A 56903-nucleotide genomic window follows, 5' to 3' on the forward strand; every position below is an offset into this window, starting at 1 on the left:
CCCACCCGCTCGGCATCATCGACACACGGCACATGAAGCTTGTCCGCCGCAGCGCCGCGCCAACCAATCCGCTTGGCGCTGCGGCGGACGCATAGAGGGAGAGAAGTGTCACCTATGTATCCGGTTCAAAGTGTTACCCATCTATCGGCTGGACAAGGGTGAGGGGCAGCGCAACATCAAACATAAATACCCCAACGCCGGTGCCGCCCCTCATCCGGCTGCCGCCACCTTCTCCCTGTATAGTGACGGGGAGAAGGGAGACACTCTGGCAACACTCACCTTCTTCGGTTAGCTTCGCCAAAATTCCTTGGCGGAAGGATGAACCTTTTTGAACCTATCGGCGACAGAGCAGACAGGAGCCAGGCGGCTCGACCGGCCATGACGGCAGCGACCGAGACTGATCCCGCGCTTGTCGACCGGGTCGCGAAGGGCGACCGTGCCGCTGTTCGGCTGCTGTTCATGCGTCACCACGCGCGGGTCTACCGCTTCGTGGTGCGCCAGACGGGATCGGAAATGATGGCCGACGATATCGCAAACGAGGTCTTTCTCGAGCTGTGGCGCCAGGCGCCCGGTTTCGAAGGGCGCTCGGAAGTCTCGACATGGCTGCTCGGCATCGCCCGGTTCAAGGCGCTGTCGATGCTTCGCAAGAAAAAAGAAGACTGGATCGATGACGACGATGCGGCGCAGGTTCCCGACGGCGCCGACACGCCGGAAGTCGCCACCATGAAGGAAGACAAGGGCGCCGCTTTGCGGCGCTTCGTCGATGCCTTGCCGGAGGAACACCGCTCGGTGATCGACCTTGCCTATTACCATGGACAGTCGGTGACGGAGATTGGCGAGGTGCTCGGCATCCCGGTCGCCACCGTCAAGACCCGAATGTTCTACGCCCGCAAGAAACTCGGCGAAGCCCTCAAGGCCGCCGGTTACGACAGGGGGTGGCCATGAGCAATCCTGAAGACATGAGCGCCGCTGAAAAAATGTCGCGCCGTGACGAAATGGAAACGCTGCTGCCGTTCTACCTGAACGGCTCGCTGGAAGGCTCGGACCTCGAAGCCGTCGAGGAATGGCTGGCGTCCGACCCGGCTGCGATGGCTGCGCTTGGCGAGGCCGAGGCCGAATTCTCCGGCGCCACCGCCGCCAACGAAGCGATCCGGCCACCGGCCGATGCGCTCAGCCGCTTTGCCAGGGCGCTTGACGCCGAAGCCGGACCGGTCCGCGCGCCGGCGGGCCGTTCCTGGCTGTCGCAGGCGCTCGGCCGTGTCGTGGCGGTGCCGGTCGGTGTCGCCTGGGCGGCGGCCGCTGTCTTGCTGGCGTTGGTCGTGGTGCAGTCCTACGTGCAGACCGGCGGCAAGGGTAATGATTTCGAGATTGCCGGGGCCGAGGACGAGTTGGCGAAACTGCCGTTCGCGCTGGTCAAGTTCAAGCCGGATGCGAAGATGTCCGACATCGCTGTCTTCCTCGACCAGAACGCGCTGAAGATCGCCGGCGGGCCGGCCGCCTCGGGCGTCTTCCGCATTGCCATCCCGGTCAAGACCGGAGCAGACTACACCAGGCTCGTCGGCCTTATTGCCGCCCAGCCGTTCGCGGAGACTGTGATCGAGGGAAGGAAACCGGTTGATGGCAGCTAGGGCGGTCATTCGATTTGCGGCGATCCTGGTGGCGGCGACGACAATCGTCGCCGTGCCGGCGTCGGCGCAGACCAATGATCCCAATGCCGGCCGGGCCGACTGCACCGACGCGGCCGGGGCGGCGGCTGCCGACTGCCCGAAAGACGGCAATGAGGCCAAGGTCGGCGGCGAACCAGGCGCAGTTACCCTTCCGGCCCTGATCGTCGACCTGTTTCCCAACCCACCGGCTCCCGTAGCGCCCGTGCCGACGCCGCGGCCGTCAGCGCCGCCTGCCGACACGCAGGCCGGGCCACCCGCCGGCGGGGCGATCGTTTCGCCGACCGATCTTGTCGCGACCGCGCCGCGCCGTGCCATCGCCGGCGAGTTCGTGCCCGACGAGGTGCTGGTGACCGTCGACGGCGATGCCGGCGCCGTCCAGCAGATCGCCGCCTCCTTCGGCCTTGAAGTGCGCTCGCAGCGCCAGTCGCGGCTGCTCGGCACCACGCTGGTGCGCTTCGGCATTCCCGACGGCCGCCCGGTCGGCGCCGTGCTGGCGCAGCTGGCCGCCGATGGCCGCACCCTGCGGCGCGAGCCAAACCATATCTATTCGCTGCAGCAGGCGGCCGGCATCGTCAACTATGCCTTCGAGCGCATTCAGCTCGACAACAAGCAAGCCAGTGGCGAAAACGTGCGCATCGCCGTCATCGACACCGGCATAGACGACACCAATCCGGCGCTGACCGGCGTCATTGCCGACCAGTTCGACGCCATGCCCAACGTGCCGGTCGAAAAGCGTGACCACGGTACCTCGGTCGACGGGCTGATCGCCGGCGTCGGCGCGCTCGAAGGCATGGCGCCCGGCGCCAGGATCTATCACGCCCGCGCCTTCGAGGACGGCAGGTCGACCATGGATGTCATCCTGTCGGCGCTCGACTGGGCGGCGGACCAGAATGTCAGCATCATCAATATGAGTTTCGTCGGCCCCAAGAACGATCTGCTCGCCACCGCCTGCCGCAATGCGCGCGGGCTCGGCATCATCCTGGTCGCTGCTGCCGGCAACAACGGGCCGAAAGCGCCCTATGGCTACCCCGCCGCCTATGACGGCGTGATCGCGGTCACCGCCACCGACGCCAAGGACGGGCTGATGCAGCAGGCCAATCGCGGCGCTTATGTCTTCATCTCGGCGCCCGGCGTCGAGATGGTGGCGCCGAGCGGCGCCGGCTCTGACGTCGTCACCGGCACCTCGTTTGCCGCCGCGATCGTGTCCGGCGCTATCGCCAATTTGATCCACGCTTCACCCGAGCGCTCCGCCGACGACATCGAAAAGGCGCTGGCCGCCACCGCCAGGGATCTCGGTCCGAAGGGACGGGACAATGATTTCGGTTATGGGCTGCTGGATACGAAGGCGGCGGCGAACAAGTAAACCGGGCGAAATTCGCGCCACCAATTCAGAGCGCCGGGCCCAGCCGGACAGGGCTGCCATCATGGAAGCGTGACAGCCGGAAGCGGCTGAGGTCGTGCCCCGTCTGGTTTCCCTGGATCAGGTCGGCAACGACACGGCCTATGCCAGGCCCGATACCGAAGCCGTGACCGCTCATTCCCGTCGCGACGAAAAGACCGCCGACGGCCTGCACATGATCCACGATGGGGACGACGTCCGGCATGGCGTCGATCATGCCGCCCCAGCCTGCCTTCAGGCGAACTGTTTCGAGCTGTGGAAAAAGACGTCCGAAATTGCGTTCTATCGAACGCAGACCGGCTCGTTCAGGGGGCGGGTTCAGCACCCGCATTTTTTCGAAAGGACTGACGGAATCCGGCGCCCAATCGCGCGGCGTCGACCACGCATCAGGGTAACCTGACGGGGCGAACGGAAAGTAGCGCGTCCCGAACGGGTTATCCCTGAGGGCGGGAAGGTATTTGGTGGCGTGCCGGAATGCGTCAGGCCCCAAATAAAGCAAATGGCTGCCGCCCGCGGCGAGCGTATATCCGCCATCCTGCCTGCGCCGGAACGCTATGTGTTCGTCGGCCGCCGCACCGGCATAGACCTCAGGCATGGGCTCCGTTGCGGCTGCGGTTACTCTGACGCTGAGCTGGGGGATGGAGATGCCGTGTCTGCGCAAGAACAGAGATGACCAGGCGCCGCCGGCGACCAGCACGCTGGAGGCCTCGACATACCCCGCCTCGGTCCACACGCCCTTGACCTTGCCGCCTGAGAGTTCGAGGGTTCGCGCTGCGCAATTCTCGACGATTTTGACGCCTTTTCGCACGGCGAGCCGGGCAAGTGCGGGCACCGCCAGCCAAGGCTCCGCGCGCATGTCGGAGGGCGTCGTCATCGCGCTCTTGAATTTGCGCGACATGCCTTTGATGAGTGTCGCGGTTTCGTCTGCATCCAGGAGACGGGTGTCGAGCGCATGGATCGCGGCGATCTTCATGAAGGCTTCGAACCCGGCCATGTCCTTGTCGGTGTTCGCCAGGTAGGTCACACCTGTCTGGGTCAGGCCGATGTCCTCGCCGCATTCCTCAGCCAGTTGCCGCCACAGGCGAATAGCCTCGATGACGATGGGCAGCTCGTCGGCGTCGCGTCCCTGCTTTCGAATCCAGCCCCAGTTTCGGGACGACTGTTCGGCCGCAATGCGCCCTTTTTCCAGCAGCGTCACCGGGATGTTCCGCTGTGCCAGGAAAAGCGCCGTCGTCACACCGATGATGCCGCCACCGACAATGACCACCTCCGACGTTTTCGGCGGTGGGCCAGGATGCCGGATTGGATCCGTTTCGGAGAACGGGAATATGGGCAAGTGGCGCACCCTGAGGACTGGTTGATGGCTCTGGCTTACTGGTTGCCACCCACTCGAAGCCAAATCAAGGACAGGTCCAGGCAGACCGTTGTCCCAACGAAGTCAATCTATCTGCGGGCAACATCCACATGGGTGAACTTGCCCAGCGGAGCAATTGGATTAATCCCTAAACCGGCGCGCCGGCGACCGAGCCTCTCACCACCAGGTCGACAGGCCAGACCTCGCCCCGCGCCCCTTCTTCCAAGCCGGAAATGCGCGCTGCCAGGCGTTTGGCGATGCGGGCGCCGGCGAGGCGGATCGACGAGCGCGTCGTCGACAGCGGCACGGAAAAATTCTCCGGCTTCAGCCATGGAAAGACGTCGTCATGGGCAATCAACGACAGGTCGCCGGGAATGGTCAGGCCAAGGTCGCGCACCGCGCGCACGACGCCGAGCGACATGATCAGGCTGGAGCAGGCGATCGCCGTCGGCCGCTCGCTCTGTTCGAGCAGGCGCCTGGCGGCGCGGTAGCCGTTCTCCTCGGTCATGGTGAGTGAACAGACATGGCGCTCGCCGAGCGTCAGGCCGCTCGCGGCCAGCGCCCTGCGCATGCCGCGCTCGCGGTGGATGGCGAAGGTCTCGCGGTCGTCGCCATTGATCAGCGCCAGCCGCCGGTGGCCGAGCTGAACCAGCAGCCGGGCCGCATCGTGGAAGCCGCCCTCATTGTCAATGTCGGTGAAAGGGTAGTCGAAATCGGAACCCTCGCTGCGGCCATGGACGATGAAGGGAATGCCGAGCGTGTTGACCAGCGCCACCCGCCGGTCGGCCGGGCGCGGCGAGGAGATGTAGACGGCGTCGACCTGTCGGTTGGCGACGATGCGGCGATAGGTGGTTTCCTGGTCGTCGGCATCGGCCGGCGACAGCACCAGGTCGAGCTCGTGCGAGCGGGCATAGTCGCCGAGGCCGGAGAGGAATTCGACGAAATGCGGGTCGATGTCGACGGAGGCGCCCGTCGGCAGGACATAACCGATCATGCCCGTCTTGCCGGTCGCCAGCCGGCGCGCGCTCGGGTTGGGCCGGTAGCCGTGGCGCTTGGCGGCATCCACCACACGCCGGCGGGTTTCCTCGTTGACCTCGGGATAGCCGTTGAGCGCACGGCTTACCGTTGTCTGCGACAGGGCCAGCATATGAGAGAGCTGCTTCAGGTTCACCGGGAGGCCTCCAAGCCTCAAAGCGCTTTTAATTTTGAAGCCACGCGGCGCCACAATGGGCGCGGCCAAGCTGGTCGACCATACGCACTGGTCAGGCCAGTTTGAAGCTTAATACGCTGCTGCACCGCCGTAAAACTATGCTGCAGCGCACTTTACCAAGTCTTCCAGCTCGAAATTAAATCGATTAGCCCACCGCCCTCTTGACTTCCAGCCGATTCAATGGCGAGATCAAAAAGACCAAAGCGCTTTGGAAGACTCTTCGAAAGGTTGCGGTTCCTTTCTGAACGAGTCACAGTCCTGCAGCGTCGGCGGGCGGAATGGAGGTTCCGTCCGGGTGTATGTGTCCACACTGGGAGGAATACCGATGAAGAAGATGCTTCTGCTTGGCGCAGCGTTTGCCACGCTCGCCTTGTCCCTGCCGGCGCAAGCCGAACTGAAGTTCAAGCCCGGGGAAGACAAGCGCTTCAACTGGGCCAATTACGAAGAACTGAAGAAGGTCGATCTCAAGGGCGAGACACTGACTATCTTCGGGCCCTGGCGCGGCGAGGACGAAGGCCTCATCCGCACTGTTCTCGAATATTTTCAGGAAGCCACCGGCGCCGAGATCAAATACTCCTCGTCGGAAAATTACGAACAGCAGATCGTCATCGATACCCAGGCCGGCAGCCCGCCCAATATCGCCGTACTGCCGCAGCCGGGCCTGATCCAGGATCTGGCGTCCAAGGGCCTTTTGACGCCGCTGGGCGACGACACCGCCAAATGGATCAAGGACAATTACGGCGCCGGCCAGTCATGGGTCGATCTCGGCACCTTCAAGGACAAGGACGGCAAGCCGGGCTTCTTCGCCTTTCCCTACAAGGCCGACGTGAAATCGCTGGTCTGGTACTCGCCGGACAATTTCGAGGAAGCCGGCTACAAGGTTCCCAAGACCCAGGAAGAGCTCGCCGATCTCGAGAAGAAGATCATCGCCGACGGCGGCACGCCGTGGTGCATCGGCCTCGGCTCAGGCGGCGCTACCGGCTGGCCGGCGACCGACTGGGTCGAAGACATCATGCTGCGCACCCAGGCGCCCGACGTGTATGACAAGTGGGTAAAGAACGAGATCCCGTTCAACGATCCGGCGGTGGTCAACGCCATCGACATTTTCGGCAAGATCGCGACCGACGACAAGATGGTCGACGGCGGGGCCAAGGCGGTTGCCGCGACCGACTTCCGCGACAGCCCGAAGGGCCTCTTCTCGGTGCCGCCGAAATGCTACCTGCACCATCAGGCATCGTTCATCCCGACCTTCTTCCCGGAAGGCACAAAGGTTGGACAGGACGCCGACTTCTTCTACTTCCCGCCCTATGCATCCAAGCCCGAGCTGGGCACGCCTGTGCTCGGCGCCGGCACGCTGGCCATGATCACCAAGGACTCGAAGGGTGCACGCGCGTTCATCGAATTCCTGAAAATGCCGCTGGCACATGAAATCTGGATGGCCCAGGGCGGCTTCGTCACGCCGCTTAAGTCGGTCAACAAGGATGCCTATGCCAGCGACGCGCTGAAGAAGCAGGGCGATATCCTTGCCAATGCCTCGACCTTCCGCTTCGACGGTTCGGACCTGATGCCGGGCAAGATCGGCGCCGGCGCCTTCTGGACCGGCATGATCGATCTGGTCGGCGGCAAGTCGGCGCAGGATGTCGCCACCGACATCCAGAAGAGCTGGGACGCTATCAAGTAGTCAGCTGGCAAGCAGTCAGCTGGCAAGTAACCACTGCCAAGTAATCAGCCGCTTTGGCGGCAAATTCAGGACTTCCTCCACAGACTGGGTCCGGGCCGCTATGGCCCGGATCCGACCGGCGCCTTACGCCGGACCGATTTGCGTTCGTTCGTTTCAGAATAACTTAAATCGGCGCAGAGCCACATCGCCAGGGCTGTTCAAGGCCCGGCCGATCATGCGCAGGGAAGAGGGACCCATGGCTGCTCAGATCTTATCGGCCATTTTTGTCATCATCATCGGCGTCGGCGGCTGCGTCGCCTATTTCTGGGGCGCCAACAAGCTGGTCGACCTGATATTCCCGTCGCGCGGCGTGGCCGGGGCTGCGGCCATCGACAATCTGCGCCGGCAAGGACTGGTCCGTCCGTGGCTGTTCGTCGGCCCGGCGATGATCATCCTCACCGTCTACCTGATCTATCCGGTGGTGGCGACGCTCTGGCTGTCCTTCCTCGACCGCGGCGGCCAGCATTTTGTCGGCTTCGCCAACTATGAATGGGCGTTCGGCGACCGCGAGTTCCGCAACTCGATCCTGAATAACATCATCTGGCTGGCGGTGGTGCCCGCCGCCTGCACCTTTCTAGGGTTGATAATCGCCGTGCTCACGGACAAGATCTGGTGGGGCACAATCGCCAAGAGCCTGATCTTCCTGCCGCTGGCGATCTCCTTCGTCGGCGCCAGCGTGATCTGGAAATTCATCTACGAATATCGCGGCGAGGGCCAGACGCAGATCGGCCTGCTCAACGCCATCATCCAGTATTTCGGCGGCCAGCCGCAGGTCTGGATATCGCTGCCGTTCTGGAACAATTTCTTCCTGATGATCATCCTGATCTGGATCCAGACCGGCTTTGCCATGGTCATCCTGTCTTCGGCGTTGCGCGGCATCCCCGAAGAGACGCTTGAAGCCGCGGTCATCGACGGCGCCAATCCGTTCCAGATCTTCTGGAAGATCATGGTGCCGCAGATCTGGGGCACCATCGCCGTGGTCTGGACGACGATCACCATCCTGGTGCTGAAAGTGTTCGACATCGTGCTGACCATGACCAACGGCCAATGGAACAGCCAGGTGCTGGCCAATCTGATGTTCGATTGGATGTTCCGCGGCGGCGGCGATTTCGGCCGCGGCGCCACCATCGCCATCATCATCATGATCGCGGTCATCCCGATCATGGTCTGGAACATCCGCCAGGCGAACAAAGAGACGGGAGGACATTGAGATGGCCGTCGCGACCGGAAAGTCCTTTGCCAGCCGCTTCGGTGTCCACATCGCCGTGCTTGTCTTCGTCGCCGTCTGGACCGTGCCGACGCTCGGCATCCTGGTCTCGTCGCTGCGCGACAAGGACCAGATCATCGCCTCGGGCTGGTGGAACTCGTTCTCCAGCTCCAGCCAGACTGAAGCCGGCCGCCTGCCGCCGGCCTCGGCGCAGGTCGAGAAGGACGGCAAGTTCGTGCTTGCCGGCAATATCTTCGGCGACGGTGCTGCGCGCAACATCAGCGCCTTCGGCGTCAAGTCGGCGGCACCGACGCAATATCCGGCCGGCACCACTGCCGATCTCGGCGACGGCGTGACCTTGCAGCTCAATGCCGACGGAACGTTCGTCATGAGTTCGCCCAAGGCTTTCGAAGGCGACCGTGGCCAGCGCGTCTATTACGCCTCGTCGGCGCCACCGAAATTCACCACCGACAATTACAAGACCGTGCTGTTTTCGGAGGGCATCGGCCGCTCGTTCATAAACTCGCTGACCGTCACCATCCCGGCGACGGTCATCCCGATCCTGATCGCCGCCTTCGCCGCCTATGCATTGGCGTGGATGCGTTTTCCCGGCCGCGCCTTGCTGATCGCCACAATCATCGGCCTGCTGGTCGTGCCGCTGCAGATGTCCTTGATCCCGCTTTTGAAGATCTACAACGGCGTCGGCATCTTCTTCGGTGTGCCGTCGAAAACCTATCTCGGCATCTGGCTGGCGCATACCGGCTTCGGCCTGCCCTTCGCCATCTATCTCCTGCGCAGCTATATTGCCGGCCTGCCGCGCGAGATCATGGAATCGGCGCGCATAGATGGCGCCAGCGATTTCGAAATCTTCGTCAAGATCGTGCTGCCGCTGTCCTTCCCGGTGCTGGCGTCCTTTGCAATCTTCCAGTTCCTGTGGGTGTGGAACGATTTGTTGGTGGCAATGGTTTTCCTCGGTACCGAAGGGGACCAGATCGTGCTGACCGCGAAGCTCAACGCGCTGCTCGGCTCGCGCGGCGGCGACTGGGAAATCCTGACGACATCGGCCTTCGTCACCATTATCGTGCCGCTGATCGTGTTCTTCTCGCTGCAGCGCTATTTCGTCCGCGGGCTGCTGGCCGGCTCGGTCAAAGGAGGTTGAGACTTATGCAAGCCGCTTTGAAGGCGACCTCGAAGCCCGATCTCGCCGTCGATCGCGACTGGTGGCGGGGCGCGGTGATCTACCAGATCTATCCGCGCTCCTATCAGGACTCCAATGGCGACGGCATCGGCGACCTCAAGGGCATCATCCGCAGGCTGCCCTACATCGCCTCGCTCGGCGTCGACGCCATCTGGATTTCGCCCTTCTTCAAGTCGCCGATGAAGGATTTCGGCTACGACGTCTCGGACTATTGCGACGTCGACCCGATGTTCGGGACGCTCGCCGATTTCGACGCGCTGGTTGCGGAAGCCCATCACCTCGGCCTCAAGGTGATGATCGACGAGGTGCTGTCGCACACCGCCGACAACCATCCATGGTTCAAGGAGAGCCGCGCCAGCCGTAGCAATCCCAAGGCCGACTGGTATGTCTGGGCCGACGCCAGGCCGGACGGCACGCCGCCCAACAACTGGCTGTCGATCTTCGGCGGCTCGGCCTGGCAGTGGGACACCAGCCGCCAGCAATATTATCTGCATAATTTCCTGTCCGAGCAGCCGGACCTCAACTTCCACAATCTGGAAGTCCAGGACGCGCTGCTCGACGTCACCCGCTTCTGGCTGGAGCGCGGCGTCGACGGCTTCCGCCTCGACACCATCAATTTCTACTTCCACAGCCAGGGGCTGGAGAACAATCCGCCGCTGCCGCCCGAAGAGCGCAACGACCAGACAGCACCTGCGGTCAATCCCTACAACTACCAGGACCATATCTACGACAAGAGCCGGCCGGAAAACCTTGCCTTCCTCGAACGGTTCCGGGCGCTGCTCGACGAATATCCGGCGGCCGCCGCGGTCGGCGAAGTCGGCGATTCGCAGCGTGGGCTGGAAGTGGTCGCCGCCTACACCGCCGGCGGCAAACGCGTCCACATGTGCTATTCCTTCGATTTCCTGGCGCCGGAAAAGATCAGCGCCGCCAAGGTGCGCCAGGTGCTGGAAGCCTTCGGCAAGGTCGCCAGCGACGGCTGGTCGTGCTGGGCCTTTTCCAACCACGACGTGATGCGTCCGGCCTCGCGCTGGGCCGCCGACGAAGCCGACCCGGCCGCCTATCTGAAGGTTATCTCGGCGCTGCTGATGTCGCTGCGCGGTTCGGTCTGCCTCTATCAGGGAGAGGAGCTTGGGCTGGGCGAAGCCGAGTTGCAGTTCGAGGATCTGCAGGACCCCTACGGCATTCGCTTCTGGCCCGAATTCAAGGGCCGCGACGGCTGCCGCACGCCGATGGTGTGGGATGCAACCGCCAGCAATGCCGGCTTTTCGACGGCCAAGCCATGGCTGCCGGTGCCGGGCAAGCACTTGTCGCAAGCGGTCAATGTTCAGCAGGGCGACGCGGCCTCGCTGCTCGAGCACTACCGGCGCTTTCTCGGTTACCGCCGCCAGCATCCGGCCCTCGCCAAAGGCGACATCGAGTTCATCGAAAGCGAGGGCGACACCGTCGCCTTCACCCGCCGTGAGGGCAATGAGCAGATCGTCTGCGTCTTCAATCTGGCCAGCAAGCCGGCCGAGGTCGATCTCGGTGGTCAGGCGCTGCTGCCATTGGCCGGGCACGGTTTTTCGGGACAATCCGGCACAGGTTCCATCCGCCTCGGCGGCTACGGCGCCTGGTTCGGGCGCATCGACTGAGTTTTTGACGAAACTGGATTTTTTGAGGAAATCCAGGTTCTCTAGGGAAATCACGGGAGGAAATTATGGCCGATGTCACGCTGAGACAGGTGAAGAAATCATACGGCAATCTGCACATTCTCCACGGCATCGACCTCGACATAAAGTCGGGCGAGTTCATCGTCTTCGTCGGCCCGTCGGGTTGCGGCAAGTCGACCTTGCTGCGGTCCATCGCCGGGCTTGAGGAGATCACCTCCGGCGAGCTGAAGATCGCCGGCGAGGTGGTGAACGACGTGCCGCCTTCCAAGCGCGGCATTGCCATGGTGTTCCAGTCCTATGCGCTCTATCCGCACATGACCGTCTACGACAACATGGCCTTCTCGATGAAGATCGGCAAGGAAAGCAAGGCCGAGATCGACAAAAGGGTGCGGCAGGCCGCCGAAATCCTGCAACTGACCAAATATCTCGACCGTCTGCCCAAGGCGATGTCGGGCGGCCAGCGCCAGCGTGTCGCCATTGGCCGCGCCATCGTGCGCAACCCGAAAGTGTTCCTGTTCGATGAGCCGCTGTCGAACCTCGACGCCGCACTGCGCGTCGCCACCCGCATCGAGATCGCCAAGCTCAAGGAATCGATGCCTGCCACGACCATGATCTACGTCACCCACGATCAGGTCGAAGCGATGACGCTGGCCGACCGCATCGTGGTGCTGAAGGACGGCCATATCGAGCAGGTCGGCACGCCGATGGACCTCTACAAGAAGCCCGGCAATCTGTTCGTCGCCCAGTTCATCGGCTCGCCGGCCATGAACATCCTGCCGGCGACGATCGACAGGACGGGCAACCCGACAATCGTCAGCCATGTCGGCGGCCGCAAGGCCACGGTGCCGATTGCAACGCCGGCGTCAGCCAAGGGTGCGGCGGTCAGCTTCGGCGTGCGGCCGGAGGATCTGTCGGTCGCCACCGGCACGGAATATCTTTTCGAGGGCGTGGTGGACTATGTGGAGCAGCTCGGCGAGGTGCAGCTGGTCTATATCGATATCGGCCGCGCCGACCTGCCATTGGTGACCAAGCTGCCCGGCAATGTCGAGGTCAAGCGCGGGGCAAAGCTGCGGCTGACCGCGGATGCCGGGGACCTGCACATCTTCGACGCCGATGGGCACTCCTTCTCGCTCAAGCCGGTGGAAGTGAAGGCGGCTTGAGATAGCTGCGTCGTACAGGCATGAAAAAAGAGCGGCGGGCTAGGCCCGCCGCTCTTTTTTAAGCTTCGGCTGTTAGTTGTTGCCGAACCGATCCCTGTCGCTGCTCTGAGGAACGAACTTCTGTTGGTCGTCCGACGAGTTCAGCAGCTTGTAGACCGCCGAGTTGGTGCCGGTCGACGAAGTGCGGGTGGTGTCGACGGCAGCGGCCGGCTGGTTGGCGCCATTGGAGCCATAATTGTCGCTGCCGGCAAAGGCAGCGCTCGAAACAGCCAGAACGGCTGCGGCGGCGAGAACGATCTTCTTCATTTTAGTCTCCTGAATTTTTCTGATGCCGCCAGCTGCAGCGGATAAGCCCGCCACGTGCTGGAAACCGGCTTTAGCGGCCGAAAAGGTTACGGTCGGCACCGTGGGCAGGCGCCTGCTCGGCTGGAGCCGACTTCTCAACCGAAGCCGTATGGCCACTATCGGTCGACGTAATCGCAGGCTGGTTGGCGCCGTTCGAACCGTAGTTGTCGCTGCCGGCGAAAGCGCTGCCGGAGATGGCCAAAACGGCGGCGGCAGCAAGGATGATCTTTTTCATTTCAAATACTCCTGAATTTTTTGGGATCCCGAGAGCGACGGGTTAGCCGCCCTTCTTTGGTCGGGATCAGCGATTGCCGTAGAGGTCGCGGTCGGCGCCCTGAACGACAGGCTGCTTGTCAGCGTGCGCCGGCTTCTGAATGGAAGCCGTATACGAGCTGTCGACCGAGACGGCTGGCTGGTTCGCACCATTGGAACCGTAATTGTCGCTACCGGCGAAGGCGCTGCCGGTGATCGCCAAAACGGCTGCGGCAGTGAGGATGATCTTTTTCATTTTTAGTACTCCAGTTTGTCTGTCCGTCTAGCGGCGTGTCTTGGGAGGAATTCGCGTCGTTCGGACAGCCCCGATGTGGGAAAGCCATAGGCTGGTTTCCAATCACGAAGTTGTTCCGTGTGGACCACGGTCCTGCACCTTGAAATTGTGCCAGGAAGTTCCTCTATGGTAATTTATCGCATTGTTTTCAGTCGCTTATGCCGAACCGAGTGGTTCGCTCCGATGTCGGTTTCCGGGCCGTCGTTCACACCGTCCTGCACGCATTGTCAACAGAAACGAACCGTTCGGTTCGATTAGAGATTGCTAATAGTAACTTTTCGATACCGTTGAGCCCTTTTTGCCCCCGATCGAACTGGATCCGCAGCGATTCGAAACGGCGATGATGGCGTCGCAAGAAACGTCTCAGCTCTTTGACCGGCGGCGGGGGGCGTATGCCGCGCGTGTCGCGCCGCATGGATATGATGTCGCTTTCATGCCGACGTCGCGATCGCTGCCGTGATTAGATGATCGCATCTCAGGTGCCGCTTCGTGACGACGCAGCGGAGAATTGGGAAGCCGGTCAGAATCCGGCGCTGCCCCCGCAACGGTGGTGGAGTTGAAGTCGCAACGGGAGACCACTGGGCAAGAGCCTGGGAAGGTGTCGCGATGGTCCGCAAGGACAACTCCAGAGCCCGGAAACCAGCCCGAGATGCATAGACTCGACTGATCGCGGTGGGCGGTCAAGAGGTGGATAGTGCATGTCCGGCGCCGCGCCGGCCTGCGTCCGATCCTTCCTCCATCACCACCAAGTTCAGTCCTTAAACCACGAGGACAGAACTATGGATACGCGCAACGACATGCTGAGGCTCCTGAACGGCCGCAAGCAAGGCTTTTCGCTGGAACAGCCCTTCTACACCGACCCGGACTATTTCAAGCTCGACATGGAGCTTATCTGGTATCGCGACTGGCTGTTCATCGGCCATGATTGCGAACTGCCGAAGCCCGGCAGCTATATCACCGTGCAGATCGGCGATTATCCGGTGGTGCTGGTCCGCGACCAGAAGGGCAACATCAACGCCTTTCACAATTCCTGCCGCCATCGCGGCAGCCGTGTCTGCAACACTGAGAAGGGCATGGCGGCAAAGCTTGTCTGCCCCTATCACCAGTGGACCTACGAGCTTGACGGCCGGCTGCTGTTTGCCCGCCAGATGGCCGACGGTTTCGACAAGAGCCAGTTCGGCCTGAAGCCCGTCGCCTGCGAGAGCGTCGGCGGCTACATCTTCATCTGCCTGGCGAAAGAACCTGCCGACTTTGCGCCGATGCGCGCCATGATAGAGCCCTACCTCAAGCCGCACCGGCTGAATGAAGCCAAGGTCGCCTTCGAGAGCACCATCATCGAGAAGGGCAACTGGAAGCTGGTCTGGGAAAACAACCGCGAATGCTATCACTGCGCCGGCAATCATCCAGAGCTGTGCAAGACATTCCCCGAAGCGCCGACGGTGACCGGCGTGCAGGGCGCCGACAGCGATCCGGAGATGCTGGCGCACTGGGCGAAATGCGAGGCGGCGGGCCTGCCGAGCAAGTTCCGCATCGATCCGGCCGGGCAATACCGCGCCACCCGCGCGCCGCTGCTGCGCGATGCCGTCAGCTACACGATGTCCGGAAAGCGCGCGGTGACGAAGAACCTGTCCGACACTGTTGCCGCCGACCGCATCGGCACCTTGATGCACTACCACTATCCGACGACCTGGAACCACATACTGATCGACCATGCGGTCACCTTCCGGGTGCTGCCGATCAGCGCCACCGAAACCGCGGTGACGACCAAGTGGCTGGTGCACAAGGATGCGGTCGAGGGGGTCGACTACAACCTTGAGGAGCTCACCCATGTCTGGACCGAGACCAACGACCAGGACCGCCGCATCGTCGAGGAAAACGCCTTTGGCATCCTGTCTCCGGCCTATGAGCCCGGCCCCTATTCGGAGCTGCACGAGGGCGGCGTGATCCAGTTCGTCGAATGGTACGCGGCCTTCATCGGCCCGCGCCTTGCCGAAGGCGGCCGGCCGGCGCTACGCAGCGTCGCGTGAGCTGGAGCAGGCGAAGAGGGACCAGAGGATGAATGCGATGACGGATCTTGGGCTCTATCGCCATCTTGACCAGATGGCGCCGTGGAACGATAGGCTGCAGGTGCTGGAAGTGATCGGCGTCAGCGACGAGGCGCCCGACGTCAAGACCTTCACCTTCCGCTCCGACAACCAGACCTGGTTCCGCTACAAGCCGGGCCAGTTCCTGACGCTGGAACTGCCGACACCGGACGGGCCGCTGATGCGCACCTACACGCTGTCGTCGTCGCCATCGCGGCCGTTTTCGATCGCGGTGACGGTCAAGGCGCAGGCCGGCAGCATCGGCACGCGCTGGATGTTCGACCATCTGGTGCCCGGTTCGCATGTCAAGGCCTACGGACCGGCCGGCGACTTCTCGTTGCACAGCCACCCGGCGGCCAAATACCTGTTCATTTCCGCCGGCTCCGGCGTGACGCCGATGATGTCGATGCTGCGCTGGCTGAACGACTGCGCGCCATGGACCGATGTCGGTTTCGTCAACTGCGCGCGGCGTGCCGAAGAGATCATCTTCCGCAAGGAACTCGAACTGCTCGGCGGCCATATGCCCGGCCTGTCGCTCGGCTTCATGATCGAGGAACGTTCCAGCCGCGAAGGCTGGTACGGCCATATGGGGCGCATCGATGCGATCCGGCTGCCCTTGCTGGCTCCGGATTTCCGCGAGCGCGAAATCTTCTGCTGCGGCCCCGATCCGTTCATGCGCGCCGTGCGCGGCATGCTGGATGCCGCCGGCTTCGACATGACGAAATACCATCAGGAGAGCTTTGCCGCGCCTGTGATGGAGGAAATTCCGGCGCCGTTTGCCTCCCCGGTCGAGGACGGCATCGCTGCACCTGTCGAAGCCGTGACGCCGATCCGCTTCTCGCTTTCGGAGGTCGATGCCGGCTGCGTCGCCGGCCAGACCGTGCTGCAGACCGCGCGCAGCTCGGGCGTGCGGATTCCCGCCGCCTGCGAGTTCGGCCTGTGCGGCACCTGCAAGGTGAAGAAGGTCTCCGGCGAAGTCGAGATGAGCCACAATGGCGGCATCCTCGACCACGAGATCGATGACGGTTTCATCCTTGCCTGCTGCTCGAAACCGTTGTCGGCGCTCGAAATCGAGGCTTGAGCCGGTCGACTTCGCCGCAACGGTCGCCGACGCAGGCGGTGTTCGCGGGTCTTTGTCTTGCCAAGCATAGGCCGAGTGATTTAGACGCACTTAGGAAGGGCTGGCAGGCCGTGAAACTGGCGCATCCCTTCATGGGCGCATGGAACGGGGGACAGAGCGATGCAACAGCGGGTCTACGCGGTCGCAAGCAAGGACATCGTTTTCGAATCATTCGATGGCGAAGCCGTCGTTCTCGATCTTTCGAACGGCAAGTATTTCGGCTTTTCCGATTCCGGCAGCCGGGTCTGGCAGGCTTTGTCGTCCGGCGTCGCCACTGAAGCGCTGGTCGGAGCTGCCGCGGCCGCCGCAAAAATAAGCCTGGCCGACCTCGAAAGCTTCGTTGCCCGACTGCTCGATTTCGGGTTGCTTGCACCAGCCGAAACACCGGCGCAACCGCTTTCGGGCGAGCTGTCGTCTGCGCTTGCTGCCAGCAATGAGCCGCTCAAGGTCGATGTCCACGACGACCTTGCCGATCTCATCATTGTCGACCCGATCCATGAGGTCGAGGAACCTCTCGGCTGGCCGGCGGTGAAACAGGCATAATCGTTTCCCTAAAGCGCGTCGCGTTTGAACGGACTCAGGCGACGCGGTTTAGATCTTTGATTTTATGCATGTCGTCGTCTCAAAACCGGGGCCACCCCGAGCGACATGCATCAGGCGACCCGGCGCAATTCTGGACGCTGGAACAACGAACACATGCCTTTGATCACGCTGCAAACCCTGCCGGATTATGCCCGCCATGTGCTGGCGGCCGCGGAAAGCGCCGCCGCCTTCTATCCCGTTACCGCCGGGGTGCGGTTGCCGGGACTGGACCTGAGTGTCCACCTCGACCATGGCACGCTGGCGGAAGCCATGAGCCATGCCTTCATACCGGCCCCGGAAAATCCGTCTGCATCTGACGGCTGCCGCATTTTCGTCGCCCACCCGGCCATCGATGGCGTCCCCGCCCCGGCCACCTGGGGCCGAGGCGATTACAACCATCATGCCTTTGCCAACCGGCTGGAAGAGGCCGGATTGCGCGGCAGCTACTATCATGATCTCGACTTCTGGCAGTTCCATGATCCGCAACGCCATGTCGGGGCGCAGCTGATGATGTCGGCCGACGCCTTTCCGCCATGGGAACAAGGGGCGCCGCTGCGCGCCTTCCTGCATTGGGAATATGCGGCGCGCGGCATGCGGCTCACCCATGCCGGCACGCTGGGCATCGATGGCAAGGGCGTGTTGCTGGCGGGCTCCGGCGGAGCCGGCAAATCGGGAACGGTCGTCGCCGGCCTGCTCAATGGGCTCGATAGCGTCGGCGACGACTATGTGCTGATCGACCGGACCGAGGGGGTGACGGCCTATCCGCTGTTTGCCACGCTCAAGCAGGATCCGGAGGGCTTCAAGCGGCTGAAGCTGGAGGGTCGGCTAAATTCGTACCAACCGCTGAACTGGCAAGGCAAGCATGCCTTTCACATCAACGAGGTCGCGCCTCGACCAACTCCTGCAAGTCTGGACATTATTGCTTTGATAGTGCCCCATATCAGGGGAGGTGCGAGAAGCTCGGTCATGCCCATATCGCGCAAGGATGCCATGATCGCCTTGGCGCCGTCAGGAATCGTGCAGATGCCGGGCGAGCGGGAAGCGGGCTTTCGCTTTTTCAGCGAGCTTACCCGCGATCTGCCATGCTACCGGCTGTCGCTGGGGACCGAGCCGCGCGAGATCGCCGGCACGATTGCGGATTTCGTCCTTCGGGGCGCTGCATGAAGTTGAGCATCATTGTGCCGGTCTACAATCGGGAGATCTATGTCGTTTCGACGTTGCGGTCCCTGCTCAGGCAACGCGACGATGCCGATCTCGATATCATCGTTGTCGACGACGGCTCGACGGACAGCTCCGTTGAAGCACTCCGCGCCATCATGCGGGAAGCGTCGTGCATCCGCCTGTTCCAGCAGGCCAATCACGGCGTGGCCAACGCCCGCAACACAGGGCTGAAGCAGTTGCTGCCGCAAACCGAACTGGTGTCGTTCCTGGATTCGGACGACGTCTCGCCGGCTGGACGATTCAAGGCTGACCTACCCCTGTTCGCGGCCGACCCTGCGCTCGAGCTGACCTACTCGCTGATGACGCGCGTCGATGTCATGGACGACGAAACCCTCCAACCGGCACCGGGCGGCGCAGGTCCCACCGTGCGCGGCGTCAGCCTTAGCGCCGGGATATTCCGCAGGGCACTGATCGACCGTGCCGGTGCTTTCGACGAGGAGTTCCGGCAGGGCGAAGACGCCGACTATCTTCTGCGCATTTTCGAAACCAGCCCGAAGCACATTTTTCCCGACACCGTCGCGGTATACTACCGGCGCCACCCCGGCAATTTGACCAAGCAAAGGGATGTGGCGGTGCGCGAATATCTGCGTGTGATTCAGAAATCCTTGCGGCGGCGCAAGGCCGATCCGTCGCGGCGCCCGGTCGAGGGGCTTTTCGAGATCAAGCGCCCGGCAGAGTGGTGAAAGAATGAACAGATCACAGCCTGGAATGCGTGCTTGAAGCTGAGCGTGATCATGCCGGTCTACAACCGCGAACGCCATGTCGGCTCGGCGCTGCGCTCGCTGCTGAGGCAGCGCGATGCCGCCGATCTCGACATCATCGTTATCGATGACGGTTCGACCGACAGTTCGGTGGCGGTCGTGCGTTCGCTGATCGCGGAGGCGCCGTGCATTCGCCTTTTCCAGCAGCAGAATGCCGGGGTGACGCGGGCACGCAACGCGGGCTTGCGGCAATTGCTGCCGCAGACCGGGCTGGTATCGTTTCTCGATTCGGACGACATTTCCCCGCCGGGCCGCTTCAAGGCGGATCTGGCCTGTTTCGACGCAGACCCCACCCTCGAGCTGACCTATTCGCGCATGACGCTGGTCGACGACATAGATGACGATACGCTGGAGCCGACAGCCGACAGCCACTCGATGACGGTTCGCGGCATTCACCTGTCTCCCGCTATCTTCGTCCGGCGGTTGGTCGAACGCATCGGCAGCTTCGACGAGGATTTCCACCAGGCCGAGGACACCGACTATCTGCTGCGCACTTTCGAAAGCGGTCCGAAATTCACGATGCCCGACACTGTTGCGCTCTATTACCGGCGCCATCCCGGCAACATGACCAGGCAGGCCGATGTTCCTTTTCGCGAATTCATGCGCGCCGTCTACAAGTCGATGAAACGGCGCGAGGCCGACCGCTCCTTGCACCCTGTCGACGGCATCTTCGATTTCAAGGAACTTGCGAATTGGCGTTTCCTGTGATGGCCAGCTACGGCGTCGTCATTCCGGCCTTCAACGCGACCGCCACCATCGCCGAGACGCTGCGATCGGTCGCGGCCCAGACGGTCCAGCCCGACGCCATAATCGTAGTCGATGACGGCTCGACCGACGATACGGTCGCGGTGGTCAATGCGCTGGGCATGCCGGTGCGGGTGTTGCGCCAGGACAATGCCGGACCAGGCAGCGCCACCACCAGGGGCATCGCCGCGCTGGCGACGCCCTTCGTCGCCACGCTCGATGCGGACGATCTGTGGCTGCCGACCAAGATCGAAAGGCAGCTGGAGCATTTCGAGCGGTTTCCCGCGACGGCAGGCGTCTTTGCCCACTGGCGGACGTTTCGCGATGACAAGCCCGATGTGCAACAGGACGTGGCGGTGGCGGGCTGGTCGCGCACGACGATGATGATCCGCCGGGAGGTGGCCGAGGCCGTCGGTCCGATCATCGACCCGCAAGGCGGTCGCGGCGACATGGTCGACTGGATCGCCCGTGCCCGTGAGGCGGGCTTTGCGCTTGCCATGCTCGACGATGTCCTGACCTTGCGCCGCATCCGGCCCGACAGCATGTCCTATGGACGCGACCCCGTGCGCGACCGCGGTTATGTCGAAGTCGTAAGGCTGGCCATGCAAAGGCGAGCAGCGAAAAAGGCGAGCGCCGACTGATGGCCAATGCCATGCGCCGTATCGGCCGTCGGTTTCCGGACTATGGTTGGTCATGGCCCACTGGCGGCCTAGACCAGTTGCTGAAGGCCGCATTGCTCCCCGATGAAGAGGCGGCCGGGGGCTATGCGGCGCGCTGGCTCGATGAGAACGACATCGACCATGCTGCCTTCCGAGAGCATCGGCTGCTGGCCGCGATCTCCGACAAGTTCGGCCGCAAGCTCGCTGGGCATCCGGCCTATCCACGTCTTGTCGGCCTGCAAAAGATGCTGTGGACCAAATCGCGGCTGGCTGCGCGCGAGGCCGAGCCGGCGCTACAGGCCATGATCGACGCCGGCTGCGCGGTGATGCTTATCAAAGGCGCCAGCCGCATCGCCGTCAACGCGTCGGCGCAGCGCGGCCGGGTGGCGCATGACATCGACATGCTGGTGCGCCCGCAGGCCATGATTGCCGCCTTCGATGTGCTTAGCGAACGCGACTGGCAGATCGCCACCGGCGTCAGTCCGCAATATCTGCGCACCAGGCTGGCGTCCTTGCGTTCGATGAATTTTTTCAAGGGCAGTTTCGGCGACATCGACCTGCACCAGCTCGCTTATGACGGGTCGCAGCAAAGCGCGGAAGATGATCTGGCGATCTGGCAGCGGGCGCTGTCAGCCGATTTCAATGGCGTCCGCGTGCTTGTTCCCTCTCCGGCCGACCGCATGGCGCTCGCCATCGCACATGGCGGCCTCGATGCCCACACCCACAGCGACTGGCTGGTCGACTGTGCGGTCGCCATCGAGAGTGGCGCAGTCGACTGGGGCGTGTTCGCCGACGTCGTCGCCAAGCGGGGCCTCGCCGTCGCCGCGGCGGTGGCGCTCTCCTATCTCTGCCTGGAGATCGGCATCGCGGTGCCGGAGGCCGAACTTGCAAAGACGATTGAGTTGGCCGACCGCGCCGGCCTGTCGCGCTGGTCCTCGGTGCTGCAGGCCAAGCCGCGCACCGATTTCGGCGGCCTCGTTTGGCTGTCGCGAGGCTTTGCCAAGCAGTTGCGCCTCAAACGCAAGAAGGGCCGCCTGCAGCAGCCGACGCCCGCCGTCTGGCGCGGCAGGCCGACATTGCGCAAGGCAAGAGCGACGCCGGAACCGTTCGCGCTTTCCCAGCCCCTGCCGCGTCCGGACAGGACTGGAGAGATGGTGCTGGACGTCACCGTCAGGATCGTCGTTCCACCAATCCGGCGCCGCATCGAGATGGAAATCAATGCCGGCGGCGGCCATGTCGCCCGCCTGCGTTCCATGGTGATCAGCCGCGCCGGCGGCGGACGTGTGCTGCGCTTTCGCGGCAAGGTAACGGTGGACGACACCGGCCGGCCTCTGGTGATCGAGGCACGGCCATCGCGCCAGTTCCGCAACTGGGACAATGAGGCCGAAGTCGCCGCCTATGGCGCGCTGCCGTTCCAATTGCTGTCGGCAAGGTTTTCACCCACCTGAGAGCGGGTGGCTGTTTCCATGAAACGGTGAACCACTGTGGCCCTCTCAGACGCCATAGCGCTCGGTGCGGATGATTTCCGCTGGTATGCCGGCGTCGATCAGCGCCTGGGCAGCCGCCGAGACGAAGGCGTTCGACCCGCAGACGAAGGCGAGCGCCGGCGGCCGCGGCAGCCGCGTGAGCGCCTGCATGACCATTGCCGTGTCGATGCGCCTCGAATAGTCGGACGGGCGCCGTGCCGCCTCGCGCGTCAGCGTAAGCACCAGCTCGAACCCGTCGCGGCGGTCACCGAGACCGATCAGCTCGTCGCGGAAGATCACCTCGTCCCAGACCCGCACCGAAAACATCAGCGCCACCGGCACCGCCGATTTGCGCAAGGTTCGATGCCGCACCATCGCCATCAGCGGCACCACGCCGGAGCCGCCGCCGACCAGAAGCAGCGGCCCGCCATCCCCATCGGACCAGACGAAATGGCCGCCGAGCGGCCCGCGCAGTTCGATCTCGTCACCGACCGCGGCGATGTCGTGGAAGAAGGGCGAGACTTCACCGTCGTCGAGCTTCTCGATCGCCAGCTCGATCGTGGCGCCGCTCTCCGGCGCCGAGGCGATGGAATAGGAGCGGCGCGCCTGGTAGCCGTCAGGCGCCGTCAGCCTGACGTCGACATGCTGTCCGGCGCGATAGGCGAATGGCCGTGACAGCGCGAAGAAGAAACTGGTGACGCGTGGCGTCCGCTTTTCGATCCGGGTGATTTTCGCCGTCTGCCAGGGAGATTGCGGCGCTTCGCTCATGGATCGCCGCTATAGCGCTGCTCGCGCCACGGGTCGCCATAGATGTGATAGCCGCGCAATTCCCAGAAGCCCGGCTCGTCGCGCTCGGTGAACTGCAGCCCGTTCAGCCATTTGGCCGATTTCCAGAAATAGAGATGCGGCACCAGGAGCCGCGCCGGGCCGCCATGGTCGGCAGTGATCGGCTTGCCTTCATAAAGGAGCGCCACCATCGCCTTCCCCGCGGTGAGATCCTTGGCCGGCACGTTGGTGGTGTAGCCGTCATAGCCATGCGCCAGCAGGAAGCCGGTCGGCGCTTCGATGCCGGCATCGGCAAGGATGTCGTCGACCAGCACGCCTTGCCAGGCGGTATCGAACTTGGTCCAGGCGGTAACGCAATGGATGTCGCGCGTCATCTTGGTCAAGGGCAGCGCGTTGAACTCGGCCCAGTTCCACTTCTTGATCGGGCGTGGCCCGTGCCTGAGCGTGAACGACCAGTCCTCGGTGCGCACGCGCGGCGTCGGCCCCGCCGACAGCACCGGAAAGCCCTGTTCGAGATACTGACCGGGCGGAATGCGCGCATCGGTCTCCGTCGGAGGCTTTCGACCGGAGGAAAAACCGCGAGTGACCATTTGACTGTCCGTTTTTAGCAGGCCATTGCCGGCCTGCCGTAATGTTCTCGAAGATGTCGCGGCGGGCAACAGGAATTTCGGCGGCCGTGCGGCAGGCCTGTCGGTGGTCCGGCGAGCCTGCCATGATGTCTCAACCGGCGGCGAAGGATACGGCGACGAGGATTTGCGCGTCGCCGCGATCGATCAAAAGCAGCACCGACTTCCGGCCCGATCTGCCGGCCTCGGCGATCGCCTGGTTGGCTTGCCGCGCATTCCGCACCGGCGACTGGTCGACGGCGACGATGACGTCGCCCGGCTGCAGGCCGGCATTGGCGGCTGCCTTGTCCGGACGCTCGACCACGGCGCCACGCTGGTTCCGATCACAATGTCGTCAGCGGCCTTCGGTGCGCCTGAGATAGGTTGTGGCGATCTCGCGCATCCGGTTGCCGTCGAAGCTCGGCCCATGGCCGCCATGGCCGAGACGGACAGGCAGATCGAGGAGCCGCTGCATGGTACGGCGATAATCAGGCCGGCAGGAATCCGGCAGGTCGTCGATCAGCATGGAATCGTAGATGGCGTCGCCGGCAAAGAACAACCCGTCCGTCTCTTCGAACAAAGCGATCGAATCCGGCGAATGTCCGGGCAGATGCAGGACGCGGAACTGCCGGTCGCCGAGGTCGACGATGTCGCCCTCGTCCAGCGTGCGCGTCAGCGGCGCCGGCGGGATCTTGTAGTCGGCCGCCGTCCAGCCCGGCGCCGGCAATTTCGAAACGGCGCCGTCGAGATTGTTGAACATGTAGGCGTAGGTCACCTGATCGTTCATGGTCTCGAAATGCTCGGCACTGTGCCGCGGCCCGGCGCGCAGCGGAAACTCGTGCAGCGAGCCGACATGGTCGAGATGGATGTGGGTGGCGACAACGATGAGCGGCTTGCCCTCGGGCGTGTCGATTTCAGGCGCCAGCGGGCAGATGCCCATGCCGGTGTCGACCAGCAGGTCGGCGTCGCGTCCCCTGAAATGCCAGATGTTGGCGCGCACGAAATCATGCACGAACGGCTCGGTCAGCATCGTCGTGCGGTCGTCGATGATCGTCTTGCCGAACCAGTCGCCGACAACGCGCTCGCCACCAAAACGGGTGCCGCCAAAACGGCCGCCCATCAGACGAAGGGCTTTCCCACCTTGTATTTTTCCGGCACCAGCCGCTTCAGGTAAGCCATGCCCGCTTCCGACAGCTGGTTGACATCGGGCTTCATGAAATCGTCGGGCATATGGCGCGTCTTGCCGGCGACGTTCTTCAGCGGCACCTTCTTCAGCACGGTTTTCGTGCCGTCATATTGCAGCGCCACCGAGCCACCGCCTTCGCCGGCAACGGCAACCGCGAAGGCGCCGGCGTCGAAAGCCTCCCGCGCGTCGACGGCGCTGATCGCGCCGACATAGCCGCGCGGCATGTAGCCAAGCGCATCGACGCGGGCGCGCTTGCCCGGCAGGCCTTCGGCGAGCGCACGTTCCAGAGCTGACGGCAGGTCGCTGCCCGACAGTTTGACGTTGCCATGCGCGTCGCGCTCGAGCTTGTCCGGCGGCACCAGGCTTTCGACCAGCGCCTTGCCGTCGGCGGTGCTGACTCCTTCGGAGACGGCGACGATGCAACGCTTGTGGCGGTCGAGCGTGGCGCGCACGTCGTCGATGAAACCGGCGGCGGAGAACGGCCGTTCCGGCACGTAGACCAGATGCGGGCCGCTGTCGGGATCGAGCTGCCAGGCTGCAGCCGCCGCGGTGAGGAAGCCGGCATGCCGACCCATTACGATGCCGACATAGATGCCGGGCAATGCGCGGAAATCGAGATCGACGGACAGGAAGGCGCCGGCGACGAATTCGGCCGCCGAGATGAAGCCCGGCGTGTGGTCGTTTTCCTCGAGGTCGTTGTCGATGGTTTTTGGCGCATGGACGAAAGCAATGCTGCCGCCGGCGGCGTCGGTCAGAATCTGCTGCGTGCCCGACGTGTCGTTGCCACCGATGTAGATGAAAGCGTCGGCGCCGGCCTTCTTCAACCCGTTGAGGATGACTTCGCAATAGGCAGCGTCGGGCTTGTCGCGTGTCGAGCCGAGCGCGGCACTCGGCGTGCCGGCGATCAGCCGCAGCCGGTCCTCTGGGATGGCGGAGAGGTCGACATAGTTGCCGTCACGAATGCCGCGCACGCCGTGGAGCGAGCCCAGCACCTTGGCGCCGGGATGGCGCTTGCGGACTTCCAGCGTGGCCCCGACAACCGTCTGGTTGATGACGGCGGTCGGGCCGCCGCCCTGTGCGATGACAAACGTTCCAGCCATGCTCGATCTCTCCCGGCGCTGTGGTTTTCAAGGCACCTTGGCCTAGCTTGCCGCATCGCGCAACGGGAGTTTCCAGCGGCGCCAAACCGCCGCACAGGATCAGACGACCACGACCGGGTTCTTCTTGGAAACGCGGCTGTAGAGGTCGATGATATCCTGGTTGATCAGGCGCACGCAGCCCGACGACATCGCCTGGCCAATGCTCGCCCATTCCGGCGAACCGTGTATGCGGTAGCCGGTGTCCTTGCCGTCCTGGTAGATGTAGAGGGCGCGTGCGCCGAGCGGGTTGGTGAGGCCACCGGGCTGGCCGTTTTGCCATTTCACCAGTTCCGGCTTGCGCTGGATCATCTCCGGCGGCGGCGTCCAGGTCGGCCATTCCTTGCCGTACTGGATGTTGGCGCGGCCGGACCAGCGGAAGCCGTCCTTGCCGATGCCGACGCCGTAGCGGATGGCGTCGCCGCCCTCCTGCACCAGATAGAGCTTTCGCTCCTGCAGATGCACGACAATGGTGCCGGGCGCCTCGCCGGTCTCGTTGACGACGATCTGGCGGCGGAACTCCGGCTTGACCTTCTGATAGGGCACCGCCGGCACTTCGAAGCCGCCATCGTTGAGCGAGGCGTACATGACATCAGGGCCGGTGACGTTCTTGTCGACGCTGATCGCCGGACGGATCGGCCGCACCGAGCCGGTGACCGTGTCATCCAGCTGGAATTGCGGCAGCTCGAGCGTCGAAGTGCTGCAGCCGGCCATGCCGAGCAGCGTCATGGCGCCGGCCCCTGACAGGACGAAGCGGCGGGAATAGAGATGTTCGGTCTCGTTTGCGTCGCCATTTGCTGGCGGCGTCACATTCTGCGGCAACTCACGCATGCACCCAAACCCTACGCTGTCGGCGGGAAACACGGTCCGGCCGGATGGCAGGCAGTTTCGCCAAACATGGTTGAAAAAGGGTGAAGGCCCAACGACCGGTCTTAAGCCTGTGCCGCCAATAGCCGCAGCGATCTGGCGAAATGGTCCGCCGTGCATTTTTGGGAGAGGGCTCTTTACATTCCTCCGCACACGAGGATTTATCCTTTTCTTTGCGCTCAAGGAGACAAAGATGTCGTTCGAAAACTGGGCCGCCTTCGCCGCCGCCTCCACCGTTCTGCTCGTCATTCCCGGCCCGACCATTCTTCTGGTCGTGTCCTATGCGCTGGGCCAGGGCTGGCGCACCGCCTTGCCGATGGCCGTCGGCGTGGCGCTGGGCGACTTCACCGCCATGACCCTGTCGATGCTGGGCATCGGCGCGCTGCTGGCCGCGTCGGCGACCGTGTTCACCATTCTGAAGCTGATCGGCGCCTGCTATCTGATCTATCTCGGGGTAAAACTGTTTCGCGCCGGCGGCGCGCTCAAAGCCGAACCACGCACAGATGCCGTCTCGGCCGCCAAGATGATGGCGCACGCCTGGCTGGTCACCGCACTCAACCCGAAGAGCATCACCTTCTTCGTCGCCTTCCTGCCGCAGTTCCTCAACCGGGAAGCCGATTTCTGGACACAGATGCTGATCTTCGAAGCGACCTTCCTGGCGCTCGCCTTCGCCAATGCCTTCGGCTACGCGCTGGTTGCGGCGCGCGCCCGCAACGTCGTACGCAACCCCAAGGCGATCCGCATCTTCAACCGCACCGGCGGCACGCTGCTGGTCGGCGCCGGGATCGCCACGGTGGCGATGCGCTCGGGCAATTAGGAACTGCGGAGCATCAGGGCCGATATGGCAGTAAGAGATCCATTCGGCCTAATGTTTTCGGGCGCGACCGAGGCCGGGTTTTCACCCTACAGCCAGGCCGTTCATGAATTGCAATGCTTCGTCGGCGACCCGGTCGGCTCCGTTGACCGCGCCATATCGGCGGATCCCGGTTTCGTCATGGCGCATGTCTTCAAGGGGTATCTGTTCGGCCTCGCCACCGAACGCGAGGCAATGGCGGTCACCCAGGCATGCCATGCTGCGGCACTGCCGCTTGCCGCGACGCCGCGCGAACAGGCGCATGTGGCGGCCCTTGGCCACCTTGCCGAGGGACGCTGGCATGACGCCGCGCGCCTGCTCGAAGATATCGCCATCGACAACCCGCTCGACGCGGTGGCGTTGCAGGTCGGCCACCAGATCGACTTCTTCACCGGCAATGCCCGCATGCTGCGCGACCGTATCAGCCGCGCGCTGCCGTCCTGGCAGAGCGGCATGCCAGGTTACCACGCCATTCTCGGTATGCAGGCCTTCGGTCTCGAGGAGATGGGCGACTATATCAGAGCCGAAAGTTTCGGCCGACAGGCGATCGAGATCGAGCCGCGAGACGGCTGGGCGCAGCATGCGGTCGCCCATGTCATGGAGATGCAGAGCCGGCAACGGGACGGCATCGCCTGGATGCGCGCCAACCCCGGGGCGTGGACGAAGGAAAGCTTCCTGCAGGTGCATAATTGGTGGCATCTGGCGCTGTTCCACTACGATCTCGGCGAGACCGACGAGGTGCTCAAGCTCTATGACGGGCCGATCTATGGCGAGCGTTCGACGCTGGCGCTGAACATGGTCGACGCCTCTGCGATCCTGTGGCGGCTTTATCTCGGCGGTGTCGATGTCGGCGACCGCTGGGCAGCGCTCGCTACCAACTGGGCGCCGAAGGCTGGAGCCGGCAATTACGCCTTCAACGATGCGCATGCGATGATGGCATTCGTCGGCGCCGGTCTCGAAGCGCCGGTCAAGATCTTGCTCGAAGCCCAGCACGAGGCGATGCGCGGCAGCGACGACAACGCCGCCTTTACCCGGGATGTCGGCCAGCCACTGACGGAAGGCATCAAGGCATTCGGCGAGGGCAATTACAGCGAAGCGGTGCGCCTGATCCGACCGGTCCGCGCCATTGCCCATCGCTTTGGCGGCAGCCACGCCCAGCGCGATGTGATTGATCTCACGCTGATCGAGGCGGCGTTGCGCGCCGGCGACACGGCGCTTGCCTGGGCGTTGACGGCCGAGCGCGCACTGGTCCGGCCGGACAGTCCGCTGTCGGCGCTGTTTTCGCAACGCGCCGCCAATTTGTCAGAGAATTGACCCGCGGCGGATCTTGTTTTAAAAACTGGCAAGCCAGATTTTTTCGAGACCCGAAAAAATTAATGGCAATGGGAGGAATGCATGTATCTCGGCCTCGATCTCGGCACGTCGGGCGTCAAGGCGCTGTTGATCGATGCCGGGCAGAAGATCATCGGCTCCGGCCATGCTTCGCTTGACGTATCGCGGCCGCATCCCGGCTGGTCCGAACAAAACCCCGCCGACTGGATCCGCGCCTGCGAGACGGCCATCGCCGAGCTGAAAACGTCGCACCCGAAAGAGCTTGCCGCGGTCAAGGGCATCGGCCTTTCCGGCCATATGCATGGCGCCACCTTGCTCGATGCCGGCGACCAGGTGCTGCGCCCCTGCATCCTGTGGAACGATACGCGCAGCCACGCTGAGGCCGCCGCGCTGGATGCCGACCCGCGCTTTCGCCAACTCACCGGGAATATCGTCTTCCCCGGCTTCACGGCGCCGAAACTCGCCTGGGTGAAGAACAATGAGCCCTCCGTCTTCGCCAAAGTGGCGAAGGTGCTTTTGCCGAAGGATTTCCTGCGGCTGTGGCTGACCGGCGAGCATATCTCAGAAATGTCCGACTCGGCCGGCACCTCCTGGCTCGATGTCGGCAAACGGCGCTGGTCCCCCGAGTTGCTTGCGGCGACATCGCTCGACGAAAGGCAGATGCCGTCGCTGGTCGAAGGCACGGAGAAGGCCGGAGCCTTGCGCGCCGAACTGGCCGCCAGCTGGGGCATAGCATCGGGCACCCCGGTTGCCGGCGGCGCCGGCGACAATGCTGCTTCGGCCTGCGGCATGGGCACGGTCGGCGCCGGCCACGCTTTTGTGTCGCTGGGCACATCTGGCGTGCTGTTTGCTGCCAACGCTTCCTACCTGCCCAATCCGGCAAGCGCGGTGCACACCTTCTGCCATGCCCTGCCCAACACCTGGCACCAGATGGGGGTCATCCTGTCTGCGACCGATTCGCTGAACTGGCTGTCGGAGATTTCAGGCAAGAAGGCCGGTGAATTGACCGCCGAACTTGGCGATGTGCTGAAAGCGCCGAGCGGGGTGTCGTTCCTGCCCTATCTCTCGGGCGAGCGCACGCCGCACAATGATTCCGCCATTCGTGGGTCCTTCACCGGACTGGCGCATGAGTCGAGCCGCGCGGTGCTGACGCAGGCCGTGCTTGAAGGCGTCGCCTTCGCATTCCGCGACAGTCTCGAAGCCTTGAAGACCGCCGGCACGGATTTGACGCGGGTGACGGCAATCGGCGGCGGCTCGCGCTCGCGCTACTGGCTGAAGGCGATCGCTACGGCGCTGCAGGTGCCCGTGGACATTCCGGCCGACGGCGATTTCGGTGCTGCCTTTGGCGCGGCGAGGCTTGGTCTGATCGCGGCGACAGGGGCTGATCCGCTGGCGGTGTGCACGGCGCCGAGGACGGATGCGACGATCGAGCCGGATGCTGCGCTTGGCGGGGCGTATGCCGATGCGTACCAGCGCTACCGGGCGCTATACCCGGCGATCAAAGGCATGACCGCGTGAGTCGGCGCGAGGCACCCCCCTCTGCCCTGCCGGGCATCTCCCCCGCAAGGGGGGAGATCGGCAGCGTCGGCGGGTATGCCAGTCTTGTAAGGTGGGTGATTAGCGAAGGCGTGGATGCCAGCCAATCTCCCCCCTTGCGGGGGAGATGCCCGGCAGGGCAGAGGGGGGTGTCTCGCGCCACCCTTAATCGATCACTGCGCCGGCACCTTGTCCAGAAACCCGGTGACGCTCTTCAGGCGCCCATTTTCGACAACACCGATATCGGTGCCTTCGATAACCGACGGCACGCCTTCCGGCCCAAGATTCCACGAGAAGCGGATGCGGTCGCCAAACCCGTCCGGCGTACCCTTCAGCGAGAACCGGAAGCCGGCGAAGCGCTGCTGTACGCCGTCGATCAGCCCAGCAACGCCGGCGTGGCCGTCGCCCTGCATGAGCGGATCGCGGTAGCTGACGTCTTCGGTGAAGGTGGCCTTGAGCAGTTCGGCACGGCGATCCGCATCGGCCTCGTTCCAGGCGGTGATGTAGTTCTGGGCGATCGTATTGAGGTCGGTCATGGTCTGTCTCCTTCGTTGAGTGGCTTTGACACGAGGCTTTTCACCCCAAGCGAGAGCGAAACCAATTACGCCTGAGGTAATCAGGGTGAACTATTCGAGAGAGGACAGAAATCATGAGCAGCGGATTTTTCGGCGACATCAAAGCGATCAAGTATGAGGGGCCGGATTCCACCAATCCGCTGGCCTACCGCTTCTACAATCCCGACGAGGTGGTGGCCGGCAAACGGCTGGAAGACCATCTGCGCTTCGCCGTCGCCTACTGGCATTCTTTCGCCTGGCCGGGCGGCGATCCCTTTGGCGGCCAGACCTTCGACCGGCCCTGGTTTCCCAAGGCTGGCGGCGTCGACACGATGGAACTGGCCAAGCTGAAAGCCGACGTCGCCTTCGAGATGTTCTCGCTGCTCGGCGCGCCCTATTTCTGCTTCCACGACGCCGACGTGCGGCCGGAAGGCAAAGATTTCTCCGAAAGTGCCGCGCGGCTCGACGAGATCGCCGACTATTTTGCCGCCAAGATGAAGAAGACCGGCGTCAAACTGCTCTGGGGCACGGCCAACCTGTTCTCCAACCGCCGCTTCATGTCGGGCGCCGCCACCAATCCCGATCCGGATGTCTTCGCCTATGCGGCGGCGACGGTGAAAAGCTGCATCGACGTCACGAAGCGGCTGAAGGGCGAGAATTATGTACTGTGGGGCGGGCGCGAGGGCTATGAAACGCTGCTCAACACTGATCTTGCTCGCGAGCAGGAGCAGGCCGGGCGCTTCCTCAGTCTCGTCGTCGACTACAAGCACAAGATCGGCTTCAAAGGCACGATCCTGATCGAGCCGAAGCCGCAGGAGCCGACCAAGCATCAGTACGACTACGACGTTGCCACGGTCTACGGTTTCCTCAAGCGCTTCGGGCTGGAGAAGGAAGTGAAGCTGAACATCGAGCAGGGCCACGCGATTCTTGCCGGCCATTCCTTCGAGCACGAGCTGGCGCTGGCCAATGCGCTCGGCGTCTTCGGCTCGATCGACATGAACCGCAACGACTACCAGTCGGGCTGGGACACCGACCAGTTCCCCAACAATGTGCCGGAGATGGCGCTGGCCTATTACCAGGTGTTGCAGGCCGGCGGCTTCAAGACCGGCGGCACCAATTTCGACGCCAAGCTGCGCCGCCAGTCGCTCGACCCGCAGGACCTGCTGATCGGCCATATCGGCGGCATGGATTCCTGCGCACGAGGTCTCAAGGCAGCCGCCAAGATGGTCGAGGACAAGGCGCTGTCGGGTCCGCTGGCCGAGCGCTATGCCGGTTGGAACACGGCCGAGGGCAAGGCGATGCTGTCGGGCAAGCGCTCGCTGGAAGACATCGCCGAGCGCGTGGTGAAGAAGAAGATCGAGCCGCAGCCACGCTCCGGCCGCCAGGAGTTGCTGGAAAACATCGTCAACCGCTACGTCTGAGGGCGGAAAGCCGATTCGTTGTGCTCAAGGGTGGCTGGATAACATTCCGGCCGCCCCGGAATGGGGTTTGCGCAAGACCCTATCCGACGACAAGGGTTTGCCCTTTGGCGCCCCTCAATGACCTCGCTCTTGCCTTCAAACTGCCGTCACGTATCTCGTATAAGGATGCGGTTGTGGCGGGTGAAAAGGAAGGAGGCGAACCGATATGCAGCATGAACGCGAAATCAACGCCCTGCTCTCATCCGGCGAGACCGGATCGATCATCGACCGGCTGATGGCGCTGCCGCGGCCGACCGACAGCGTGAAAAACGAATGGGATCGTGCTGTCAGCAGCCGATTTGAAGTCCGTCTGGCGAGGCAGATGCGCTCGCAGATGGACGCCGGCAGCGATCGACAGAACGCAGCCTGATCTCCCTTTGTCTGTGCATGTCGTAATCCCAAAACCGCGACACACTTTTGGGCGACATGCATCAACCTCGGCGCAGCCTGACCGGGGCTTCGCCGAACGCTCTTGAAAACGCTCTGGAAAATGCCGCGGCGGACGAGAACCCCGTCCGCCCGGCAATATCCGCCATGGCGATCCGCGTGTCGACCACCAGCCGCCGCGCCGCGCCCAGCCGAAGCCTGAGATAATATGCGCCCGGCGTCTCGCCGATCGACTTGCGAAAAATGCTCTCCAATGTCCGCGCCGTCACCCCGGCGCGTTTTGCCACCGCGTCGATGGTCAGCGGCTGGTCGACATGCGATTCCATCAGCCGGATAGCCTGCGCCAGACGCGGGTCGTAGCCGTCGAGCCGGCCGAGCGAGACCAGCGGCTGCGCGTCGGTCGCGGCGCGCGCCTGGTCGTAGATGAAGACGCTGGCGACATCGAGCGCGACGGCCATGCCGAGCCGGGTGCGGATCAGATGCAGCATCAGGTCGAAGGTCGGCGACGCCCCGCCCGAGGTGAACACCGGTCCGTCGATGACGTAGCGGTCCGGACGCACGTCGACGCCGGGAAAGGCGGAGGAAAAATCCTCCATGTCTTCCCAATGGGTGGTGGCGCTGCGGCCTTCGAGGAGGCCGGCGCGCGCCACCAGCCATGTGCCGGCCTCGACGCCGCCGCAGGCGCGAGCCGCGCGGGCCGCTCGCCGTAATCCGGAAAGCAGAGCCGATGTCGCGTAATTCTGGGTGCCGAAGCCGGCGACGACGACAAGCACGTCGGTCGGCTCGGCCGCATCGAAGCGGCCCCTGACCGCCACCGGCAGGCCGCATGTGGTGACCGGCGCCTCGCCGGTGACCGAGACCAGTTTGAAATCGAACAGCGTCTCGCCTGAGATGCGGTTGGCGGCGCGCAGCGGGTCGACGGTCGACGCCACGCACATGATGGACGAGCCTGAAAACACCAGCAGCGTCACCTTGAGCGGCGATCGCTCAGCGCGAAAGATGGTCGGTTTTTCGCTTTTGATCACGAGAGCTTCGTAAATTGCAAAACAGTTTCCGGCAAGTCGGTCATTGTTAGGGTCTGTTTCTATGGGGAGGAGATGTCCATGCCGCTCGCGATGAACCGTGAGGTTTTCATTACCTGTGCCGTGACCGGGTCCGGCGGCTCGCAGGACCGCTCCCCGCATGTGCCACGCTCGCCCAAGCAGATCGCCGATTCGGCGATCGATGCGGCCAAGGCCGGTGCCGCCATCGTCCACTGCCATGTCCGCGACCCCGAGACCGGCAAGCCGCGCCGCGATGTCCATCTCTACCGCGAAGTGACGGACCGCATCCGCGCGGCAGAAGTCGATGTGATCCTGAACCTGACCGCCGGGATGGGCGGCGACATGGTGTTCGGCTCACCGGAAGCGCCGCTGCCGCTCAATGAAAAAGGCACCGACATGGGCGGCGCCACCAACCGCATGGAACATGTGCGCCAGTGCCTGCCGGAAATCTGCACGCTGGATTGCGGCACCATGAACTTCGCCGAGGCCGATTATGTCATGACCAACACGCCCGGCATGCTGCGCGCAATGGGCGGCATGATGACGGCGCTCGGCGTCAAGCCGGAGATCGAAGCCTTCGATACCGGCCACCTCTGGTTCGCCAAGCAGCTGGTCGAAGAAAAGGTCTTGAATCCCGACGCGCTGGTGCAGCTCTGCATGGGTGTGCCGTGGGGGGCGCCGGACGACCTCAACACCTTCATGGCCATGGTTAACAACGTGCCGTCGACCTGGAACTGGTCGGCCTTCGCCATCGGCCGCAACCAGATGGCCTATGCAGCCGCTGCAGTGCTCGCCGGCGGCAATGTCCGCGTCGGTCTCGAAGACAATCTCTGGCTCGACAAGGGCGTGCTGGCCACCAATGCGCAGCTCGTCGAGCGCGCGGCCAGCATCGTTACCAATCTCGGCGCCAGGATTTTGGGGCCGGAGGAAGTGCGCAGGAAGCTCAACCTCACCAAGCGGGCGCCGATCGCAGCGGCTGCTTAAGACGGGAGCGGATCATGGCTACCGTCAAATTCACTGCGATGAAGGATGGCGACAGGCAAGACTATGAGTTCCTGACCGCCCATGAGATCGACTATGCCGCCAGGACCGGCGAGCGGCTGCTCGACGCACTGGTGCAACTCGACGAAGGCCTGTCGGGCTACAAGATCACCAGGCTCGGCCATTCGCTGCAAGCGGCGACGCGGGCCTGGCGCGACGGCGCCGACACCGACTGGATCGCCTGCGCGCTGCTGCACGACATCGGCGACATCTACGCACCGTACAATCACGACGAATACGCCGCCTCGATCCTGAAACCTTTCGTGCGCGAGCAATGCACCTGGGTGGTGGAAAAGCATGGCGACTTCCAGCGGCTCTATTACGCGCATCATCTCGGCGGCAACCGCCATGCTCGCGACCGCTTCGCCGGCCATGCCTATTTCGACGATTGCGACCAGTTTTGCGAACGCTGGGACCAGTCGAGCTTCGACCCGGACTACGACACGCTGCCGATCGAATTCTTCCGGCCCTTCGTGCTCGAAGTCTTCGCCCGCAAGGCCTACGACCCCTCCGTGATCCGCGTTGGCGAGCGCGTGCCTCTCATCGACCCTCAAACCGCCAAGACAAAAACCGGAGCCTGACCATGAGCATCATCAACAAGGCAGCCGCCATTGGCGGCGGTGTCATCGGCGCCGGTTGGGTGGCGCGGTTGCTGCTCAACGGCATCGATGTGTCGATCTTCGATCCGGACCTGGAAGCGTCGCGCAAGGTCTCGGAAGTGATGAAGGGCGCGCGCCGCGCCTACAGGCAGATGGTTCCCGGCGGCCTGCCCAGGGAAGGCAGACTGACCTTTGCCAAGACCATCGCCGAGGCGGTGGCTGACGCCGATTTCATCCAGGAGAGCGTGCCGGAGCGGCTCGACCTCAAACACCGCGTACTGGCCGAGATCGATCTCTACGCGCCGGCCAACGCCATTGTCGGCTCGTCCACCTCGGGCATCAAGCCGACCGACATGCAGGTGGCGATGAAGAAGCATCCGGAGCGTCTGGTTGTCGGACATCCCTTCAACCCGGTCTATCTGCTGCCGCTGGTCGAGATCGTCGGCGGCGAACAGACCTTTCCAGAGGCGATCGAGGTCGCAAAGGAGATCTATGCATCGATCGGCATGAAGCCGGTGGTGATCCGCAAGGAGATCGAGGCCTTTGTCGGCGACCGCCTGCTCGAAGCGGCCTGGCGTGAGGCGCTGTGGCTGATCAAGGACGGCATCTGCACCGTTGAGGAACTCGACGACATCATGCGCTATGGCTTCGGCCTGCGCTGGGCGCAGATGGGCATGTTCCAGGTCTATCGCGTCGCCGGCGGCGAAGCCGGCATGCGCCACTTCATGGCGCAGTTCGGGCCGTGCCTGAAATGGCCGTGGACCAAGCTTATGGACGTGCCGGAGTTCAACGACGAGCTGGTCGATCTTATTGCCACCCAGTCGGACGACCAGGCGCACGGCCTGTCGATCCGCGAACTGGAAAGGATCCGCGACGACAATCTGGTCGCGATCATGGATGCTCTGTCGAAACAGAACAAAGGCAAGGGCTGGGGCGCCGGCGCCTTGCACAAGGACTATACCAAGCAGTTGGCCAAGCTGGCGGCGAAGAAGCCGGCCGCATCCAGGGCCGCAGAAAAGGCCAAGGCATCGAAGCCGGTGAAGAAGGCGGAAAAGCCGAAGAAAAAGAAGAAGGGCTGAGGACCATGGATTTCGGTCTTTCGGAGGAACAGAAGCTCATTGTCGAGACGACGCGCGCGTTCGTCGAGAATGAGCTTTACCCGCATGAACGCGAGGTCGAGCGCACCGGCGTGCTGCGCCGCGAGTTGATCGAGGAGATCAAGGTCAAGGCAATCGAAGCCGGGCTCTATGCGGCCAACATGCCGGCCGATGTCGGTGGCGCCGGCCTCGATACGGTGACCTGGCTGCTCTACGAGAAGGAACTCGGCCGCGCCAACTATGCGCTGCACTGGACCTGCGTCGCGCGCCCCTCCAACATCCTGCTCGCCGGCACGCCCGAGCAGCGCGAAAAGTACCTGTTCCCGTGCATCCGCGGCGAGAAGTGGGACTGCCTGGCGATGACCGAGCCCGGCGCCGGCTCCGACCTGCGAGGCATGAAGGCGACCGCGGTGCAGGACGGCCACGACTGGGTCCTTAACGGCACCAAGCATTTCATCTCCCATGCCGATCTTGCCGATTTCGCGATTTGTTTCATGGCTTCGGGCGAGGAAGAAACGCCGCGCGGCAAGCGCAAGAAGATCACCGCCTTCTTCGTCGACAAGGGCACCAAGGGGTTCACCGTGCGCGACGGCTACCGCAACGTCTCGCATCGCGGCTACACCAACGCCATCCTCGAATTCGACGATTGCCGCCTGCCGGCAAGCCAGGTGCTGGGTGAGGTCCACCAGGGCTTCGACGTCGCCAATTCCTGGCTCGGCGCCACGCGCCTGCAGGTCGGCGCCACATGTCTCGGCCGCGCCGAGCGGGCGCTCGGCCACGCCATCGAATACTCGGCGCAACGCCAGCAGTTCGGCCAGCAGATCGGCAAGTTCCAGGGCGTGTCGTTCAAACTCGCCGACATGGCGACCGAATTGAAGGCGGCGGACCTGATGGTGTTCGAAGCCGGCTGGAAGTACGATCAGGGCACCGTCACCGATCAGGACATGGCCATGGCGAAGCTGAAGGCTACCGAAATGCTCGCCTTCGTTGCCGACGAAGCCATCCAGATCCATGGTGGCATGGGGCTGATGGACGACCTGCCGTTGGAACGCATCTGGCGCGACGCCCGCGTCGAGCGCATCTGGGAAGGGACATCGGAAATCCAGCGCCACATCATTTCGCGGGCGCTGCTGCGCCCGTTCGGGGCATAACCCATGCACAAGCTTGAGCGTCTGTTGCGCCCAAAATCCATCGCGGTGTTCGGCGGGGCCCAGGCCGCCGCCGTCGTCGCCCAATCGATCAAGATGGGCTTTGCCGGCGAAATCTGGCCGGTGCATCCGAACAAGGACGAGGTCGCCGGCCGCAAGGCCTATCGCTCGGTCGCCGAATTGCCCGGGGCGCCCGACGCTGCCTTTGTAGGCGTCAACCGGCATCTCACCATCGACGTGATCAAGGCGCTGGCCGAGCGTGGCGGCGGCGGCGCCGTCTGTTTTGCCGCGGGCTTTCTCGAGACCGAGGCCTATGACGACGATGGCGAGCGGCTGCAGGCCGAACTGGTGGCCGCGGCCGGCCAGATGCCGATCATCGGCCCGAACTGTTATGGCCTGATCAACTACGCCGACGGCGCGCTGTTGTGGCCCGACCAGCATGGCGGCATCCGGCTGCCCGAAGGCGCCAAGGGCGTCGCCATCATCACCCAGTCCTCCAACATCGCCATCAACATGACGATGCAGAAGCGCGGCCTGCCGATCGCCTTCCTGATGACGGCCGGCAACCAGGCGCAGACCGGCCTCTCCGAAATGGCGCTCGGCCTGATCGAGGACGAGCGCGTCACCTCGCTCGGCCTGCACATCGAAGCCTTCGATTCGGTAGCCGGCTTCGAGAAGCTGGCCGCGCGCGCGCGCGAACTGAAGAAGCCGATCATCGCCATGAAGGTCGGTCGCTCCGAACAGGCGCGGCAGGCGACGGTCTCGCACACGGCATCGCTGGCTGGCTCGGACGCTGCCTCGGGCGCTTTCCTGCGGCGGCTCGGCATTGCCCGCGTCGATTCCATCCCCGCCTTCATCGAGGCGCTGAAGCTGCTGCATGTCACCGGGCCGCTGCCCGGCTATCGTCTGTCGTCGATGAGCTGCTCCGGCGGCGAAGCCTCTGTCATGGCCGACAGCGCCGAAGGCCGCTGGGTCAATTTCCCGGAGCTCACCAGGAAGCACCGCGCCCATGTCAAATCGACGCTCGGGCCGCTGGTCGCGGTCGCCAACCCGTTGGACTATCACACCTTCATCTGGAACAACGAGCCGGCGATGACCGCAACCTTCACCGCCATGGTGTCGGGTGGCTTCGACCTCAACATGCTGGTGCTCGATTTCCCGCGCCCCGACCGCTGCTCGGTCACCGACTGGTGGGCGACGCTGCGCGCCTTCGAATCGGCGCTGAAGACCAACAAGGCGCATGGTGCGATCGTCTCCTCGCTGCCGGAGAACCTGCCGGAGGAATACACCGCCGAACTGATGGCGCGCGGCATGGTGCCGTTGTTCGGCATCTCCGAGGCCATGGATGCCGCAGGTGCGGCAGCCTTCATCGGCTGGGCCTGGGCCGAGCCGCAGGCGCAGTCTATCGACACGTCGGCTGCAGGTGCGGCCGGAGGTGACCATGTCACCCCTGACGAGGCCGAAGCCAAGGCGCGGTTGATCAAGGCCGGCTTGCCTGTGCCGAAGGCAGAACGTGCCGCCAATGCTGTCGAGGCCGTCATCTCATCGATGGCGCTCGGCTTCCCGGTGGCGCTGAAGGCGCTCGGAGTCACCCACAAATCGGAAGTCGGCGCGGTCAGGCTGAACCTCAAGGACGCCGAATCCGTGAGCACGGCGGCGCATGATCTGCTGCCGCTCGGCACCGGCCTCTATGTCGAGCGCATGGTGCGCGACGGCGTTGCCGAACTGATCGTCGGCTTCACCCGCGACCCGATGTTCGGCGCCGTCATGACGCTGGGCACCGGAGGCGTGCTGGTCGAGCTGTTGCGCGACAGCGTCACGCTGATGCTGCCGGCGACGCGCGACGACATCGAGGCGGCCCTGCGTGGCCTTAAACTGTTTCCGCTGCTGGACGGCTATCGTGGCCGGCCCAAGGCCGATGTCGGGGCTGCCATCGACGCCATCGCGGGCATTGCCGGCTTCGTGCAGACGAATGCCGGAGAGATCGAGGAACTCGACATCAACCCGCTGATCGTCTGCGCCGAGGGCAAGGGCGCCTGGATCGCCGACGCGCTGCTGGTGCTGGGAGAGAAGAAGAATGTCTGACGTCATTTCCACCCGCCGCGAGGGCACCATCCTCGAGGTCACGCTCGACCGGCCCAAGGCCAACGCCATCGACCTCAAGACCTCGCGGCTGATGGGCGAGACCTTCAAGGCGTTCCGCGACGATCCCGGATTGCGCGTCGCCATCGTCAAGACCGCCGGCGACAAGTTCTTCTGCGCCGGCTGGGATTTGAAGGCAGCCGCAGGTGGCGACGCGGTCGACGGCGACTATGGCGTCGGCGGTTTTGCCGGCCTGCAGGAGCTGCGCGACATGAACAAGCCGATCATTGCCTGCGTCAACGGCATGGCGGTGGGCGGCGGCTTCGAGCTGGCGCTGTCCTGCGACCTCATTTTCGCCTCCGACCATTCCTCCTTCGCCCTGCCCGAAATCCGCGCCGGCACGCTGGCTGATGCCGCGACGATCAAGCTGCCCAAGCGCATTCCCTACCATGTCGCCATGGACCTTCTGCTCACCGGCCGCTGGATGGATGTGGCGGAAGCGTATCGCTGGGGGCTGGTCAACGAAGTGCTGCCCAAGGACAAGCTCGAGGAGCGCGTCTGGGAGATCGCCCGGCTGCTCGCCGGCGGTCCGCCACTGGTGTTTGCCGCGATCAAGGAGACGGCGCGGGTGGCCGAGGCGCTGACCTTCCAGGACGCGATGAACCGCGTGACGCGCCGGCAATTGGCGACGGTCGATGCGCTTTATGGCTCGGAGGACAATATGGAAGGGTTCCGGGCTTTTGCGGAAAAGCGCGACCCGATGTGGAAGGGGAAGTAGCCTCTTTACCCTCCCCTCGATGGGGAGGGTCGGACCGAAGGTCCGGGGTGGGGTGATGCGCCACCACCCCCCACCCGCCGCTTCGCGGCGACCTCCCCCATCAAGGGGGAGGTAAAGGAGCTGCATGACCGACTACAAAACCCTCATCGACGCCGAGACCTGGGCCTTCATCGAGAAGACCAACTCCTACTATCCTCCCGACACGATCGACTACACCATCGCCCAACAGCGTGCGATCTATGACAGGATGTGCCGCGAGTTTTTTGCCGGCTATCCCGATGGCGTGACGGCGGAAACGACAATCATTGCCGCCCACGACATCCCGATCCGCATCTATCGCTCTGCCTCACCCAACCGGGACGCGATGGTGCTTTACATCCATGGCGGCGGCTTCATCCTCGGTGGGCTGGACAGCCATGACGATGTCTGCGCCGAGCTGTGCGCCCGGACCGGCTTCGAAGTGGTCTCCATCGGCTACCGGCTGGCGCCAGAGCATCTGCACCCTGCCGCCTTCGACGATGCGCTGCATGCCTTCGAATGGGCGGCCTCGAACTACGACTGCCCTATTTTGCTCTGCGGCGACAGCGCCGGCGGCAATCTCTGCGCGGCTGTCGCCCACGCAACGCGCAGCCATGCCAAAAAGCCGATCGGCCAGGTGCTGATCTATCCCGGCCTCGGCGGCGACCGTTCGCAAGGCTCCTATTTGACGCATGCGGAAGCGCCGATGCTGACGGTGCGCGATCTCGACTTCTACAGGGATATCCGCACCGGCGGCGTCGATGGGACCGGCGACATCACTTTGTATCCAATGGCCGACGCAGATTTTACCGGCCTGCCACCGACAGTGCTGATCACCGCTGAGTGTGACCCACTGTCGTCGGACGGCGAGGCCTATCGCGACCGCGTCCTCGCTGCCGGCGGCCATGCCACCTGGTTCGAGGAGCCGGGACTGGTGCACGGCTATCTCCGGGCCAGGCACACGGTTGGCCGGGCCCGCGCCTCCTTCAGCCGCATTGTCGAGGCGGTTTCCGTGCTGGGCAAGGGCGACTGGATCTGGTGATCCGGCTCAACCGCGGACAAAGGCGATCAGCGCCTCGGCCATGCGATCGTTGAACTCCCGGCGAAAGCGGTTTTTCTTCAGCCATTCCGGATTTGAGCCGACGGTCTTGTTGGCATCGACGACAATACCTTTGCCGTCGACGATGAAATAGTCGATGGCGCCGAAATCCAGATTGAGCCTTTGCCGCACCGCCAGCACCTCCGGCGGGACGGCGCCGCCCACCTCATTGCTCAGGATTTTTGAGCCGGCGCACAACACATCGTCGTAGACCTGCCGCATGTTGACCTCGGCACCGAGCAGGAACATGTAGCGGTGCTTGACGATGGGCAGGTCGAGCGTATCGAAAGCGAACTTTTCCACCATCAGGCGATTGTTGCGCCATACATCCCGCGGAACCTCGCCGATCGTCTGGTAGACCTTATAGGGCGGGCACAGGCGGTCCTTGTAGCCGGGTTCGAAGAGCTTGCGGATGGCATGCGCGCTCCTGGTCAGGCCGTTGCGATGCTGCCACCAGCGCTGCTCTGGTCGGCCCCTGGAGTTGAGGACCGTCTTGACGACAACCGGCCCCTCGTGGCTGTCGCCTGCCTCCAGCTTCAGTGTCGAATAAAGGTGCCGGTGGATGGACAGCGCGCGGCCATTGATGGTGCGGTCGTAGAGGTGGCCGAGCCCGCGGTACGTTGGCGGCACGACTGTCAGGTCGACATGCAGAAAGGCCACCGGCGCCCGATCTCGGCCGGCTGGCCGGTCGAGCAGGCGCACTTTCAATCCAGCCTGTTCCAGGTAAGGCAGCAACTGCGCGATGCTATAGCTCCGCACCAGTCGGAAATTGCGCAGGCTCTCTACATAGACATCGAGATCGGCGGCAGACACCGAACGCTATTCCTTGATATCGACGCCCGAGAAATCATGGTGATCAAAGGGGTCCATGACATAGCCCGTCACCTGTTCGCGCATCGGCATCGAGACCACGGAGTGGGCGATAGCGACCCACGGCATCTGCTCCCTGAAGATCGTTTGCGCCTGCGAATAGAGTTTTGCGCGGGCAGCGGGATCGACGATCCCGGCTGCCTGCTTGAGCAGATCGTCGAAGGCCGGAAAACACCAGTTGGCACGATTGGTGGTGCCGACGCCGGCACAGCCAAGCGGCACCGACAGGAAGTTGTCGGGGTCGCCATTGTCGCCGGTGAAGCCGAACAGCATGGCGCCGTCGCGGTCGCGTGACTTCGAGCGCGCAAGGTATTCTGTCCACTCATACGTCACGACTTCCACGTTGACACCGATCTTTGCCAGGTCGGACTGGATCATTTCGGCCATACGCTGCGCATTCGGGTTGTAGGGACGCTGCACCGGCATCGCCCAGATCTTCATGTGCAGGTCTTTTACGCCGGCATCGGCGAGCCCCTGCCTGGCGGCAGCGGGGTCGAAGACATGATTGGGGCTCGTCTTGTCATAGGCCCAGGAGGTCGGCGGCAGCGGATTGCGTGCGACTTCACCGGTGCCGCGGAACACGACGTCGACCAGCGCCTGCGTGTCGATGGCAATGGCGATCGCCTTCCTCACCCTTGGATCGTCGAAGGGCTTCTGCAAGGTGTTGAAGGCGAGGTATCCCGTATTGAGGCCCTCCTGCCGCATGACCTTGATTCCGGGCGTCGCCTTGATCGCCTCCAGGTCGGCCGGATTTGGATAGGGCATGAGATCGCATTCGCCGGCGCGCAGCTTTTCCATGCGAATGCTGGCATCGGTGGCAATGGCGAAGACGAGATCGTCGATCTTCGGCTTGCCGCGCCAGTAGTCCGGATTGGCCTTGTAGCGGATGACTGCATCCTGCTGGTAGTCGACAAGCTGGAACGGACCCGTCCCGACCGGCTTCAGCGCCAAGTCGAGAAGCCGCTTCTCTGCGACGAGCTTGTCGGCATATTCCTTGGAAACGACCGAAGCGAAATCCATCGCCAGGTCGGCAAGCATCGGCGAATGCGGCGCCTTCAGCGTCATCACCACAGTATGGTCGTCAAGCTTGCGCCAACCGGCGACAAGATCCGGCATGCCGATGCCGTCGAAGTAAATGTACTGGCGTTTGGCGTAATTGTTGAACGGGTCCTGCGCGTTGGCCTGCCGGTCGAAGGTGAACAGCACGTCATCGGCATTGAAGTCGCGACTAGGCGTAAAGCCCTCGACGATGTGGAATTTCACGCCCTGCCGCAGGTGGAATGTGTAGGTGAGGCCATCGTCGGAAATCTCCCAGCTTTCGGCAAGGCCGGGGCGCACCTTGGTGGTGCCGGGCTCGAACTCGACCATGCGGTTGTAGAGAGCGGTGGCCGAGGCGTCGCGGGATCCGGAGGCGAGTGCGGGATCGAACGTATCGGGGCTAACCTCGGTGCAGTAGACCAAGGTCTTGGCTACGGATTGATGGACCGGCAACGCACATGGAAAAAGCGCCGCCAGCAAGAGAACGAAGTGCCTGCGTGTCATGATCCCCCCAGGGTTGGGAAGACGCTAGCAGAAGCCGGCACTGACGGTAAGTAAGCCGGCCGGTCTTTCGCGCGCCAAGACTGTTTTCCACCTTGAGTTGACACAAGGAATTGGCCGCGCCTCTGTGAAATGGCGGACAGACCCGGCCGCCGTTTTGCATGAACCTTTCCGCTTCAGCCTGCGACTGACGACCAGGCGCCGCATGGTGCGGGCCGGAAAGGATGCCCCCATGACCAGGACCCCAGAGGCTCCACGGTCTCCGGGACCAACGCAAGCTCAGCGCGACCACCGCCTTCGGGATGGAGTCGATGCGCTGGGCTTTCGGCTGATTCCGTTGACCCTGCGCAGGAGCAGGCGTATCGTGAAGATGAGGAAAGCAGACAATTCGATCAGGGACGAACGTGCCGGAACGCCGCGCCTTGCCCTGTTTCGCGCGGCCGGACCGGATGTTCCTCCCGAAAACTTCGGGGGGAGTTTTATGTCCTGCGATCGCGGCGCGTCCATGTCGTCTCCAAGCGGCGGTTTGCGCCGTTCGCTCCATCTGGCCGGCGGTTTGCTTGCCCTGGCGCTGAGCGCCACGCTCTGGTTGGACACAGCCGCCCAAGCGCAGGAAACCCAGATCATCTATCCCGGCTCGATGGCGGTCACCGGATTTTCCGGCACCGTCATTCCCAATTTCGACTCTGCCGATTCCGAAAGGGGGGGGCTGCCGCCCGGCGTCGACCCGGTCGACGAAACCTTCATCGACACGACGCGCGCCACCTTGCGCGTCTTCGACGTTTCGGCGCTCGGCGGACCGGCTTCCGGCCAGCTCGTCTACACGCTGCCGCCTTTCGAGGTGACGGCCGAACAGATCGGCCAGGTGTTCGCCATTACCTATGATGACGGTGTGCGCGACGGCGTTCCCACGGGCGTCCCCAACCTCTATGCCGGCGCGACCTCGCTGCACGGCATCCGTATCGTCACCCCGGACGAAGATGCCGACGGTCGGCCCGAGCGACAGCGCCGCGGAACCGCAGGCGCCGTCTTCATGGACGGCCAGTTCGGCACCGAAAGCGGTGGCGGTCCGGGCACGATCTGGAAGATCGACGGCATCACCGGCGCGGTCTCCAAATTCGCCGACATTGACACCAACAGCGGTTCCGGCATCGGCGACATCAGCTTCGACAGCAATCACCGCGAGTTCTTCGCCAGCGACCTCGACACGGGCTTCATCCACCGCCTCGACGCCAACGGCACGCTGATCGACACATTCGATCACGGCGTTGCCGGGCGGCCGGCGCATGGGCTGGCTCCCGTCGCCGATGACGGTGCGGTGATGGACATACAGGGTGCTGCCTTCGACTCGGAAGACCCCGACACATGGGGCTACACGCAGGACGAACGCCGCGTCTGGTCCGTCGCCTATCATGGCGGCCGGCTCTATTATTCGGTCGGCGAAAAGGCCGAGATCTGGTCGGTTGGCATTGCCCGCGATGGCAGCTTTGCCGGTGATCCGCGCTGGGAGCTGACGGCAAAGGCCGACAAGGACTACGCCGTCACCGACATCGCCTTCGATAACCAGGGCTTCATGTATCTGGCGCAGCGCGGCCCGGTCGAGAATCGCTACGATTACAGCCAGTTCGCCGATTCCGGCAAGGGCGAGGTCATCCGCTACTGGCGCGAAAACCCGGACGATCCGGCGACGGAATCGGTCTGGGTGGAAGAGCCGCAGGAATATGCAGTCGGCTTCCCGCAAGGCAACCGGCAGTCGGCCGGTGGGCTCGACCTGCAATATGGCTATGACGCCGACGGCAATCTCGACACCGGCGTGTGCACCGACACGCTGGTCAACACCGGCGACAAGCTGCGCGACAACCCGACACTTGCCGACCAGCTCGCCGCCGGCGGGCCGCTTGCCGTGCACGGCGTGCAGATCACGCCGACGCCGTTGGTCAAGCCGGCCAACGTGCCGCCATTCGGCTCGTGGTTCGTCGACTTCGACGGCTATTTCGAAGACCCGGAAGTGGAAGGCCATGTCGGCGACGTCGAGGTCTGGCACCCCTGCGAAGGCCGTGCCGGCTATTATGAAGAGATCCCCGGCGGTTATCTGCCGCCGTTCTATCCGCCAGACTTCCCACCGCCCGGCGATGTGCCTCCGTGCATCGATGTCGAGGATGTTCAGTTCTACTGCACGCCTCGCGGCCTCCAGGCCGACCTCTATCTCCATGACCATGCCGGCTTTGGCGGCGATTCGATCAAGGTCCAGCCTTCCAGTGAGACAAAGTCCAGGACACCAGGCGTCGGGGTGACATCACCCCAGTCGCATGCTCCCGGTAAGCCTTACACGGTCGACATCACCGGCCATTCTCCGGGCGACAGAGTCGATGTTGGACTTTGCTTCTACAGGCAGTCCGACAAGGACAAGGGTGGCTACTACCCTTGCTGCAAGATGACTTTGCCGCTCAGAACCCCAGCCGTCAGCTGCGAACGTTGAGGAGGGGAAGATGAAAAATCTCGCACTTTCCCCGACCGCGAACAGCAGTCAATCCACCGGCAAGCAGCCAACCGTCATGGAGACCATCATGAAACCCCTGTCATATGCCAGGCGCGGCGCGCGCTGGCTGATGGCGGCCGGTATCGCGGTCGCCATGTTCACCCCTGTGGCAAGCCACGCCGAAGATGCAGTCCCGATCACTCCGGAACTGCGGCTCGACCTCGACAATTCAAAAATCGTCAATCCGAGGCCGGAACGGATCGTGCCGTTCTTCACCAAAACAGGCACACAGAGGAGCTGCGACTACGTCGTCTACTCCCTGAGCTTTGGCCTGCGCGGCGACTCGCAAGGCTTTGCCGACCCAAGCTTTTCGGCCAGGCTGAAGAAACTCCAACTCGACTTCAAGGATCAGCTTCCGCACGGTCTTGCGATCGTCAACGTCAACGTGTCCGGCGACGGCACGGATGCGTCAGGCGGACCGCTGCCGGGTGCGACAATCAGCACCTCGGCTAATCCGAACGATACGGCAACGGTTTCCGATTTCCGGATTTCCACCACCGATCTCGACGGCGCTGGGGCTGGCAATGAACGCGTCATCAATTTCAAGATCACCGCCAAGATCGACCATGCGGCGTTTCCTTCGCCGGCCATCGTCGACAACCAGGGCATGATCAAGGTGACGCCGGGCGTCGGCACGGGGGCCATCATCCCGTCGCAGGATCCGGGCAAGCCCGACGACGGCGACTACAAGACCGGGGCCAAGACCTCGATCAAGATCGACCTCACCAATTGTGACAAGCGGCCTCCGCCTCCCGACCGGGAATGTTTCAAGGTGGAGCGCGGCACGGTCGATTGCATGCAAGGCGGCGGCGCGTTCATCTACCACATGCCTGTCGGCCCGGAGATGGGCGGCAAATGGGTGCAGGTATCGACGACGACCCCAGGCATCACCATCATCCCCGACACGCAATTGGTGCCGGCGGGCGGCGGTGTGCTGAACTGGAAGATCGTCGGTGCGTCGCCCGGCGACGTCATCCACCTCATCGTCACCGGCATCGAGACCTATGCCGGCCCGAAGGAGGGCTGGGGACTATGCTGCACGCAGACCATCGACATCGTCATCCCGCGTGACTTGAGATGTCCGCCCAAGGACAAGGAACCGGACCTCAAGGTCGAGAAACGCGCCGACGTGACGCGTTGCACGATGGGCGGCGGCTGCGACTTCACCATCAAGGTCACCAATGTCGGCGACGGGCCGTATCACGGCAAGATCGTGCTCGACGAGGTGACGCTGCCGGCCGGCTCGACTCTGGATTCAGGGCCCAATCCGCCCTGGGTATGCATGCCCGGCGTGACCCCGATGACGTGCACCTATCCGGTGACCACGCTCAATCCGGGGGCCTCCATCAACCTCAAGCTCGGCTTCAAGCCGGCGGGTGGTTGGCAAGGCAGCGCGCTGCGCAACTGCGCCACCTATAACTACGGCGCCAGCGGCAAGCCGCTGTTCGGCAGCCAGCAGAACGATCGCGGCTGTGCCTCGATCCCGATCTGCCGGCGTGGCGACCGCGACCGCGATTGCCGGCCCCCGGTGGACAAGAAGGTCGACCTGATCCTGAAGAAGCGTGCCCGCATCCCGGTCTGCACGCCCGACGGCATCTGCTACTTCGTGATCGACATCATCAACAATGGCAGCGTCCCCTATAATGGGCCGCTGACGGTTATCGACAATTACCCGGGCGGCGCGCCGGCCTCTTCGACCTTCGGCCCGTCTCCGCCCTGGACATGCGGACCGAACGGTCCCGGCCAGTTCCGCTGCGACAATGCAGGCATCGTGCTGATGCCGGGCGCCTCGACGCCGATCGTCGTCAAGGGGGTCATGCCGGCCGGCTACCAGTCGGATTCGGTCGAGAACTGCGCGGCGCTGAAGCCCGTCCCCGGTGAGGTCGACCTCACCAACAACAAGGCCTGCGCCAAGGAACGCTTCCGTCATCCCAATGGCGGCAAGCCGACCCTACGCATCACCAAGGTCTGCAATGGCTCGCTCGCCGGTGCGGCGGTGGTTTCCTGCCGCATCACCGTCATCAGCCTTGGCACCTCTGCCCCCACCGGTCCGGTGCGGGTCAACGATGCTGCCACGCTGATATCGGGTGGCGCGCCGGTCCAGATCCAGACCGTCACACCCGACGGTGCGGAATGGGCCTGCGGAGCGGTTCCGGCCAATGCGCTGTCATGCCAGATACCCGGCGCCGCGATGACGCCCGGAACCTCCAGGCACTTCGACGTGACGGTCTTGGCCAATGGCGCGTTCGAGAACTGCGCACGCGGCTCATACGGCCCGGCCCCTGGAGACGACGTCGTCTACCCGATCGGCCATGCCTGCGCCAAGGGCGGCGGCACGTCCACCATTAGCGTCAAGAAGACCGGCGATGCCGAGTGCCAGCCGGGGCAACCCTGCTCGTTCGAGATCACCATCACCAATGATGGCCAGACCGCCTTCTCCGGTCCGGTCCGCATCGGCGATGCGATCGGGGTGGACGGGCTGGGGCGGCTGCAAGGCGTCGCGATCACCTCGATCGAACCGCCCTTTGGCTGCTCGCCCGAACCGACGACCTTGCCGTTGACCTGCATTGCCAACCTGACGCTCGGCGCCGGGGAAAGCCATGTGCACAAGGTCACCGTGGTCCTTCCCGACGCTCCCCTGGTCAATCTGCGGGGCAACGTCAGCGGCCAGAACTGCGTCGGCGTCTTGTCTCCCGACACCAGGGTGCAAGGCGGCGGCGACGTACTGCCCGGCGACCTGACCAACGTCCAGGGCGATCGCGGCAAGGCCTATGCCTGCCATCCGTTCACCATCAAGCGCGAGGTGAAGAAGGAATGCTCGCCAGGCTTCGTCATGAACGATGCCGGCCGGTGCGTGTGTCCGGAAGGCACGACGTTCCGCAACGGCCAGTGCTCGCCCGACGGCGGCGTCATCATCCAGCCGAAGGATCCGAGGCCCTGCGTGCTGCTCAAGGGCCAGATCCGCACCGAGGATGGACGCTGTGTCTGCCCGCGCGGAACCGAGCTTGAGAACGGCGCTTGCGTCAAGACCGACAAGCCTGGCTGCACCATCCCCGGTTCGGTCCCGACGTCGGACGGCAATGGCTGCTACTGCCCGGAAGGTACGCATCTCGACCGACAGGCAAATGCCTGCGTGCGCGACAAGCAGAAGCCCGAGCAGTGCGGCATACGCGGCCAGGTTCATGACGCCGATGGCGATTGTGTCTGCCCGCGTGGGACAGAGGTGCGCAATGGAGCCTGCCGGCCGATCCGGCCAAAGCCTGAACAATGCTCGATCCGTGGTCAGATCCAAAACGCCAACGGCGATTGCGTCTGCCCGGACGGCACAGAAGTCAGGGGCAAGGTCTGCCGGCCGATCCGGCCGAAGCCCGAGCAGTGCTCGATCCGCGGCCAGGTCCACGACGCCAACGGCAATTGTGTCTGCCCGCGGGGTACCGAGGTGCAAGGCAATGCCTGCCGGCAGAAGAAGCCTGTGCTGGAACAGTGCGACATACGCGGCCAGGTGCACAACAAGCGCGGCGAGTGTGTTTGCCCGCGCGGCACCCAGGTGATCGACGGCGCATGCCGCAAGCCGAGGCCGCAGGTGGGAGACTGCGCCCCGGGCTCGCAGATGGTCGGCGGCCAGTGCGTGCCAATCATCAGGCGGCGCTGCCCCGAAGGCACCGTTGGTCGGTTCCCGAACTGCAGAGCCATCCGGCAGCAGCCGTCGCTCGACCCGACCCTGTTGCTCAATCCAGGTGTCCTTCAGCAGTTCATACCGAAGCGCACGCCGCAGACGCAGGTACAGCCGCAAAGGGATCCGGCGGCCAACTTCAAGCCATAGGATCTGATACGAGTCAAAATTCAGAACCCCGCCGGAGCGATTCGGCGGGTTTTTTTCGTCAGCGCGATCGGGGTCCGCCGCATCTCGTCGTTGAAATGCCGGTGCAATCTTCCTCGGACATCAGCAAGCCGCTGTCGCCCGACGGTCCCTCGATAAAGCCGTCCAGCGACGTCAGCATGGAAGAGACGGTCTTTCCCGTCTGAGCTCTCCTTTCTGTTTTCGCCAATTGGGCCATAACCGGAAGCGAGGCCGAGCAGGTAAGGCATCAGCCGGGCCGCTCCTAGCACAACAAATACCGACTTTCCCTTTTCGGGATCATGGTCTAGGCAGACGTTTGGATCGCGCCCGCAAACAGGGCGCCCAAAGGGGCCGCATCATGAGCAGGAAGACCCTGATCGCGCCATCGGTGCTGGCGTCGGATTTCTCGAAGCTCGGCGACGAGGTCGAGGCGGTGACGGCGGCCGGCGCCGACTGGATCCATCTCGACGTGATGGACGGGCATTTCGTGCCCAACATCACCTTCGGCCCGCCGGTGATCAAGGCCATCCGCAACCGCACCAAGGCCTTTTTCGACTGCCATTTGATGATTGCGCCGGCCGATCCTTATCTGGCCGCCTTTGCCGATGCCGGCTGCGACGGCATGACCGTGCATGCCGAGGCCGGACCGCATCTCGACCGCTCGCTTCAGACCATCAAGGGTCTCGGCAAGAAGGCCGGCGTATCGCTCAATCCGGCGACGCCGGAAAGTGCGATCGAATATGTGCTCGACCGGCTCGACCTGATCCTGATCATGACCGTCAATCCGGGCTTTGGCGGCCAGGCCTTCATCCCGGCCATGGTCGACAAGGTCAAGCGGGTGAAAGCGCTGATCGGCAACCGGCCGATTCGCATCGAGATCGACGGCGGCGTGTCGCCGGAAACCGCCCCCCTGGTCACATCAGCCGGCGCCGATGTGCTGGTGGCAGGCGCCGCCATCTTCAAGGGCGGCAGCGTCGAAGCCTACCGGGCCAATATAGAAGCCATCCGAACCGCGGCCGACCGGGCTGCCGGCTGACATCAGTTCCAGGGCAAGTTCCCGGCTGGTCGGTTCTCCTCGGCCTGATCTCCCTGCCTGATCCTTCGATCTCCCAAAAAGCCGTCAACGGGTGGCAGCCGCAAGGGCATCGCGGCAAGCGACAGGATCGCGGCATCCGGCACTTGTTTTGGCCCATAAGCCTAGTGGATAACTGCCGAAGGGATCTGCATGCGGGGAGAGGTCAATCCGGCGGCATGACGCGCCTTAAGAAAAAATTATCCGTATTCGGGATCTCGAAGCTGTTTCACGAGGGCACCTGCCATGCAGGGAGACAAACTTTCTTCAGAAGAACAAGTTTTTCACGATTTTAGTTACTTCCGGCGGATAAGATGCGGTCAACCTTCCTCTTTAAGTCGAATATCGTGATCTTTCGCTTGAGGGGCGGATGCCTTAGGAGTTACAGTAAATTTACAGGGGAAATCGTTTGCTTCGCGAACGGGCTAGCGGAGCATGGGAGAGCTACAGGAGTCATATTGACCTACGGATCTGCCGATGTGAGCGAAGGCGCGGGACCCAAGAGCACACTCGCTAGTACGGTCTATCAACAGCTTCGCGACGATCTCCTGCGCGGCGTGTTTGAAAGTGAAAGCAAGCTTCGTGTCGAATGGGTGGTTTCCCGTTACGGCGCCGGCGCCTCACCGGTTCGCGAGGCCCTCAACCGACTTGCTTCGGAAGGCCTGCTCGGCCGCCACGACCAGCGCGGTTTCTTCATCATGCCGGTCAGTGCCCCGGAACTCGAGGAATTGACGCGCACCCGCTGCTGGCTGGAAGAGCGGGCGCTGCGTGAATCCATTGCCAACCGCACCGGCGAATGGGAAGAGCAGCTCGTGCTGGCCTTGCATCGCCTGGCGCGTGCCCCGCGCCGCTTGCCGGAGGATCCGTCCTCGAACAATCCGGAATGGGAAAAGCTGCACCGCGCCTTCCATCGGGCACTGATCGCAGGCTGCCGCTCGCATTGGCTGACCGGCTTTTGCGACCAGCTTTCGGATCAGGCCTCCCGTTACCGGCTGATCTCCCAGGACGGCAGCGAGCGCGACGAAATCAGTGAACATCGGCTGATTGCGGAGCGCACGGTGGATGGCGATGCCGACGGCGCCGTTGAAGCCCTCCTCAACCACTACCGTCTGACGGCAGCCATGTGCATGGAGCGCTTCAACGACAGCGGCGATCCACGCGTGAGCGCCACCAAGGCGCTGCGCAGCCGCAGATAGAAGCGCTTCCGGTCCGCTATCCAAAATCCGCCCGCTATCCAAAATCGCCCGTTATCCAAGTCCGCTTGCCTTCATCTGATCGGCGGCAAACCCGATTTCACGTTTTTGCCGGACGGAGGCGAAATCGTTTCCTTTGTTCCAAGGCCATCCGGCTCTAAATCAAAGGGATAGAGCATGATGTCCTCCGAAAACCGCTTCACACTTTTCGGCATCATCTCTAGGGAATGCGCATGACCAATCACCTGTTCGACGCGTTCCGCAGCCGGATTTCAGCCTCCGAGCGCATCCTGATGGCGACCGATGACGGACGCGCGATCGCCTATGGCGACATGTTGGCGCAATCGGCACAGCTGGCACATGCGCTGAGGCATTTCGGCGTCGAGCCGGGCGACCGCGTTGCCGTGCAGGTCGAAAAAAGCCCTGAATGCATTTTCCTTTACCTCGCCTGCCTGCGCGCCGGCGCGGTCTTCCTGCCGCTCAACACCGCCTACACGCTGGCCGAACTCGGCTATTTCTTCGGTGATGCCGAGCCGCGGCTGGTCGTCTGCGACCCGGCCCGCGCCGGCGCTATCGCGCCGTTGGCGCACGCGTCGGGTGCTGCCATCTTCACGCTTGGCAGCAATGGTGAGGGCTCGCTGACCGAACTGGCGGCACAACAGCCCACGGATTTCGACGCCGTGGCGCGCGGGCCGAACGATCTGGCCGCAATCCTTTACACATCGGGCACCACCGGACGCTCCAAGGGCGCCATGCTCAGCCACGAAAACCTGGCCTCCAATGCGCGCGTGCTGGTCGAGCAATGGCGTTTCACCGGGGATGACGTGCTGATCCATGCCCTGCCGATCTTCCACACGCACGGCCTGTTCGTCGCCACCAACGTCACCCTGATGGCCGGCGCCTCGATGCTGTTCGAGCAGAAATTCGACGCCGGCCGCATCGTCTCGCTCTTGCCCCGCGCGACAGTGCTGATGGGGGTGCCGACCTTCTATACCAGGCTCCTGCAGCAGGATGGGCTGGATGCCCAGGCGGCGAAGAACATCCGCCTGTTCGTTTCCGGCTCGGCGCCGCTGCTCGCCGAAACGCACAAGGCCTGGCGCGAGCGCACCGGCCACGCCATTCTCGAGCGCTACGGCATGACCGAGACCAACATGAACACGTCGAACCCCTATGAGGGCGAGCGTCGGGCCGGCACGGTCGGCTTCCCGCTGCCCGGCGTTTCGCTGCGCATCGCCGACCCTGACAGCGGCGATGCGCTTGGCCAGGGTGAAGTCGGCATGATCGAGGTCAAAGGTCCGAATGTCTTTTCCGGCTATTGGCGCATGCCGGAAAAAACCAAGGCGGAGTTTCGCAAGGACGGCTTCTTCATCACCGGCGACCTCGGCATCATCGACGCGGACGGCTACGTCCACATCGTCGGCCGCGGCAAGGATCTCATTATCTCCGGCGGCTACAACATCTATCCCAAGGAGATCGAGAGCGAGATCGACGCCGTTGCCGGCGTCTTGGAAAGTGCCGTCATCGGAATTGCCCATCCCGATTTCGGCGAAGGCGTCACCGCTGTCGTGGTGCGGGCGCCGGCATCGCGGATCACCGGGGCCGAGATCGTTGGCGCCATTGCCGGCCAGCTGGCCAAATACAAGCACCCGAAGCAGGTGATCTTCGTCGATGAGCTGCCGCGCAACACGATGGGCAAGGTGCAGAAGAACCTGCTGCGCGAGACCTACAAGGGTCTCTACGGCTAATCCATAGCCGGCTAATGTCTTTGCCCAAGCGCTTCGCCTGGACATCTCTGTTCGCGGTTCGGCAGTGGCGCCTTTTACCTGCGCGGCTTTTTCACCCGAGTGCTGGAACCCCACAAAGCGCGGTTCAGCAGGCTGCGTTTGCGCTTGCGCGGGATGAGGTCGACGTCGCTGACGAGCTTGGCGCCGCCCTCCCGCCGCTCCAGGGTGATCTTGCGGCTGTGGAAGGCTTCGAGCTCCGCACGATGCGCCACGCTGATGATGGTGACGTCAGGCAGTTCGCGGATCACCGTCAACATCATCGTGTCCTGGCTCTTCTCGTCGAGCGCCGAAGTCGCTTCATCCAGCACCACGATATCGGGGCGATGCAGCAGCAGGCGCGCGAAGGCGAGGCGTTGCTTTTCGCCGCCCGACAGCGTCTGGTCCCATGGCGCCTCTTCCTTGATCCTGCCGGTGAGATAGCCAAGCCCCACCTTGTCGAGGGCAGCCTTGATTTGCTTGATGGTCCACTTGTCCGCCGCCGCGGGATAGGCGACCGCGCGGCGAAGCGTTCCGGAAGGGATGTAGGGGCGTTGCGGCAGCATGAACAGGCGCCTGTCGGTGTGGAAATTGACGCTGCCGCCGCCCCATGGCCACAGGCCCGCGACGGCCCGCACCAGCGTCGACTTGCCTGAACCGGATTCGCCTGAAACCAGCACCCGCTCGCCCGGCTCGATCACGACCTCGGTTTCCTTGACCACGGAGGTGCCGTCGTCGAGTGTCACGGAAAGATTGTCGAGGCTGAGGATGGCGCCGTCTTCCGCTTCGCCCCGGTTGATGCGTCCGAGCGCATCGCTCTGCTCGGCGCGCTCGAGCCCGTCGAGCGACATCATCAGCGAGGCAATGCGCCGCGCGGAGGCGTTCCAGTCGGCGAGGCGCGGATAGTTGTCGACCAGCCAGCCGAACGCGCCTTGCACGATGCCAAAGGCAGACGCCGCCTGCATCACCTCGCCAAGCGTCATCGAGCCTTCGAGGAATTTTGGCGCGCACAAAAGGATCGGCACGACCGGCGCAAACAGGCTCGATCCCTGCGACACCGCCGCCGTGCGCATGTGCTGTCCGGTCAGCAGAGCCCATTGCCTCAGCACGTGGCCGAAATTTCTGTCGATGCCGCTGCGCTCCTCGTCCTCGCCTCCCAGCAAGGCGATGCTCTCGCCGTTTTCGCGCACGCGCGTCAGCGTGTAGCGCAGTTCGGCCTCCGCCTGGTTCTTCCGCTCGGAGAGCTGGACGAAATCGCGGCCGATGACCACCATCGAGGTCGAGGTGATGGCGGCATAGATGATCGCGGTGATGACCAGAAAGCCGGGAATGGTGATGCTCTCGCCGCCGATCGGCAGGGTGAGCGCGCCGCCGATGGTCCACAGCACGACGATAAAGGTCGAGGCCGACAGGAACGCGTTGAGGACGCCGGCGGTGAAATCGACCGGCGACTCGGTGGCGATGCGCAGGTCCTCGGTCATGCGGGCCTCGGGGTTCTGGTGGTCGCCGCCCACGAGGTTCAGCTGGTAGTAGCGGCCGTTTGCCAGCCAGCGCGCGACCACCCCGGTGGTCAGCCAGGAACGCCAGCGGCGCTGGATCGTCATGCGCAGGTAGACCTGCGCGACGACAAGGCTGCCGCTGCAGATCACCAGCGGCACGAATACGGCGCTGAGGAGATAGACCGTGCGGGCGTTGCGCTGCTCGAGGGCATCGAACATCGAGCGGTTCCAGACATTGATGCCATACTGGAAACCGATGTTGATGCAGATCAGCAGCAGCACTCCGATCGTCAAAGGCCAGGCGAGCTTGTCGCCATGCCTCCCCCAATAGCCGCGCCCGCTGATCCAGAAACGCCGCAGCAGATATTTCTTGCGCGCCTGCTCGGCCTGCTCAGGCGTCAGCTTGGGATCGGGTTCGACGGCATCCGGCGGCGGCGCAGCCTCGCCAACGGGCTCGGAGGCGGCTTCCACTGTCGATGCTTTTTTCTCGCGCGGCGTGTCCTCGCGCGGTCCATCTCCGCGCGTTTGCCGTGACGGCTTTTCCCGGCGCGACTTCGTGGCATCGCGCGCTCCGACACCGTCGGTCGGTTCCGATTTGGGTTTTGCCTCGGACATATGCCCCGACAACGACCTCCATATCAAAAGGTTTCATGGTATGCGCCTGCCCGACGTTTCAGGAAACGTCCGTCATTGCGGATATAAAAGCCCAACGACATGCTCTGCCATGGCGAGGCTGGCGGTAAGGCCAGGGCTCTCGATGCCGAACAGATTGACGATCTGACCGCCCCCGTGGTCAGCCGGTCCCTGGATGACGAAGTCGGCGGGCGGCTGGCCCGGACCGGACAGTTTCGGCCTGACGCCGGCATAGGCCGGTTGCAGGGCGCCGTCCG

51 protein-coding genes and 1 riboswitch (1 of these 52 running past the window's edge) are annotated in these 56903 nt (G+C 63.6%); of the genes, 33 read left to right on the forward strand and 18 right to left on the reverse strand.

All coding sequences use genetic code 11. From position 1 onward, the window contains the following. Positions 1-378: 378 nt before the first annotated feature. From NKJ18_RS12385 to NKJ18_RS12395, 3 genes are read left to right on the forward strand one after another with little or no spacing between them, the layout of a single operon-like run. On the forward strand, positions 379-945 hold the full coding sequence (locus NKJ18_RS12385; RefSeq protein ID WP_027049224.1) for a sigma-70 family RNA polymerase sigma factor: 567 nt from the start codon (positions 379-381) through the stop codon (positions 943-945). 14 nt (positions 946-959) lie between these two features. Beyond that, positions 960-1628, forward strand: coding sequence for a hypothetical protein (locus NKJ18_RS12390; RefSeq protein ID WP_027049225.1), 669 nt, complete (start codon positions 960-962; stop codon positions 1626-1628). Then, positions 1618-3030 (forward strand): S8 family serine peptidase, encoded by a 1413-nt coding sequence (locus tag NKJ18_RS12395; RefSeq protein ID WP_352758303.1) that lies wholly within the window; start codon positions 1618-1620, stop codon positions 3028-3030. Before NKJ18_RS12390 ends, NKJ18_RS12395 begins: the two co-directional genes overlap by 11 nt. Positions 3031-3055: 25 nt before the next feature. Here the strand turns inward: NKJ18_RS12395 and NKJ18_RS12400 are convergent, their stop codons facing one another. Together NKJ18_RS12400 and NKJ18_RS12405 are read right to left on the reverse strand one after the other, a co-directional pair. Continuing rightward, positions 3056-4402, reverse strand: a complete 1347-nt coding sequence (locus NKJ18_RS12400; RefSeq protein ID WP_023668894.1) for an NAD(P)/FAD-dependent oxidoreductase — start codon at positions 4400-4402, stop codon at positions 3056-3058. Between the two features lie 166 nt (positions 4403-4568). After that, positions 4569-5591 (reverse strand): substrate-binding domain-containing protein, encoded by a 1023-nt coding sequence (locus tag NKJ18_RS12405; protein ID WP_023668893.1) that lies wholly within the window; start codon positions 5589-5591, stop codon positions 4569-4571. Positions 5592-5955: 364 nt separating this feature from the next. On the opposite strand from NKJ18_RS12405, the gene NKJ18_RS12410 reads away from it, so the two are divergent. The 5 genes from NKJ18_RS12410 to NKJ18_RS12430 all read left to right on the forward strand — a co-directional run bounded on the left by NKJ18_RS12410 (position 5956) and on the right by NKJ18_RS12430 (position 12564). Continuing rightward, the gene (locus NKJ18_RS12410) at positions 5956-7311 is read left to right on the forward strand and encodes an ABC transporter substrate-binding protein (RefSeq protein WP_023668892.1); all 1356 of its coding nucleotides are present in this window, start codon (positions 5956-5958) and stop codon (positions 7309-7311) included. A 235-nt stretch (positions 7312-7546) separates the two neighbouring features. Then, positions 7547-8560, forward strand: a complete 1014-nt coding sequence (locus NKJ18_RS12415) for a carbohydrate ABC transporter permease (protein ID WP_023668891.1) — start codon at positions 7547-7549, stop codon at positions 8558-8560. A gap of 1 nt (position 8561) precedes the next feature. Continuing rightward, complete coding sequence (locus NKJ18_RS12420) at positions 8562-9716, forward strand: carbohydrate ABC transporter permease (RefSeq protein WP_023668890.1); 1155 nt, start codon at positions 8562-8564, stop codon at positions 9714-9716. A gap of 5 nt (positions 9717-9721) precedes the next feature. Next, positions 9722-11386: a beta-galactosidase BglA gene (gene bglA / locus NKJ18_RS12425; protein WP_352758304.1), complete on the forward strand. Its 1665-nt coding sequence runs from the start codon at positions 9722-9724 to the stop codon at positions 11384-11386. Between the two features lie 65 nt (positions 11387-11451). Further along, the gene (locus NKJ18_RS12430; protein ID WP_352511116.1) at positions 11452-12564 is read left to right on the forward strand and encodes an ABC transporter ATP-binding protein; all 1113 of its coding nucleotides are present in this window, start codon (positions 11452-11454) and stop codon (positions 12562-12564) included. Between the two features lie 72 nt (positions 12565-12636). Here the strand turns inward: NKJ18_RS12430 and NKJ18_RS12435 are convergent, their stop codons facing one another. The 3 genes from NKJ18_RS12435 to NKJ18_RS12445 form a co-directional block, all read right to left on the reverse strand. Next, positions 12637-12870: a DUF680 domain-containing protein gene (locus NKJ18_RS12435; RefSeq protein ID WP_023696902.1), complete on the reverse strand. Its 234-nt coding sequence runs from the start codon at positions 12868-12870 to the stop codon at positions 12637-12639. 70 nt (positions 12871-12940) lie between these two features. Next, complete coding sequence (locus NKJ18_RS12440; RefSeq protein WP_023668886.1) at positions 12941-13144, reverse strand: DUF680 domain-containing protein; 204 nt, start codon at positions 13142-13144, stop codon at positions 12941-12943. A gap of 66 nt (positions 13145-13210) precedes the next feature. Continuing rightward, entirely contained in the window at positions 13211-13417 is a 207-nt protein-coding gene (locus NKJ18_RS12445; RefSeq protein WP_023668885.1) for a DUF680 domain-containing protein, read from the reverse strand. Between the two features lie 499 nt (positions 13418-13916). Next, positions 13917-14118, forward strand: a riboswitch (cobalamin riboswitch). A gap of 117 nt (positions 14119-14235) precedes the next feature. Between NKJ18_RS12445 and NKJ18_RS12450 the strand changes: the two genes are divergently transcribed. The 8 genes from NKJ18_RS12450 (at position 14236) to NKJ18_RS12485 (ending at position 22075) form a co-directional block, all read left to right on the forward strand. Continuing rightward, positions 14236-15483: an aromatic ring-hydroxylating oxygenase subunit alpha gene (locus NKJ18_RS12450; protein ID WP_023668884.1), complete on the forward strand. Its 1248-nt coding sequence runs from the start codon at positions 14236-14238 to the stop codon at positions 15481-15483. Positions 15484-15520: 37 nt separating this feature from the next. Beyond that, the gene (locus NKJ18_RS12455) at positions 15521-16621 is read left to right on the forward strand and encodes an FAD-binding oxidoreductase (RefSeq protein ID WP_023755571.1); all 1101 of its coding nucleotides are present in this window, start codon (positions 15521-15523) and stop codon (positions 16619-16621) included. Positions 16622-16780: 159 nt separating this feature from the next. After that, positions 16781-17203, forward strand: a complete 423-nt coding sequence (locus tag NKJ18_RS12460; protein ID WP_023725910.1) for a PqqD family protein — start codon at positions 16781-16783, stop codon at positions 17201-17203. Positions 17204-17356: 153 nt separating this feature from the next. Then, positions 17357-18406 carry a serine kinase gene (locus tag NKJ18_RS12465; protein ID WP_352758305.1) on the forward strand — a complete coding sequence of 350 codons (1050 nt, stop codon included), beginning with the start codon at positions 17357-17359 and terminating at the stop codon, positions 18404-18406. Further along, the gene (locus tag NKJ18_RS12470; protein ID WP_352758306.1) at positions 18403-19146 is read left to right on the forward strand and encodes a glycosyltransferase family 2 protein; all 744 of its coding nucleotides are present in this window, start codon (positions 18403-18405) and stop codon (positions 19144-19146) included. The genes NKJ18_RS12465 and NKJ18_RS12470 overlap by 4 nt, the downstream gene beginning before the upstream one ends. A gap of 33 nt (positions 19147-19179) precedes the next feature. Continuing rightward, on the forward strand, positions 19180-19932 hold the full coding sequence (locus NKJ18_RS12475) for a glycosyltransferase family 2 protein (RefSeq protein WP_023703622.1): 753 nt from the start codon (positions 19180-19182) through the stop codon (positions 19930-19932). Further along, a complete protein-coding gene (locus tag NKJ18_RS12480) occupies positions 19917-20609 on the forward strand; it encodes a glycosyltransferase family 2 protein (protein ID WP_245261955.1) in 693 nt (230 codons plus the stop codon). Before NKJ18_RS12475 ends, NKJ18_RS12480 begins: the two co-directional genes overlap by 16 nt. Then, positions 20609-22075, forward strand: a complete 1467-nt coding sequence (locus tag NKJ18_RS12485) for a nucleotidyltransferase family protein (RefSeq protein ID WP_023745159.1) — start codon at positions 20609-20611, stop codon at positions 22073-22075. The genes NKJ18_RS12480 and NKJ18_RS12485 overlap by 1 nt, the downstream gene beginning before the upstream one ends. A gap of 45 nt (positions 22076-22120) precedes the next feature. Here NKJ18_RS12485 and NKJ18_RS12490 read toward each other — a convergent pair whose 3' ends face one another. The 6 genes from NKJ18_RS12490 to NKJ18_RS12515 form a co-directional block, all read right to left on the reverse strand. Continuing rightward, positions 22121-22861, reverse strand: a complete 741-nt coding sequence (locus NKJ18_RS12490) for an FAD-binding oxidoreductase (protein WP_023745160.1) — start codon at positions 22859-22861, stop codon at positions 22121-22123. Then, positions 22858-23469 carry a sulfite oxidase-like oxidoreductase gene (locus tag NKJ18_RS12495; protein ID WP_023745161.1) on the reverse strand — a complete coding sequence of 204 codons (612 nt, stop codon included), beginning with the start codon at positions 23467-23469 and terminating at the stop codon, positions 22858-22860. Before NKJ18_RS12495 ends, NKJ18_RS12490 begins: the two co-directional genes overlap by 4 nt. A 130-nt stretch (positions 23470-23599) precedes the next feature. Further along, positions 23600-23809 (reverse strand): PDZ domain-containing protein, encoded by a 210-nt coding sequence (locus NKJ18_RS12500; RefSeq protein ID WP_352597323.1) that lies wholly within the window; start codon positions 23807-23809, stop codon positions 23600-23602. Positions 23810-23839: 30 nt separating this feature from the next. Further along, positions 23840-24604, reverse strand: a complete 765-nt coding sequence (locus NKJ18_RS12505; protein ID WP_050588119.1) for an MBL fold metallo-hydrolase — start codon at positions 24602-24604, stop codon at positions 23840-23842. Then, positions 24604-25770 (reverse strand): diphosphate--fructose-6-phosphate 1-phosphotransferase, encoded by a 1167-nt coding sequence (locus NKJ18_RS12510; RefSeq protein ID WP_023756519.1) that lies wholly within the window; start codon positions 25768-25770, stop codon positions 24604-24606. The genes NKJ18_RS12505 and NKJ18_RS12510 overlap by 1 nt, the downstream gene beginning before the upstream one ends. Positions 25771-25869: 99 nt before the next feature. After that, the gene (locus NKJ18_RS12515; RefSeq protein WP_023668871.1) at positions 25870-26637 is read right to left on the reverse strand and encodes a L,D-transpeptidase; all 768 of its coding nucleotides are present in this window, start codon (positions 26635-26637) and stop codon (positions 25870-25872) included. Between the two features lie 229 nt (positions 26638-26866). On the opposite strand from NKJ18_RS12515, the gene NKJ18_RS12520 reads away from it, so the two are divergent. From NKJ18_RS12520 to xylB, 3 genes are all read left to right on the forward strand, one after another. Next, positions 26867-27490, forward strand: coding sequence for a LysE family translocator (locus NKJ18_RS12520; RefSeq protein WP_352758307.1), 624 nt, complete (start codon positions 26867-26869; stop codon positions 27488-27490). 24 nt (positions 27491-27514) lie between these two features. Then, positions 27515-28840, forward strand: coding sequence for a tetratricopeptide repeat protein (locus NKJ18_RS12525; protein WP_352758308.1), 1326 nt, complete (start codon positions 27515-27517; stop codon positions 28838-28840). 81 nt (positions 28841-28921) lie between these two features. After that, positions 28922-30376, forward strand: coding sequence for a xylulokinase (gene xylB, locus NKJ18_RS12530; protein WP_023745167.1), 1455 nt, complete (start codon positions 28922-28924; stop codon positions 30374-30376). A gap of 191 nt (positions 30377-30567) precedes the next feature. Here xylB and NKJ18_RS12535 read toward each other — a convergent pair whose 3' ends face one another. Further along, entirely contained in the window at positions 30568-30930 is a 363-nt protein-coding gene (locus NKJ18_RS12535; protein ID WP_023745168.1) for a nuclear transport factor 2 family protein, read from the reverse strand. Between the two features lie 113 nt (positions 30931-31043). Here NKJ18_RS12535 and xylA point away from each other — a divergent pair, with 113 nt between their 5' ends. Together xylA and NKJ18_RS12545 are read left to right on the forward strand one after the other, a co-directional pair. Then, on the forward strand, positions 31044-32369 hold the full coding sequence (xylA, locus tag NKJ18_RS12540; protein ID WP_023684279.1) for a xylose isomerase: 1326 nt from the start codon (positions 31044-31046) through the stop codon (positions 32367-32369). 205 nt (positions 32370-32574) lie between these two features. Next, a complete protein-coding gene (locus tag NKJ18_RS12545; protein ID WP_023684278.1) occupies positions 32575-32778 on the forward strand; it encodes a hypothetical protein in 204 nt (67 codons plus the stop codon). 61 nt (positions 32779-32839) lie between these two features. Here NKJ18_RS12545 and NKJ18_RS12550 read toward each other — a convergent pair whose 3' ends face one another. Beyond that, positions 32840-33820 (reverse strand): GlxA family transcriptional regulator, encoded by a 981-nt coding sequence (locus NKJ18_RS12550; protein WP_023668864.1) that lies wholly within the window; start codon positions 33818-33820, stop codon positions 32840-32842. Between the two features lie 78 nt (positions 33821-33898). On the opposite strand from NKJ18_RS12550, the gene bcoG reads away from it, so the two are divergent. From bcoG to NKJ18_RS12585, 7 genes are all read left to right on the forward strand, one after another. Continuing rightward, positions 33899-34822 (forward strand): 3-dehydrocarnitine:acetyl-CoA trimethylamine transferase BcoG, encoded by a 924-nt coding sequence (gene bcoG, locus NKJ18_RS12555; protein ID WP_023668863.1) that lies wholly within the window; start codon positions 33899-33901, stop codon positions 34820-34822. 14 nt (positions 34823-34836) lie between these two features. Continuing rightward, positions 34837-35460: an HD domain-containing protein gene (locus tag NKJ18_RS12560; RefSeq protein ID WP_023702512.1), complete on the forward strand. Its 624-nt coding sequence runs from the start codon at positions 34837-34839 to the stop codon at positions 35458-35460. Between the two features lie 2 nt (positions 35461-35462). Further along, entirely contained in the window at positions 35463-36557 is a 1095-nt protein-coding gene (locus tag NKJ18_RS12565; protein ID WP_352758309.1) for a 3-hydroxyacyl-CoA dehydrogenase NAD-binding domain-containing protein, read from the forward strand. 5 nt (positions 36558-36562) lie between these two features. Then, positions 36563-37726 (forward strand): acyl-CoA dehydrogenase family protein, encoded by a 1164-nt coding sequence (locus NKJ18_RS12570; RefSeq protein ID WP_352758310.1) that lies wholly within the window; start codon positions 36563-36565, stop codon positions 37724-37726. 3 nt (positions 37727-37729) lie between these two features. After that, positions 37730-39808 carry an acetate--CoA ligase family protein gene (locus NKJ18_RS12575; RefSeq protein WP_352758311.1) on the forward strand — a complete coding sequence of 693 codons (2079 nt, stop codon included), beginning with the start codon at positions 37730-37732 and terminating at the stop codon, positions 39806-39808. Next, the gene (locus NKJ18_RS12580) at positions 39801-40583 is read left to right on the forward strand and encodes a carnitinyl-CoA dehydratase (RefSeq protein WP_023752427.1); all 783 of its coding nucleotides are present in this window, start codon (positions 39801-39803) and stop codon (positions 40581-40583) included. The genes NKJ18_RS12575 and NKJ18_RS12580 overlap by 8 nt, the downstream gene beginning before the upstream one ends. Before the next feature lie 124 nt (positions 40584-40707). Next, positions 40708-41643: an alpha/beta hydrolase gene (locus tag NKJ18_RS12585; RefSeq protein ID WP_352758312.1), complete on the forward strand. Its 936-nt coding sequence runs from the start codon at positions 40708-40710 to the stop codon at positions 41641-41643. A 6-nt stretch (positions 41644-41649) separates the two neighbouring features. On the opposite strand, the gene NKJ18_RS12590 is transcribed toward NKJ18_RS12585, so the two are convergent. Next, positions 41650-42513, reverse strand: coding sequence for a hypothetical protein (locus NKJ18_RS12590; protein WP_023689945.1), 864 nt, complete (start codon positions 42511-42513; stop codon positions 41650-41652). 6 nt (positions 42514-42519) lie between these two features. Further along, positions 42520-44112 carry an ABC transporter substrate-binding protein gene (locus tag NKJ18_RS12595; protein ID WP_352758313.1) on the reverse strand — a complete coding sequence of 531 codons (1593 nt, stop codon included), beginning with the start codon at positions 44110-44112 and terminating at the stop codon, positions 42520-42522. Positions 44113-44314: 202 nt separating this feature from the next. Between NKJ18_RS12595 and NKJ18_RS12600 the strand changes: the two genes are divergently transcribed. Then, positions 44315-46588: an NHL repeat-containing protein gene (locus tag NKJ18_RS12600; RefSeq protein WP_352758418.1), complete on the forward strand. Its 2274-nt coding sequence runs from the start codon at positions 44315-44317 to the stop codon at positions 46586-46588. Between the two features lie 10 nt (positions 46589-46598). Further along, positions 46599-50471 carry a DUF7929 domain-containing protein gene (locus NKJ18_RS12605; RefSeq protein WP_352758314.1) on the forward strand — a complete coding sequence of 1291 codons (3873 nt, stop codon included), beginning with the start codon at positions 46599-46601 and terminating at the stop codon, positions 50469-50471. A 20-nt stretch (positions 50472-50491) separates the two neighbouring features. On the opposite strand, the gene NKJ18_RS12610 is transcribed toward NKJ18_RS12605, so the two are convergent. Continuing rightward, the gene (locus NKJ18_RS12610; RefSeq protein ID WP_352758315.1) at positions 50492-50737 is read right to left on the reverse strand and encodes a hypothetical protein; all 246 of its coding nucleotides are present in this window, start codon (positions 50735-50737) and stop codon (positions 50492-50494) included. A gap of 110 nt (positions 50738-50847) precedes the next feature. On the opposite strand from NKJ18_RS12610, the gene rpe reads away from it, so the two are divergent. The 3 genes from rpe to NKJ18_RS12625 all read left to right on the forward strand — a co-directional run bounded on the left by rpe (position 50848) and on the right by NKJ18_RS12625 (position 54499). Continuing rightward, positions 50848-51525: a ribulose-phosphate 3-epimerase gene (gene rpe, locus NKJ18_RS12615; RefSeq protein ID WP_023668852.1), complete on the forward strand. Its 678-nt coding sequence runs from the start codon at positions 50848-50850 to the stop codon at positions 51523-51525. Positions 51526-52019: 494 nt separating this feature from the next. Beyond that, a complete protein-coding gene (locus tag NKJ18_RS12620; protein WP_023694237.1) occupies positions 52020-52757 on the forward strand; it encodes a GntR family transcriptional regulator in 738 nt (245 codons plus the stop codon). Between the two features lie 230 nt (positions 52758-52987). Beyond that, a complete protein-coding gene (locus NKJ18_RS12625) occupies positions 52988-54499 on the forward strand; it encodes a malonate--CoA ligase (protein WP_352758316.1) in 1512 nt (503 codons plus the stop codon). A gap of 74 nt (positions 54500-54573) precedes the next feature. Here NKJ18_RS12625 and NKJ18_RS12630 read toward each other — a convergent pair whose 3' ends face one another. Both NKJ18_RS12630 and NKJ18_RS12635 read right to left on the reverse strand, forming a co-directional pair. Further along, positions 54574-56628: an ABC transporter ATP-binding protein/permease gene (locus NKJ18_RS12630; RefSeq protein ID WP_027049251.1), complete on the reverse strand. Its 2055-nt coding sequence runs from the start codon at positions 56626-56628 to the stop codon at positions 54574-54576. A 72-nt stretch (positions 56629-56700) separates the two neighbouring features. Next, positions 56701-56903: the 3' portion of an NAD(P)/FAD-dependent oxidoreductase gene (locus tag NKJ18_RS12635; protein WP_023696931.1), read on the reverse strand. It continues 910 nt past the right edge of the window; the window shows 203 of its 1113 coding nt (coding positions 911-1113); the start codon falls outside the window, past its right edge; its stop codon occupies positions 56701-56703.

The sequence above is a fragment of the Mesorhizobium sp. M0217 genome (assembly GCF_040321955.1).
GTDB lineage: Bacteria > Pseudomonadota > Alphaproteobacteria > Rhizobiales > Rhizobiaceae > Mesorhizobium.

What these genes read in the sequence shown, in the direction of transcription:
- NKJ18_RS12385 (WP_027049224.1), top strand. Translation starts at nt 379, where the DNA reads ATGACGGCAGCGACCGAGACTGATCCCGCGCTTGTCGACCGGGTCGCG.
- NKJ18_RS12390 (WP_027049225.1), top strand. Translation starts at nt 960, where the DNA reads ATGAGCGCCGCTGAAAAAATGTCGCGCCGTGACGAAATGGAAACGCTG.
- NKJ18_RS12395 (WP_352758303.1), top strand. Translation starts at nt 1,618, where the DNA reads ATGGCAGCTAGGGCGGTCATTCGATTTGCGGCGATCCTGGTGGCGGCG.
- NKJ18_RS12410 (WP_023668892.1), top strand. Translation starts at nt 5,956, where the DNA reads ATGAAGAAGATGCTTCTGCTTGGCGCAGCGTTTGCCACGCTCGCCTTG.
- NKJ18_RS12415 (WP_023668891.1), top strand. Translation starts at nt 7,547, where the DNA reads ATGGCTGCTCAGATCTTATCGGCCATTTTTGTCATCATCATCGGCGTC.
- NKJ18_RS12420 (WP_023668890.1), top strand. Translation starts at nt 8,562, where the DNA reads ATGGCCGTCGCGACCGGAAAGTCCTTTGCCAGCCGCTTCGGTGTCCAC.
- bglA (WP_352758304.1), top strand. Translation starts at nt 9,722, where the DNA reads ATGCAAGCCGCTTTGAAGGCGACCTCGAAGCCCGATCTCGCCGTCGAT.
- NKJ18_RS12430 (WP_352511116.1), top strand. Translation starts at nt 11,452, where the DNA reads ATGGCCGATGTCACGCTGAGACAGGTGAAGAAATCATACGGCAATCTG.
- NKJ18_RS12435 (WP_023696902.1), bottom strand. Translation starts at nt 12,870, where the DNA reads ATGAAGAAGATCGTTCTCGCCGCCGCAGCCGTTCTGGCTGTTTCGAGC.
- NKJ18_RS12440 (WP_023668886.1), bottom strand. Translation starts at nt 13,144, where the DNA reads ATGAAAAAGATCATCCTTGCTGCCGCCGCCGTTTTGGCCATCTCCGGC.
- NKJ18_RS12445 (WP_023668885.1), bottom strand. Translation starts at nt 13,417, where the DNA reads ATGAAAAAGATCATCCTCACTGCCGCAGCCGTTTTGGCGATCACCGGC.
- NKJ18_RS12450 (WP_023668884.1), top strand. Translation starts at nt 14,236, where the DNA reads ATGGATACGCGCAACGACATGCTGAGGCTCCTGAACGGCCGCAAGCAA.
- NKJ18_RS12455 (WP_023755571.1), top strand. Translation starts at nt 15,521, where the DNA reads ATGACGGATCTTGGGCTCTATCGCCATCTTGACCAGATGGCGCCGTGG.
- NKJ18_RS12460 (WP_023725910.1), top strand. Translation starts at nt 16,781, where the DNA reads ATGCAACAGCGGGTCTACGCGGTCGCAAGCAAGGACATCGTTTTCGAA.
- NKJ18_RS12465 (WP_352758305.1), top strand. Translation starts at nt 17,357, where the DNA reads ATGCCTTTGATCACGCTGCAAACCCTGCCGGATTATGCCCGCCATGTG.
- NKJ18_RS12470 (WP_352758306.1), top strand. Translation starts at nt 18,403, where the DNA reads ATGAAGTTGAGCATCATTGTGCCGGTCTACAATCGGGAGATCTATGTC.
- NKJ18_RS12485 (WP_023745159.1), top strand. Translation starts at nt 20,609, where the DNA reads ATGGCCAATGCCATGCGCCGTATCGGCCGTCGGTTTCCGGACTATGGT.
- NKJ18_RS12490 (WP_023745160.1), bottom strand. Translation starts at nt 22,861, where the DNA reads ATGAGCGAAGCGCCGCAATCTCCCTGGCAGACGGCGAAAATCACCCGG.
- NKJ18_RS12495 (WP_023745161.1), bottom strand. Translation starts at nt 23,469, where the DNA reads ATGGTCACTCGCGGTTTTTCCTCCGGTCGAAAGCCTCCGACGGAGACC.
- NKJ18_RS12505 (WP_050588119.1), bottom strand. Translation starts at nt 24,604, where the DNA reads ATGGGCGGCCGTTTTGGCGGCACCCGTTTTGGTGGCGAGCGCGTTGTC.
- NKJ18_RS12510 (WP_023756519.1), bottom strand. Translation starts at nt 25,770, where the DNA reads ATGGCTGGAACGTTTGTCATCGCACAGGGCGGCGGCCCGACCGCCGTC.
- NKJ18_RS12515 (WP_023668871.1), bottom strand. Translation starts at nt 26,637, where the DNA reads ATGCGTGAGTTGCCGCAGAATGTGACGCCGCCAGCAAATGGCGACGCA.
- NKJ18_RS12520 (WP_352758307.1), top strand. Translation starts at nt 26,867, where the DNA reads ATGTCGTTCGAAAACTGGGCCGCCTTCGCCGCCGCCTCCACCGTTCTG.
- NKJ18_RS12525 (WP_352758308.1), top strand. Translation starts at nt 27,515, where the DNA reads ATGGCAGTAAGAGATCCATTCGGCCTAATGTTTTCGGGCGCGACCGAG.
- xylB (WP_023745167.1), top strand. Translation starts at nt 28,922, where the DNA reads ATGTATCTCGGCCTCGATCTCGGCACGTCGGGCGTCAAGGCGCTGTTG.
- NKJ18_RS12535 (WP_023745168.1), bottom strand. Translation starts at nt 30,930, where the DNA reads ATGACCGACCTCAATACGATCGCCCAGAACTACATCACCGCCTGGAAC.
- xylA (WP_023684279.1), top strand. Translation starts at nt 31,044, where the DNA reads ATGAGCAGCGGATTTTTCGGCGACATCAAAGCGATCAAGTATGAGGGG.
- NKJ18_RS12545 (WP_023684278.1), top strand. Translation starts at nt 32,575, where the DNA reads ATGCAGCATGAACGCGAAATCAACGCCCTGCTCTCATCCGGCGAGACC.
- bcoG (WP_023668863.1), top strand. Translation starts at nt 33,899, where the DNA reads ATGCCGCTCGCGATGAACCGTGAGGTTTTCATTACCTGTGCCGTGACC.
- NKJ18_RS12560 (WP_023702512.1), top strand. Translation starts at nt 34,837, where the DNA reads ATGGCTACCGTCAAATTCACTGCGATGAAGGATGGCGACAGGCAAGAC.
- NKJ18_RS12565 (WP_352758309.1), top strand. Translation starts at nt 35,463, where the DNA reads ATGAGCATCATCAACAAGGCAGCCGCCATTGGCGGCGGTGTCATCGGC.
- NKJ18_RS12570 (WP_352758310.1), top strand. Translation starts at nt 36,563, where the DNA reads ATGGATTTCGGTCTTTCGGAGGAACAGAAGCTCATTGTCGAGACGACG.
- NKJ18_RS12575 (WP_352758311.1), top strand. Translation starts at nt 37,730, where the DNA reads ATGCACAAGCTTGAGCGTCTGTTGCGCCCAAAATCCATCGCGGTGTTC.
- NKJ18_RS12580 (WP_023752427.1), top strand. Translation starts at nt 39,801, where the DNA reads ATGTCTGACGTCATTTCCACCCGCCGCGAGGGCACCATCCTCGAGGTC.
- NKJ18_RS12585 (WP_352758312.1), top strand. Translation starts at nt 40,708, where the DNA reads ATGACCGACTACAAAACCCTCATCGACGCCGAGACCTGGGCCTTCATC.
- NKJ18_RS12595 (WP_352758313.1), bottom strand. Translation starts at nt 44,112, where the DNA reads ATGACACGCAGGCACTTCGTTCTCTTGCTGGCGGCGCTTTTTCCATGT.
- NKJ18_RS12600 (WP_352758418.1), top strand. Translation starts at nt 44,315, where the DNA reads ATGGTGCGGGCCGGAAAGGATGCCCCCATGACCAGGACCCCAGAGGCT.
- NKJ18_RS12605 (WP_352758314.1), top strand. Translation starts at nt 46,599, where the DNA reads ATGAAAAATCTCGCACTTTCCCCGACCGCGAACAGCAGTCAATCCACC.
- NKJ18_RS12610 (WP_352758315.1), bottom strand. Translation starts at nt 50,737, where the DNA reads ATGCCTTACCTGCTCGGCCTCGCTTCCGGTTATGGCCCAATTGGCGAA.
- rpe (WP_023668852.1), top strand. Translation starts at nt 50,848, where the DNA reads ATGAGCAGGAAGACCCTGATCGCGCCATCGGTGCTGGCGTCGGATTTC.
- NKJ18_RS12625 (WP_352758316.1), top strand. Translation starts at nt 52,988, where the DNA reads ATGACCAATCACCTGTTCGACGCGTTCCGCAGCCGGATTTCAGCCTCC.
- NKJ18_RS12630 (WP_027049251.1), bottom strand. Translation starts at nt 56,628, where the DNA reads ATGTCCGAGGCAAAACCCAAATCGGAACCGACCGACGGTGTCGGAGCG.